General features: G+C 56.1%; 48 protein-coding genes (2 of these 48 cut by a window edge). 23 read left to right on the top strand and 25 right to left on the bottom strand.

Features of this window, described 5'->3' with window-relative positions; translation table 11 throughout:
• The 3 genes in view from GS12_RS06810 to GS12_RS06800 are tightly spaced (at most 32 nt apart) and all read left to right on the top strand, a layout consistent with a single transcriptional unit that may run on beyond the window.
• On the top strand, window positions 1–562 hold the 3' end of the coding sequence (locus GS12_RS06810) for a cellulose biosynthesis protein BcsC (protein ID WP_034945254.1). It extends 3,242 nt beyond the left edge of the window; the window shows 562 of its 3,804 coding nt (coding positions 3,243–3,804); the start codon falls outside the window, past its left edge; its stop codon occupies window positions 560–562.
• A gap of 2 nt (window positions 563–564) precedes the next feature.
• Complete coding sequence (bcsD, locus tag GS12_RS06805; protein WP_034945178.1) at window positions 565–1,032, top strand: cellulose biosynthesis protein BcsD; 468 nt, start codon at window positions 565–567, stop codon at window positions 1,030–1,032.
• A gap of 32 nt (window positions 1,033–1,064) precedes the next feature.
• Entirely contained in the window at window positions 1,065–2,039 is a 975-nt protein-coding gene (locus tag GS12_RS06800; protein WP_034945175.1) for a glycosyl hydrolase family 8, read from the top strand.
• Window positions 2,040–2,044: 5 nt separating this feature from the next.
• On the opposite strand, the gene GS12_RS06795 is transcribed toward GS12_RS06800, so the two are convergent.
• A complete protein-coding gene (locus tag GS12_RS06795; RefSeq protein WP_235421097.1) occupies window positions 2,045–2,857 on the bottom strand; it encodes an ElyC/SanA/YdcF family protein in 813 nt (270 codons plus the stop codon).
• A 132-nt stretch (window positions 2,858–2,989) separates the two neighbouring features.
• Here GS12_RS06795 and hmsP point away from each other — a divergent pair, with 132 nt between their 5' ends.
• The 3 genes from hmsP to GS12_RS06780 all read left to right on the top strand — a co-directional run bounded on the left by hmsP (window position 2,990) and on the right by GS12_RS06780 (window position 8,561).
• Window positions 2,990–4,984, top strand: a complete 1,995-nt coding sequence (gene hmsP / locus GS12_RS06790; RefSeq protein ID WP_034945169.1) for a biofilm formation regulator HmsP — start codon at window positions 2,990–2,992, stop codon at window positions 4,982–4,984.
• A gap of 576 nt (window positions 4,985–5,560) precedes the next feature.
• Entirely contained in the window at window positions 5,561–6,838 is a 1,278-nt protein-coding gene (locus tag GS12_RS06785; RefSeq protein ID WP_034945166.1) for a dicarboxylate/amino acid:cation symporter, read from the top strand.
• Between the two features lie 238 nt (window positions 6,839–7,076).
• Window positions 7,077–8,561: a M16 family metallopeptidase gene (locus tag GS12_RS06780; protein ID WP_034945164.1), complete on the top strand. Its 1,485-nt coding sequence runs from the start codon at window positions 7,077–7,079 to the stop codon at window positions 8,559–8,561.
• Window positions 8,562–8,590: 29 nt separating this feature from the next.
• Here the strand turns inward: GS12_RS06780 and GS12_RS06775 are convergent, their stop codons facing one another.
• Both GS12_RS06775 and kdgK read right to left on the bottom strand, forming a co-directional pair.
• Window positions 8,591–9,472, bottom strand: a complete 882-nt coding sequence (locus GS12_RS06775; RefSeq protein WP_034917908.1) for an alpha/beta hydrolase — start codon at window positions 9,470–9,472, stop codon at window positions 8,591–8,593.
• A gap of 467 nt (window positions 9,473–9,939) precedes the next feature.
• Complete coding sequence (gene kdgK / locus GS12_RS06770) at window positions 9,940–10,872, bottom strand: 2-dehydro-3-deoxygluconokinase (protein WP_034945251.1); 933 nt, start codon at window positions 10,870–10,872, stop codon at window positions 9,940–9,942.
• Window positions 10,873–11,107: 235 nt separating this feature from the next.
• Between kdgK and pdeH the strand changes: the two genes are divergently transcribed.
• Window positions 11,108–11,881 carry a cyclic-guanylate-specific phosphodiesterase gene (gene pdeH / locus GS12_RS06765; RefSeq protein WP_034945162.1) on the top strand — a complete coding sequence of 258 codons (774 nt, stop codon included), beginning with the start codon at window positions 11,108–11,110 and terminating at the stop codon, window positions 11,879–11,881.
• Between the two features lie 61 nt (window positions 11,882–11,942).
• Entirely contained in the window at window positions 11,943–14,009 is a 2,067-nt protein-coding gene (locus GS12_RS06760) for an AsmA family protein (RefSeq protein ID WP_034945160.1), read from the top strand.
• 66 nt (window positions 14,010–14,075) lie between these two features.
• On the opposite strand, the gene GS12_RS06755 is transcribed toward GS12_RS06760, so the two are convergent.
• Window positions 14,076–15,404 (bottom strand): MFS transporter, encoded by a 1,329-nt coding sequence (locus GS12_RS06755; protein WP_034917901.1) that lies wholly within the window; start codon window positions 15,402–15,404, stop codon window positions 14,076–14,078.
• Window positions 15,405–15,693: 289 nt separating this feature from the next.
• Window positions 15,694–15,939, bottom strand: a complete 246-nt coding sequence (locus GS12_RS06750; RefSeq protein WP_034917898.1) for a DUF1158 family protein — start codon at window positions 15,937–15,939, stop codon at window positions 15,694–15,696.
• Between the two features lie 374 nt (window positions 15,940–16,313).
• Here GS12_RS06750 and mntP point away from each other — a divergent pair, with 374 nt between their 5' ends.
• Window positions 16,314–16,886, top strand: coding sequence for a manganese efflux pump MntP (gene mntP, locus GS12_RS06745; RefSeq protein WP_034917896.1), 573 nt, complete (start codon window positions 16,314–16,316; stop codon window positions 16,884–16,886).
• 87 nt (window positions 16,887–16,973) lie between these two features.
• Entirely contained in the window at window positions 16,974–17,054 is an 81-nt protein-coding gene (gene azuC / locus GS12_RS25275; RefSeq protein ID WP_152601371.1) for a stress response protein AzuC, read from the top strand.
• A 130-nt stretch (window positions 17,055–17,184) separates the two neighbouring features.
• On the opposite strand, the gene GS12_RS06740 is transcribed toward azuC, so the two are convergent.
• The 3 genes from GS12_RS06740 to GS12_RS06730 form a co-directional block, all read right to left on the bottom strand.
• Window positions 17,185–17,529 carry a hypothetical protein gene (locus tag GS12_RS06740; RefSeq protein ID WP_034945158.1) on the bottom strand — a complete coding sequence of 115 codons (345 nt, stop codon included), beginning with the start codon at window positions 17,527–17,529 and terminating at the stop codon, window positions 17,185–17,187.
• A gap of 115 nt (window positions 17,530–17,644) precedes the next feature.
• A complete protein-coding gene (gene bglB, locus GS12_RS06735) occupies window positions 17,645–18,784 on the bottom strand; it encodes a beta-galactosidase BglB (protein WP_034945156.1) in 1,140 nt (379 codons plus the stop codon).
• 24 nt (window positions 18,785–18,808) lie between these two features.
• A complete protein-coding gene (locus tag GS12_RS06730) occupies window positions 18,809–20,404 on the bottom strand; it encodes an MFS transporter (protein ID WP_034945154.1) in 1,596 nt (531 codons plus the stop codon).
• A gap of 225 nt (window positions 20,405–20,629) precedes the next feature.
• Between GS12_RS06730 and GS12_RS24595 the strand changes: the two genes are divergently transcribed.
• Window positions 20,630–20,776 (top strand): hypothetical protein, encoded by a 147-nt coding sequence (locus tag GS12_RS24595; protein WP_160279908.1) that lies wholly within the window; start codon window positions 20,630–20,632, stop codon window positions 20,774–20,776.
• Between the two features lie 476 nt (window positions 20,777–21,252).
• Window positions 21,253–22,206 (top strand): alpha/beta fold hydrolase, encoded by a 954-nt coding sequence (locus tag GS12_RS06725; protein WP_072016848.1) that lies wholly within the window; start codon window positions 21,253–21,255, stop codon window positions 22,204–22,206.
• Here the strand turns inward: GS12_RS06725 and GS12_RS06720 are convergent.
• The 3 genes from GS12_RS06720 to GS12_RS06710 form a co-directional block, all read right to left on the bottom strand.
• Window positions 22,203–22,439, bottom strand: coding sequence for a hypothetical protein (locus tag GS12_RS06720; RefSeq protein WP_034945149.1), 237 nt, complete (start codon window positions 22,437–22,439; stop codon window positions 22,203–22,205). The genes GS12_RS06725 and GS12_RS06720 overlap by 4 nt on opposite strands.
• 147 nt (window positions 22,440–22,586) lie before the next feature.
• Window positions 22,587–23,828, bottom strand: a complete 1,242-nt coding sequence (locus tag GS12_RS06715) for an LVIVD repeat-containing protein (RefSeq protein WP_034945248.1) — start codon at window positions 23,826–23,828, stop codon at window positions 22,587–22,589.
• An 8-nt stretch (window positions 23,829–23,836) separates the two neighbouring features.
• Window positions 23,837–24,901 carry a sugar ABC transporter substrate-binding protein gene (locus GS12_RS06710; protein ID WP_034945146.1) on the bottom strand — a complete coding sequence of 355 codons (1,065 nt, stop codon included), beginning with the start codon at window positions 24,899–24,901 and terminating at the stop codon, window positions 23,837–23,839.
• 203 nt (window positions 24,902–25,104) lie between these two features.
• Between GS12_RS06710 and GS12_RS06705 the strand changes: the two genes are divergently transcribed.
• The 4 genes from GS12_RS06705 (at window position 25,105) to GS12_RS06690 (ending at window position 28,586) form a co-directional block, all read left to right on the top strand.
• Window positions 25,105–26,214 carry an oxidoreductase gene (locus GS12_RS06705; protein WP_034945143.1) on the top strand — a complete coding sequence of 370 codons (1,110 nt, stop codon included), beginning with the start codon at window positions 25,105–25,107 and terminating at the stop codon, window positions 26,212–26,214.
• Window positions 26,215–26,420: 206 nt separating this feature from the next.
• Complete coding sequence (locus GS12_RS06700) at window positions 26,421–27,047, top strand: pyridoxamine 5'-phosphate oxidase family protein (RefSeq protein ID WP_052118372.1); 627 nt, start codon at window positions 26,421–26,423, stop codon at window positions 27,045–27,047.
• A 39-nt stretch (window positions 27,048–27,086) separates the two neighbouring features.
• Window positions 27,087–27,467: a RidA family protein gene (locus GS12_RS06695; RefSeq protein ID WP_034945140.1), complete on the top strand. Its 381-nt coding sequence runs from the start codon at window positions 27,087–27,089 to the stop codon at window positions 27,465–27,467.
• A gap of 42 nt (window positions 27,468–27,509) precedes the next feature.
• Window positions 27,510–28,586, top strand: coding sequence for a dipeptidase (locus GS12_RS06690; RefSeq protein WP_034945137.1), 1,077 nt, complete (start codon window positions 27,510–27,512; stop codon window positions 28,584–28,586).
• Window positions 28,587–28,602: 16 nt separating this feature from the next.
• Here GS12_RS06690 and GS12_RS06685 read toward each other — a convergent pair whose 3' ends face one another.
• From GS12_RS06685 to GS12_RS06660, 6 genes are all read right to left on the bottom strand, one after another.
• Window positions 28,603–29,676 carry an ABC transporter ATP-binding protein gene (locus GS12_RS06685; RefSeq protein ID WP_034945134.1) on the bottom strand — a complete coding sequence of 358 codons (1,074 nt, stop codon included), beginning with the start codon at window positions 29,674–29,676 and terminating at the stop codon, window positions 28,603–28,605.
• 30 nt (window positions 29,677–29,706) lie between these two features.
• On the bottom strand, window positions 29,707–30,546 hold the full coding sequence (locus GS12_RS06680; protein ID WP_034945131.1) for a carbohydrate ABC transporter permease: 840 nt from the start codon (window positions 30,544–30,546) through the stop codon (window positions 29,707–29,709).
• Window positions 30,536–31,444 (bottom strand): carbohydrate ABC transporter permease, encoded by a 909-nt coding sequence (locus GS12_RS06675; protein WP_034945129.1) that lies wholly within the window; start codon window positions 31,442–31,444, stop codon window positions 30,536–30,538. The genes GS12_RS06680 and GS12_RS06675 overlap by 11 nt, the downstream gene beginning before the upstream one ends.
• A gap of 9 nt (window positions 31,445–31,453) precedes the next feature.
• Window positions 31,454–32,704, bottom strand: coding sequence for an extracellular solute-binding protein (locus GS12_RS06670; protein WP_034945127.1), 1,251 nt, complete (start codon window positions 32,702–32,704; stop codon window positions 31,454–31,456).
• Window positions 32,705–32,792: 88 nt separating this feature from the next.
• The gene (locus GS12_RS06665; RefSeq protein ID WP_034945125.1) at window positions 32,793–33,725 is read right to left on the bottom strand and encodes an ROK family protein; all 933 of its coding nucleotides are present in this window, start codon (window positions 33,723–33,725) and stop codon (window positions 32,793–32,795) included.
• A complete protein-coding gene (locus GS12_RS06660; protein WP_034945123.1) occupies window positions 33,722–34,747 on the bottom strand; it encodes an SIS domain-containing protein in 1,026 nt (341 codons plus the stop codon). Before GS12_RS06660 ends, GS12_RS06665 begins: the two co-directional genes overlap by 4 nt.
• A gap of 190 nt (window positions 34,748–34,937) precedes the next feature.
• Between GS12_RS06660 and GS12_RS06655 the strand changes: the two genes are divergently transcribed.
• The gene (locus GS12_RS06655) at window positions 34,938–35,693 is read left to right on the top strand and encodes a DeoR/GlpR family DNA-binding transcription regulator (RefSeq protein WP_034945120.1); all 756 of its coding nucleotides are present in this window, start codon (window positions 34,938–34,940) and stop codon (window positions 35,691–35,693) included.
• A 61-nt stretch (window positions 35,694–35,754) separates the two neighbouring features.
• Window positions 35,755–37,587, top strand: a complete 1,833-nt coding sequence (locus GS12_RS06650) for an ABC transporter ATP-binding protein (RefSeq protein ID WP_034945117.1) — start codon at window positions 35,755–35,757, stop codon at window positions 37,585–37,587.
• Between the two features lie 29 nt (window positions 37,588–37,616).
• On the opposite strand, the gene GS12_RS06645 is transcribed toward GS12_RS06650, so the two are convergent.
• The gene (locus GS12_RS06645; protein ID WP_052118371.1) at window positions 37,617–39,494 is read right to left on the bottom strand and encodes a hypothetical protein; all 1,878 of its coding nucleotides are present in this window, start codon (window positions 39,492–39,494) and stop codon (window positions 37,617–37,619) included.
• A gap of 321 nt (window positions 39,495–39,815) precedes the next feature.
• Window positions 39,816–40,937 carry a GNAT family N-acetyltransferase gene (locus tag GS12_RS06640; RefSeq protein WP_034945114.1) on the bottom strand — a complete coding sequence of 374 codons (1,122 nt, stop codon included), beginning with the start codon at window positions 40,935–40,937 and terminating at the stop codon, window positions 39,816–39,818.
• Between the two features lie 264 nt (window positions 40,938–41,201).
• Between GS12_RS06640 and GS12_RS06635 the strand changes: the two genes are divergently transcribed.
• Window positions 41,202–42,098: an alpha/beta hydrolase gene (locus GS12_RS06635; RefSeq protein WP_051937271.1), complete on the top strand. Its 897-nt coding sequence runs from the start codon at window positions 41,202–41,204 to the stop codon at window positions 42,096–42,098.
• Between the two features lie 136 nt (window positions 42,099–42,234).
• Here GS12_RS06635 and glgX read toward each other — a convergent pair whose 3' ends face one another.
• Genes glgX through treZ form a run of 3 tightly spaced genes read right to left on the bottom strand, consistent with a single transcriptional unit; the run spans window position 42,235 to window position 48,648 of the window.
• A complete protein-coding gene (gene glgX / locus GS12_RS06630; RefSeq protein ID WP_034917825.1) occupies window positions 42,235–44,310 on the bottom strand; it encodes a glycogen debranching protein GlgX in 2,076 nt (691 codons plus the stop codon).
• 52 nt (window positions 44,311–44,362) lie between these two features.
• Window positions 44,363–46,864 carry a malto-oligosyltrehalose synthase gene (gene treY / locus GS12_RS06625; RefSeq protein WP_034945111.1) on the bottom strand — a complete coding sequence of 834 codons (2,502 nt, stop codon included), beginning with the start codon at window positions 46,862–46,864 and terminating at the stop codon, window positions 44,363–44,365.
• Window positions 46,861–48,648: a malto-oligosyltrehalose trehalohydrolase gene (gene treZ / locus GS12_RS06620; protein ID WP_034945108.1), complete on the bottom strand. Its 1,788-nt coding sequence runs from the start codon at window positions 48,646–48,648 to the stop codon at window positions 46,861–46,863. Before treZ ends, treY begins: the two co-directional genes overlap by 4 nt.
• Window positions 48,649–49,156: 508 nt before the next feature.
• On the opposite strand from treZ, the gene GS12_RS06615 reads away from it, so the two are divergent.
• Together GS12_RS06615 and ycgZ are read left to right on the top strand one after the other, a co-directional pair.
• On the top strand, window positions 49,157–49,459 hold the full coding sequence (locus GS12_RS06615; RefSeq protein WP_051937269.1) for a hypothetical protein: 303 nt from the start codon (window positions 49,157–49,159) through the stop codon (window positions 49,457–49,459).
• Between the two features lie 241 nt (window positions 49,460–49,700).
• Window positions 49,701–49,940, top strand: coding sequence for a regulatory protein YcgZ (ycgZ, locus tag GS12_RS06610; RefSeq protein ID WP_034917819.1), 240 nt, complete (start codon window positions 49,701–49,703; stop codon window positions 49,938–49,940).
• A gap of 1,589 nt (window positions 49,941–51,529) precedes the next feature.
• Here ycgZ and gorA read toward each other — a convergent pair.
• Complete coding sequence (gene gorA / locus GS12_RS06600; protein WP_034945101.1) at window positions 51,530–52,882, bottom strand: glutathione-disulfide reductase; 1,353 nt, start codon at window positions 52,880–52,882, stop codon at window positions 51,530–51,532.
• A 176-nt stretch (window positions 52,883–53,058) separates the two neighbouring features.
• On the opposite strand from gorA, the gene rnz reads away from it, so the two are divergent.
• Window positions 53,059–53,973, top strand: coding sequence for a ribonuclease Z (gene rnz / locus GS12_RS06595; RefSeq protein WP_034945098.1), 915 nt, complete (start codon window positions 53,059–53,061; stop codon window positions 53,971–53,973).
• A gap of 7 nt (window positions 53,974–53,980) precedes the next feature.
• Here the strand turns inward: rnz and GS12_RS06590 are convergent, their stop codons facing one another.
• A complete protein-coding gene (locus GS12_RS06590) occupies window positions 53,981–54,823 on the bottom strand; it encodes a 23S rRNA (adenine(2030)-N(6))-methyltransferase RlmJ (RefSeq protein ID WP_034945095.1) in 843 nt (280 codons plus the stop codon).
• Between the two features lie 90 nt (window positions 54,824–54,913).
• Entirely contained in the window at window positions 54,914–55,738 is an 825-nt protein-coding gene (locus GS12_RS06585) for a CPBP family intramembrane glutamic endopeptidase (RefSeq protein WP_034917808.1), read from the bottom strand.
• Window positions 55,739–55,931: 193 nt separating this feature from the next.
• On the opposite strand from GS12_RS06585, the gene prlC reads away from it, so the two are divergent.
• A protein-coding gene (gene prlC / locus GS12_RS06580) for an oligopeptidase A (RefSeq protein WP_034945092.1) crosses the window boundary here: on the top strand, window positions 55,932–57,671 show its 5' portion. 303 nt of this gene lie beyond the right edge of the window; 1,740 of the gene's 2,043 nt are visible here — the first part of the coding sequence; it begins with the start codon at window positions 55,932–55,934; its stop codon lies off the right edge, out of view.

Here is a 57,671-nt window from a genome sequence, read left to right as displayed (position 1 = left end):
AGGTTTCTATTTTGGCGGCGGCGCTTATAGCTATCTGGGCGAGAACGTTGAGAGCAACCAGAGCCTGGTGGGTTCTGCGGGTGCCTACGTGCGTCCTTTCCATGATGATAACGGCGAGCTGAAAACCGGTATCAGTATGAGCTGGATGGATTTCTCGAAAAACCTCAGCTATTACAGCTACGGTCAGGGCGGCTACTTCAGCCCGCAGGATTTTGTTTCGGTCTCCTTCCCGGTGGACTGGAGCAGAAACTATGACGATCTGAAGGTGAAAGTCGGCGGCGCGGTGGGTTATCAGTCCTACTCGCAGGACCGCAGCGCTTACTTCCCCACCGACCCGACCAAACAGGCGCAGCTTGAGGATTATGCCAGTGCTGGTTATGCCACCGAAGCATACTATGAAGGCGGTAGCAAAAACGGCCTGGGCTACAATCTTCATGCCGGTGCGGATTACAAGGTCAATAAAGACGTTACCATCGGCGGGCAGCTTGGTTACGATACCTTCGGCGACTATAACGAAAGCACCGCGCAACTCTGGTTCCGTTATATGCTGGGAGACAAATAAGCATGAGTGAACTGACTGAACGCACGCTGAATTATTATCGCCAGCAGCAGTACCAGCCGGGCTGGTTCGATCTGCTGAGCGCGATGATTCAGGGCATGTTGCAGAACGCGAGTGAAAGCGAAAGTCAGCTGTTTTTGCAGCAAATGGGCGATAACCTGGCCACGCGCTATCCGCTTGCGGCCTCGCAAACGGTAGGCGAACTCGAACAACGCATTAACGACGTTCTCGCTCGCTTCGGTTGGGGCTTTGTTGACCTGCAACCGCATGAAAACGCGATAGTGATTTGTCACATGGCGCTACCGCCCGGCGACGGCCTGATCGAAGCGCGGCAGTGGCGCCAGGCGCTTGGCGCGGTGCTTACCGGGCTCTACAGTCGCTGGCTGGCCGATCAGGGCGGCAGCACGGACGTGCCGCTGCGCTGCGAAGATCCTGACGATGAAACAGCGCTCAATTTCCGCTACCAGAGGTGAGGACTAACGTAATGTGGCTCAGGGCAGGGGTAATGATGTTAGTAATGATGCTGGGCTGCGCGCAGGCCACCGCGTCCGATGGCTGGAGCAGTTTTAAAAGCCGCTTCATGACTGCCGACGGGCGCATTCAGGACACCGGCAATAACAATGTCAGCCATACCGAAGGGCAGGGCTACGCCATGCTGATGGCAGTGTGGTACAACGATCGTAGCGGCTTCGACGGCCTGTGGCGCTGGACGCAGCAGCACTTAAGCAACCCGCAGAACGGCCTGTTTTACTGGAAATATAATCCGGCTGCCGCCAACCCGATTGCCGATAAAAATAACGCGTCGGACGGCGACGTTTTAATCGCCTGGGCACTGCTCAAGGCGGGCGAAAAGTGGCAAAACAATGATTATCTGCAAGCGTCGGATCGCATCCAGCGCGCGATTGTCGATCGTGATGTGGTCACCTTCGGCGGCCACACGGTGATGCTACCCGGTGAACAGGGGTTTAATAAAACCAGCTATGTGGTGCTGAATCCCTCCTATTTCCTGTTCCCCGCGTGGCGCGACTTTGCCAGCCGCAGCCATTTAGCGGTATGGAATAACCTGATCGACAGCGGCATGGATCTGCTGTCGAAAATGCGCTTCGGCGACGCTGGCCTGCCGACCGACTGGGTGGCCCTGAACGCCGACGGCACCGTTGCGCCCGCCACCGCGTGGCCGTCGCGCTTCAGCTACGACGCGATTCGCGTGCCGCTTTACGTCTACTGGTATGACGCCCAGAGCCTGCAACTTGTGCCGTTCCAGCGCTACTGGATGGGCTTCTCACGCCTGCAAACGCCTGCGTGGGTGGACGTGCTTAACAACGGCAAAGCCACCTACAATATGGCGGGCGGCCTGCTGGCGGTCAGGGATCTCACCCTCGGTCAGACCGATTTTCTCAGCGATCGGTTGGATAGCAGCGAAGACTACTACTCCTCCAGCCTGCATCTGCTGGCGTGGCTGGCAATGAAAGACAGGTAGTCCGTTCAGCGGGCCGGCGTGCTCAGCCCGTCATCGGCACGAAGCCTTTCCCACGCCGCCCGAATGTCTGGCGGGATCGCCACCGCGCCGATGAACCCTGCGCCCGCCGGACCGTAGCCGTTTTCATCATTATTCAGGCGTTTCATCTCGCCCAGTATCATCGAGACATAGCGCTCCGGCTCCCAGATGCCGGGAAGCTGTGCGCCCGTAATGACCGTTTTCCCCGCAACGCTGACAAGGCGCGGAACGAAAACCGGCCAGTTAATAAAGTGCGTGTTCAGACCCCGCTGCGACCAGGCGAAAGCGAACGTTTCACCGGTGCGTCTTTGCATCAGCGGATCCTGCACCAGCAGGCACTGCGCAGGTACGCTGTGGGTTTTTATCAGCAGATCGGCGCTGAACGCCGCATTTTCACCACAGTTCGCCGAGTTGACTTCGACGGTAAGCTGTTCTTCCGACAGGTGAAAAACCTCAAGCGCAATCTTTACCAGCAGCTGCGCTTCGCTCAGATCCTGCGTGTTCAGATGCGCCGTGAGGCGGTTATTGCGCATTGCCTGTCGCAACAGCAGGGTTGAATGGCCTGTTCCGCCTGAAAAGAGAACAGGAATATTGCCCGATTGCGCCAGCGTCAACGCGCCGAAAATAGCCGGTAAAACGGCATGGCCGGCGAGGATCATCAGTTCAGGCCGCAGAGCCGCTTCGGCGGTCAGTTCGTCCGGCGCCAGCCACGCTGCGAGCAGATTCAGATCGTTTATCGCGTTATCACTCAGTTGCATGTTCGCCTCATCTTCCGTTACTGATGCGCTTACTCTACTCACTTTCACGCCTCAGAAAACGCTTAATCGACAGACAACGGCGCACGATAGCTTAACAAGCTGCCGCCATGCGATATACTCACAGCAGTTTTTGCCGCCCGCCCGGGTCGGCATTCAGGATGTTGGAGAAGTGCCTTGCAGGTGAGTCGTTCATTAACGATAAAACAGATGGCGACGGTCTCGGGCGTCGCGGCCGTAACCATTTCTGTGTTTATCGTCATTCAGCTTTTCCATTTTGTGCAGCAGCGCAGGATTGACTACGCCCAGCAAATGGAAAATGTGGCGCATACCGTGCGCCAGCCGCTTTCGCAGGCGGTATTGCGTGCGGATATCACTCAGGCGGAACGCATCCTTAACTCACTAAAACCGGCGGGCATTCTGGGTCGCGCCGAAGTGGTGCTGCCAGGCGGACTTCAGGCACTGCATACCGATTTTGAACCCTCCAGGCCGGTGCCGCGACTGATTGCGAAGGTGTTCAAACTGCCGGTGCAGATCACCGTGCCGCTCTATTCGCTGGAACCGGCCAATCCCAAGCCGATGGCGCTGCTGATCCTCCAGGCGGACTCGTGGCGGGTTTATCAGTTTATCCTCAGCGCGCTGTCGACCATGGTCACCACCTACCTGCTGCTGGCGCTGATCCTCTCTGTTGCCATTAGCTGGTGCATAAATAAGCTGATGGTTCGCCCGCTGCGCAGGATCGCCAACGAGCTTCATCACCTTGAACCGCATGAGATCCTTCCTCATCAGCTGGCGCTGCCGCGTCGCCACCGTGATGATGAACTGGGCATGCTGATCCGCAGCTACAATCGTAATCAGCAACTGGCTGCTTCCGTGCAGCAGCAGGCCAGCCGACAGAGCACGCGCTACGTGGTGACGGATCTCCCGAACAAAACGCTGTTTCTGGCGCTGCTTGAGCAGTATCTCGGCGGCGACGCGCGCGAAGGTTTTTCCGTGCTGGTCCTGCGTATTGAAACGCTACAGGAGATCAGCGGCGTTGTGCCTGACGAACAGCGCGATGCGCTGATGCTGGCACTGCTGGAGAGGCTGAAAAACGGTCTGAGTGACGACGTGCAGATCGGGCAGCTTTCGGTCAGTGATTTTGCGCTGCTAATGAAGCGGGCCAGTAATCCTTTCCGCGCGATGCGGCTTGCCCGGCAGCTTTTACAGCGGCTGACGCAGCCCATTGCCCTGCAACAAATGTATCTGCGCCCACACGTCAGCATTGGGCTGAGCCAGCTTGCGGAAGGCCCGCTGACAGCCCCGGAGTACCTTAACCGTGCCTCGTCGGCGATGATGTCGGCCCGCCAGCAGGGCAAAAATCAGATCCTGTTTTTTGACGCGGCAATGATGGCGCGTGCGCATAAGCGTCTGACTCAGGAGCACGATATTTTGCAGGGGCTGGCCGACGGCCAGTTTGCCCTGTTCCTTCAGCCGCAGCTGGATATGAACAGCGGCAGGCTGGCTGGTGCCGAGGCGCTGCTGCGAATGAAGCAGCCGGATGGTAGCTGGTCGCTGCCGGAAGATCTCATCGCCAACGCGGAAGAGTTGGGCATCATTGATGCGCTTGGCCGCTGGGTATTTGAAGAGTCCTGCCGGGTACTGGCGGAGTGGCAAACGCAGAGCATCGAACTGCCGCTCAGCGTCAATCTTTCTGCCGTGCAGCTCCGCGAACCGAGTATGGTTACCCATTTGCAGAATCTGATTGAGCAGCACGGCATCCGCCCCGGCAGCCTGATCGTGGAAATAACCGAAACCGCGCAGATTGGCGAGCCGGAACTGGCGCGGCGGCTGCTCAGCGAGTTGCAGGCGGTAGGCGTATCGGTGGCGCTGGACGATTTCGGCATGGGCTATGCCAATCTGAACTGGCTCAGCCAGTTTAAATCGCTGCCAATCAGCAAACTGAAAATGGATCGCAGCTTTGTGCGCGTGCTGCCTGACGATGACACCATGGTGCGGATCATTGTGGCTATCGCGGAAATCATTAAGTTGGACGTGATTGCCGAAGGCGTTGAAACGGAAGAGCAGCGCGAGTGGCTGCTGGCGCGCGGCGTGCGTATCGGACAGGGCTTTCTCTATTCAGGCGCGCTCCCGATTGCGGAATTTAATAAAACCTTTTTGTCAGTGCAGTAATAGCGGCTGAATAAATAATAATTTGCCCTGTAACGAATGACGTTTTACTAATAAAGAAAAAATAATGGTCGTGACTTAATATTAACCCGAATATTAATGAAGGCTGAAAATATGACGCGCATGAATGAAATAACGACGAGTATTATTTCCTCAGAAAGAGAGTGTTAAAATAGTCAGACGCTGATACTTTTTTTCAATCATAATCAATCCGCCAGCGGCCTTCGTGACCTGAAGTGTCATTAAATCGTGCGATTATTCATTTTCATTCTGTATCAATAAAAGCATAACGTCAGCAACCCGCCGGATGCGCCCCTAAACCGCATCTCAAGCAGATATGACAGAAACAGATTAATTATAAAACTTACAAAAGTAATACGGTAATCTCTTTCACAACCTGTTTGCCCGTCACGCTGGCTGAAATTAGCCTCTTCTCCGTGACGCAGTTCATAAAACCGCACGCAACATTGCCACGATGGCTTGCCGGTTATATCAATCCCGTTAACGCGGTGTTAAATTTCTTTTGCTGTTTTTACTTATAACTAAAGAAATTTAACCCGTCGTTCCCGGAAACTGTTTATGAAAACTTCCCTGTTCAAAAGCCTCTATTTCCAGGTGCTCACCGCCATCGCCATTGGCGTGCTGCTGGGGCATTTCTATCCTGAGCTCGGCGCCCAGATGAAACCGCTGGGTGACGCCTTTGTGAAGCTGATTAAGATGATTATCGCACCGGTCATTTTCTGTACCGTTGTGACCGGCATCGCTGGCATGGAGAGCATGAAGGCCGTCGGCCGCACCGGCGCAGTGGCGTTGCTCTATTTTGAAGTGGTCAGCACCATCGCGCTGATCATCGGCCTGATCGTGGTGAACGTGCTCCAGCCAGGGGCGGGCATGAACGTTGACCCGGCCACGCTGGATGCGAAAGCCGTGGCGGTCTATGCGCAACAGGCCGAGCAGCAGGGCGTTGTCGCCTTTTTGCTGGACGTTATTCCTAACAGCGTCGTGGGCGCCTTCGCCAGCGGCAACATCCTTCAGGTGCTGCTGTTCGCGATCATGTTTGGTTTTGCGCTGCATCGTATGGGTAATAAAGGCACGCTGATTTTCAACTTTATCGAAACGTTCTCCCAGGTGATTTTCGGCGTAATCAATATGATTATGCGCCTGGCCCCTATCGGCGCATTCGGCGCAATGGCGTTCACTATTGGTAAATATGGCGTGGGTTCGCTGGTGCAGCTGGGCCAGTTAATTATCTGCTTCTATATCACCTGTATTCTGTTTGTGGTTATCGTTCTCGGACTGATCGCCCGCGTGGTCGGTTTCAATATCTTTAAGTTCATCGCCTATATCAAAGAAGAATTGCTGATAGTGCTGGGCACCTCCTCATCTGAATCGGCGCTACCGCGCATGCTGGATAAAATGGAGAAGCTCGGCTGTAAAAAATCGGTGGTGGGGCTGGTTATCCCAACAGGCTATTCTTTCAACCTGGACGGTACCTCTATTTATCTGACGATGGCGGCCGTGTTTATCGCGCAGGCCACCAATGCGCATATGGATATCTTCCATCAGATCACCCTGCTGGTGGTGCTGCTGCTCTCTTCTAAAGGGGCGGCTGGCGTGACAGGCAGCGGCTTTATCGTGCTGGCGGCCACGCTTTCGGCGGTAGGACATCTGCCGGTTGCCGGTCTGGCCCTGATCCTCGGCATCGACCGTTTTATGTCTGAAGCGCGCGCGCTGACTAACCTGGTCGGCAACGGCGTGGCAACGATTGTCGTGGCGAAGTGGGTAGACCAGCTTGATGAGAAGCAGCTTAAAGAGACGCTTTCAGCGCCTAAAAAAGCATCCGGAACCGTGCGTTAAGCCGTCAGTTTGCTAAATGTTTTAACAAATGCCCGCTGCCGCTTGCCCCGGCCAGCGGGCATTTGCATAATGATCCCCATACTTTTTAAAGATTTTTCACTTTGCGGCGCGACATCCTCGCCCGTCCGTGGTCTAACAAATCGTTCTGTTTAATAACAGCGGCCCTCCGATGCCCAGACGGCCGCAGGCGATAGATCGCCAGTGATTCTTTTTGGATTCAGATTGAGTAGGGGTTCACATGCAGGGCACAAGAATGGGTCTTTTGGTTATCGCACTGACCGTCTTTAGCAACGCGACGCGGGCTGAAACACTGCAACCCGACCCGGCCTGGCAACAGGGAAAACTCGATAACGGTTTTAGCTGGCAGGTGCTTACCACGCCGCAGCGCCCGAGCGATCGCGTTGAGGTGCGTTTAATGGTCAATACGGGTTCGCTGGTGGAGAGCACCCAGCAGACCGGCTACAGTCATCTTCTTCCACGCCTGGCGTTAGTGCACAATGCGAAGCTCGATCCTGCCCAACAGCGCTCGCTGTGGCAGCAAAGTATCGATCCCGATCGTCCACAGCCGCCCGCCGTCACGTCTTATGATTTCACGCTTTATACGCTCAGCCTGCCGAACAACCGCCCCGAAGTGCTGAAAGAAGCCATGAGCTGGCTGGCGGCGACCGTTGGTGATATGACGGTGAGTGAGCAAACCATCGGCACCGCGCTGAACGCCGACGATCCCATCGGCACCTGGCCTGCCAACCCGCAGGACGCCTGGTGGCGCTATCGCCTGAAAGGCTCCACGCTGCTGGCACACGATCCGGCAAGCCCCGTGAAACGTCCCGTCGATGCGTCCAGCGTTGAGGCATTTTACAGGCAGTGGTATACGCCCGACGCCATGACCCTGTTCGTGGTCGGCAACGTCGATGGTCGCAGTACGGGTGAGCAGATCGCCAAAACCTTCTCGCCGCTGACCGGCAAGCGTCAACTGCCCTCGCCGATGCCGACGCTTTCGCCACTGCCGCATCAGCCGGTCAATCTGGTCAATCCGGCTATCAGTCAGGATCGGCTGTCGCTGGTGTGGGACAGCGCCTGGCAGCCGATCCGCGATTCGCAAAACCTGATGCGCTACTGGCAGAGCGATCTGGCGCGCGAGGCGCTGTTCTGGCATGTGCAGAAGGAACTGGCTGACAATAAAGCGCAGCGGGTGCAGGTGGGCTTCGACTGCCGGGTGCTCTATCAGCGCGGACAGTGCGCCATTAATCTGGACACCGACAACGCGTCGCTGGCGAGCAATCTCAATCTGATTGCCCGCGAAATGGCGAATATCCGCGATAACGGCCTGCCTCAGGCGGAGTTTGACGCATTGATGGCGCAAAAAACCGCCGAGTTAAACAAGCTGTTCGCCACCTATGCGCGTACGGATACCGACGTGCTGATGAGCCAGCGCCTGCGCTCGCAGCAGAACGCGGTGGTGGATATCGCGCCTGAACAGTATCAGAAGCTGCGGCAGCAGTTCCTTTCGGGTCTGTCGCTGGAGATGATGAATCAGGAGCTGCGCCAGCAGTTGTCGCAGGAACTGACCATGGTGCTGATGCAGCCGCAGGGCGAATCGGAAGTTAACCTGAAAGGGCTTCAGGCCGCCTGGCAAAAAATCATGCAGCCAGAGACCGCCGCGTCCCCCGCCGTTGATGAAATAAAACCGGAAGTTTCAGACATTCCGGCCTCGCAAAACTGATCAACGGGCGGCAACCGCCGCCCGTTTATTTACCAGCTTCGCGCCCGCAGCCACTCGTTAACCAGCATCGGCCAGCTTGCCAGCGGCAAATCCGCGACGTTGCGAATGCCAAAACCGTGCCCGCCCTTCTCATAAAAATGCAGCTCGCTGGAGACGCTGTGCTCACGCAGCGCGCTGAACATCACCATGCTGTTATTAACCGGCACGGATTCGTCATTAACCGCATGGATCAGCAGCGTTTGTGGCGTCTTCTCCGTTACGCGGCTCTCCAGCGAATAGGCGTCGATATCGCGTTGGTCAGGCTGCTCGCCAAGCAGGCGCAGGCGAGAGCCAGCGTGCGCCAGCCCGTCGCGCATGCTGATCACCGGATAGAGCAGTATCAGCGCGTCGGGCCGTGCCGCCAGCGAGTCGGCGATGTCCTGTACCGGATAGAGCTTTTCGCTAAAACGCGTCGCCACGCTGGCGGCAACGTAGCCACCGGCGGAAAAACCCATCATGGCGATATGTTTGCCGTTAAGGCCGCGTGCTGCACGGTGACGTAACACTCTGACCGCGCGCTGGGCATCCGCCAGCGGCGCATCGGCCGCTTCATGGTGGCCGTCCTGCGGCAGGCGATAGGTCATCACCGCCAGCGTGTAGCCCATCGCGGTAAAGAACATCGCCAGCGCACTGCCTTCTTTATCAATCATAATGCGTTCAAACCCACCGCCCGGCGCAACCAGCAGCGTTACGCCATTATCGTTTTTTTCTTCGGGATACCAGAAGGCGATTTCCGGGCAGCGCACGCCGCTGGCGGCGCGATCGTGAGGCTCGTACTCTTTGGCTAAATCAATAATCTGTGGGCGCGCGCGGGAATCACTGGCGCCCGGCGCATCACCCTGAGGCCAGATATTAATTATTTCAGTTTTCATCGGCGCTCCTGTTTATGCTTGCCGTACCGGCAGAAAACAGTCTGGCCGGAAAATGTCTTTTTATTATTAATACTGTGACCCTTAATGAATAAATCGTCCAGCGGTTGGCGCATTAAACCGGCAATTTCAGACCAGGCCTATGCAGAAAGTCTGAAGTAAAATATTAAAAAAAGAGTGTTATCTTTCTTTATGACAACGAATAAATAAAGTTTATCTGTAGGAAAGGGTTAATCCTGCAATGAATTAATTTCACTTAATTTGTGATTAACGTCGAATGTTTCAGACGGAATGATTTTCAGCTATTTGATTTTAGTTTTTATATTAAAAAAGCCGGTGCAATCAGGCTGGAGAAATATTTCAACTATTTAACTTAGTTCCTGCTTTTATCCTGCTCCCGTTACAGCATCATTTTTTCTGCCAATAAAAAGGGCATCCCTCAGGATGCCCATACACTCGCTTCGCCGCCGTTAATCCGGCATCGCCTCACGCGGAATAATCGCGCCACGATGCTGGATAACCGTGCTGGCGGTCAGATGGCCACGCTTCGCGGCATCCAGCGCGTTACCTCCGCTCAGGCGAACGGCAATATAACCGGCGCTGAACGAGTCTCCGGCGGCGGTGGTATCCACCACGCTGCTGGCCGACAGCTTCACGGCGGGCACCACCAGCGGCGGCTGGCCTTCAAGAGAAACCACGCAGGCATCGGCGCCGCGCTTGATGATCACTTCGCTGACGCCGGACGCATGCGTACGTTCGATAACCGTTTCTGCATCCGCCTCGCCCCACAGCAGGGTTTCGTCGTCCAGCGTCAGGAAAGCGATATCGGTAACCTGAAGCATCTCGCGATAAGCTGCCTGCGCATGCTCTTTTGCTGACCACAGGCGCGGACGGTAATTGTTATCAAAGATGATTTTCCCGCCGTTTTTGCGGCAGGCGGTCAGAAGCGCCATCAGCTTTTTGCGGCTTTCTGGCGACAGGATTGCCAGACTGATGCCGCTCAGATAAAGGTAATCAAAATGAGCAAGCTGTTGGCAGATTTCCTCGGCACGCTCGGTATCCAGCCAGAAACGCGCGGCGGCGTCGTTTCGCCAGTACCAGAAGGTGCGCTCGCCCTGCGCGTCGGTTTCAATGACATACAGGCCGGGAAGTTTGTTATCCAGCCGCTGAACCAGCGAGGTGTTAACCGATTCGCGCTGCCAGGCGTCGATCATATCGCTGCTGAAGCTGTCGATACCGAGCGCCGTCACGTACTCAACGCTCAACTGCGCCGCGTCGACCTGCCGTGCGATATAGACTGCGGTATTCAGCGTATCGCCACCAAAGCCACGGCTCAAATCGCTGTTTTTCTGGGAAAGCTCAATCATGCACTCGCCGATTACGGCAATTTTTTTCTGCGTCATGTTCATCAGCCCTTATTTCCGTCTGCCAGCCAGTTTCCCTGCGCGGCTGCGCGGAGTCAATATTTTAAAACAACGTTTTACTTTTTTTTGATATGGGTTAGGCGAAAGCTATTCTCTGAAACGTGATGGTGATAATCCGTCGGCGTCCGGCGCGATAAAGTTATACCGCGCCGGGCCGATATCTTATGGACGTGGAACCCAGTCAGCACGGGCCCAATCCTAAAGGAGTATCATCATGGTGCTGAAAAAAATCAGCCACCAACTTTCCCCCTCAGCGACTGGCAGGAAGCAGCGTGAGATGCGTCAGTTTTGGCAGCAGTGCCAGCGCACCTACATGTTTCAACCTATTTACCGGGTCACGGGGAATTTGATGGCCATAGAACTGCTCACCGCGGTGTTTCACCCTGCCGCACCGGGCCAGAGGCTGTCGCCGGAAATCTATTTTTCCGCACTGGGTATCTCTCAGCGGCTGCATATTATTCGTGAGCAACTTGAATTGTTGGCGCGTTGGGAAGAGAAGTTGAGCAGTGGTCAACTGGTGGCCTCGGTGAATATCGACGGCCCGACGCTGCTGGCGATCCAGCACGATCCTGCTGTTCGCCGCCTGATCGCGCGCAGTCCGTGGCTGCGTTTCGAACTGGTGGAGCACCAGATGCTGCCGCAGGAAGAAATCGTGAAAAAGATGCCGGAGCTGGGGCCGCTGTGGCTGGATGATTTCGGCGCTGGCCTGGCGAACTTCTCGGCGCTGACTGAACTGAAATATGACTACATCAAGCTGGCGCGTGAGCTTTTTATTCTGCTGCGCAACACCGATGAGGGCCGCAACATGTTCAATATGCTGCTGGCGCTGATCGGTCGTTACTGCAACGGTGTGGTGGTCGAAGGCGTGGAAACCATTGACGAGTGGACACAGGTGCAAAATTCACCGGCTTTCGCTGCTCAGGGCTACTTTTTTGCGCGTCCAAAACTTTTTGACGAGTTTACCTCGCTGCCGTTGCGTTTGTTGTGATGCCGTTTACGCTTCCGTCGACTATCTTTACAGAAGACCGAAGCGTTTATGGAGATCAGGTATGTCACGCACGGGGAAAATAATTAGTTGGATTGTCGGGATTTTTTTGTTGCTGGTTGTGGTGCTTATCATCATCATCGCCACCTTTGACTGGAACCGTCTGAAGCCGACCATCAACCAGAAAGTCTCGACGGAACTTAACCGTCCTTTTGCCATTCGGGGCGATCTGGGTGTCGCATGGGAGCGTAACCGCGAAGAGCCTGGCTGGCGTAGCTGGGTGCCGTGGCCGCACGTGCATGCCGAAGACATCATGCTTGGCAACCCGCCGGAGGTGCCGGAAGTCTCAATGGTGCATCTGGAACGCGTGGACGCCACGCTGGCACCGTTAGCGCTGCTGGGCAAAGAGGTTTACATTCCGTGGATTAAGCTGAAGCAGCCGGATGCGAAACTTATTCAGACTATCGATCGTAAAAACAACTGGACCTTCAACCTGGCAGGGAGCGAAAACCCCGATCCTAATCAGCCGCCTTCCGCCTGGACCTTCCGCCTGGACAACGTCATGTTTGACCAGGGGCAAATTGCCTACCGTGACGCCATCAATAAAGCGGACGTAAAGGTGACCGTAAATCCGCTGGGCAAACCGGTTCCTTACGAGCAGGTGGCGGGCAGCAAAGAGGACGTGGCGAAGAAAGGCGCCTCGGACTTCGTTTTCGGCTGGAAAGCCAGCGGCACCTATAACAACGAGCAGCTGACCGGCGACGGAAAAATCGGCGGTATGCTTTCGCTGCGGAGCAAAACCAATCCGTTCCCGCTTCAGGCCGACCTGCGTAATGGCACCACACGCGTACAGGTGGCGGGCAGTTTGCAGGATCCGCTTAACCTTGGCGGGCTGGACATTCGCCTGCGTTTCTCCGGCGATACGCTGGCTAACCTGTATGGGTTGACCGGCGTGTTGCTGCCCGATACGCCGCCTTATGAAACGGACGGTCGCCTGATCGCCCGTTTCCAGGAGAAGGGCGGGCCGGTGTTTGACTATAAAAATTTCAACGGCCACATCGGCGACAGCGATATCCACGGTTCAATGACGTATACCCAGGGCAAACCGCGGCCTAAGCTTGCCGGTGAACTGGAGTCGCGTCAGCTACGTATGGCGGATCTGGGGCCGCTGATTGGCGTGAACTCCGGTAAAGGCAGTGAAAAAACCGAGAAGGCAAAAGCGAAGCGCGGCGATGCCGCCAGCCAGCCGTCGGATCGGGTGCTGCCGCATGATAAATTCGATACCAAAAGCTGGGACGTCATGGATGCCGACGTCAAATTCAGCGGCAAGCGTATCGAACACAGCAACTCGCTGCCGCTGAGCGATCTGTATACTCACCTGGTGCTGAAAAACGGCGACCTGCTGCTCGATCCACTGCGCTTTGGCGTGGCGGGCGGTACGTTGAACTCGACCATTCACATGGAAGGCAACCTTTCGCCGATGCGCGCCCGCGCGGATCTGCACGCGCGCAACCTGAAACTGAAGCAGATCCTGCCGGACGTGCAGGCGATGCAGAGCAGTATGGGGCAGCTTAACGGCGATGCGAAGCTGACCGGTACCGGCAATTCCGTAGCGGATATTCTGGCAACCAGCAACGGCGATCTGAAGATCCTGATGAATGACGGCATCATCAGCCGCAGCCTGATGGAGATTGTCGGGCTGAACGTGGGTAACTATGTCGTCGGCAAGCTCTTTGGCGACGATCAGGTACGCATCAACTGCGCCGCAGCGGATCTGAACGTCAATAACGGTCTCGCTTCCACTAAGCTGTTCGTTTTTGATACGGAGAACGCGGTAATCAACATCAGCGGTACCACCAACTTCGCCAACGAACGCATGGATCTCTCCATCAACCCGGAAAGTAAGGGCATTCGTATTGTTACCCTGCGCTCGCCGCTTTATGTGCGCGGCACCTTTAAGAATCCGGACGCCGGCGTTAAGGCCGGCCCGCTTATCGCGCGCGGCGCGGCAGCGGTTGCGCTGGGCGCAGTGGTGGCACCGGCGGCGGCGTTGCTGGCGCTGATCTCACCAAGCGATAACGAAGAGAACCAGTGCACTAACGTACTTCGCGAAATGAAAGGCAAGAAGTAAACCGTTGAAAACAAAAAGCCCGCTCTGGCTTAGTCAGAACGGGCTTTTTTTATACGCGCGATAACCTCAGTCGTACAGCGAAGCGTTGCGGGTTTCCCGGCTGGCAATCAGGGCAAACAGCGTCAGACAGGCCATCGCCGCCAGATAGAGGCCAACGGAGAACAGGCCGTAAGTGTGTGCCAGCCAGGTGGCGATATAAGGCGCAACCGAGGCACCCAGAATCGACGACAGGTTATAGGAGAACGACGCGCCGGTATAACGCACCTCGGTGGGAAACAGTTCCGGCAGCAGAGCGCCCATCGGGCCAAAGGTCAGGCCCATCACGCTCAGGCCGCAGATCAGAAACGCCATAACCCACACCGGATTACCCGATCCCAACATCGACGGGAAAATCAGCGCAAAGGCGATAATCATCAGCGTAATCACAATCATCGTTTTGCGGCGGCCATAGCGATCGGCCAGCAGACCGGCAATCGGCACCATGATGCCGAAACCGATCACCGCCATCATCAGCATCCACAGCATGGTATTTCGCGCAAAGCCCAGGCCGTTCGGCGCGGGCGTGGTGCCGTAGCTCATGGAGTAAACGGTCATAATATAGAACAGCGTATAGGTCGCCAGCATAATGAATGTGCCGATGATGGTCGGCTTCAGGTGCTGGCTCAGCAGCGTGCCGATCGGCACTTTCACCTGTTTCTTCTCTTTTTTCACCTTCGCAAATACCGGCGACTCATGCAGCGAAACGCGCACGTAAAGCCCAATCAGCACCAGCACGGCGGAGAGAATAAACGGTACGCGCCAGCCCCACTGCATAAACTGTTGGTCAGTGAGCAGCCAGGAGAGCAGCAGAAAGGTGCCGTTCGCGAAGAAAAAGCCAATGGGCGCGCCCAGCTGCGGGAAAGAGCCGTACAGCGCGCGTTTCTTCGCCGGGGCATTCTCGGTGGCCAGCAGCGCTGCGCCACCCCATTCTCCGCCCAGACCCAGCCCCTGTCCGAAGCGCGCCAGCGCCAGCAGCAGCGGCGCAAATACGCCGATGGTGGCGTAGCCGGGCAGCAGGCCAATCAGCACCGTAGAAACGCCCATGGTAAGCAGCGAGGCGACCAGCGTCACCTTGCGTCCGGCGCGATCGCCGAAGTGTCCGAACAGCGCCGAGCCGATGGGGCGGGCGACGAAAGCGATGGCGAAGGTAGCCAGCGACTGTAGCGTGGCGACCGTGGCATCGCCCTGCGGGAAGAAAATGTGCGGAAAAACGATGACCGCTGCGGTGGCATAAATGTAGAAATCGAAGAATTCGATAGCGGTGCCGACCAGCGAGGCGATCACCACCTTGCTGCGCGAATTCACCGGGGTGGGATCATTTTCCTGATCCAGGCCTGGAGCGATGGAAGCTTGCATAATAGTTATTTCTTATTAAAAAAATGTAAACAAGAATCTTACGCAGTGCTCAGGCTGCATTCAATGCTGAAAAACGGGCGCGCCGCCGGGGAGAGGCACGGAAAAGAGGATTATCTGTGTATGCGGATATTTCCTGGCGAATGGCAGGGGTAAACTGACCGTTTTTAGCGTTAACCACTGAAAAACACCTGATAAAAAGTGATGCCTCAGCGGTAAATGCTGCTTTGTGGTTAACTTTTACCCGGATCGCCAGATTTTTAACTGAATTTCGGCGCCGTACCAGCGACGGCTATTTGACGCTGAAAAAGCGCAGCCAGATAAAGCGGATCAGAAAATATTCAACGGCGCCCACTATCAAAAACCACAGGCAGAGCACCAGCGTATAGAGCTGCACCACGTCGCTGAGGTGGAAGAAAGTGACCATTTTATGCGTGAGGCTCAGGCCAAACCAGGGCGCGGGCAGCAGCAGCGCAGAGAGAAAGCCAAGCAGCAGGGTGCTCATTGGCATCAAAAAGGTTAAAAACGGATTTTTCATTGGCGGTATCCTGTTCATCAACGGCTATTTTGAGGTAATCGGGCGACGGGTTCAATCGTTGGCGTTTTTACGCGCCATTCGGCAATTATTACCTCAGCCACTTCGCTTAATTAATCCGCACTGACTTCCCGGTCAATAGCGTTAACAGTGTAATTCTTTTAGGCTTTTTGCGTTTACTTTATACGCAGAGTTAGCCGTTGTTAAAAAGTATAGCCGAGGCTATACTCAAATCCATGATTTTACTGTCTTTTTTTTTGGAAACGCACATGATAGGATGCGTTTCGTTTCGCCCCTCCCGCGGTTATTTTTCCATCGGGAACTGTTCTTTAAAGCGCTTTGGCCCGTTTTCAGGCTCAGGGCCGGTAATAACCACAATGAATCTATACGCAACGCTCATTTTAGCTTTTGGTATGTCGATGGATGCTTTTGCCGCAGCAATTGGTAAAGGCGCAAGCCTGCACCGACCAGGCATTAAAGAAGCCCTTCGCACCGGGCTGATTTTCGGTACCATTGAAGCGCTGACGCCGCTGGTTGGCTGGGCGGTAGGCATCGCCGCCAGCCGCTACGTTATGGCGTGGGATCACTGGGTTGCATTCACGCTGCTGTTTGTTCTTGGCGCACGAATGATTATCGAAGGCGTGCGCAAGGACGACGCCGTATGCGAGGAAGCGCCGCAGCGTCACAGCTTCTGGCTGCTGGCCTGTACCGCCGTCGCAACCAGCCTCGACGCGATGGCAGTGGGCGTGGGCCTGGCTTTTCTTCAGGTCAATATCGTCACCACCGCAATGGCCATTGGCGCATCAACGATGGTCATGGCCTCGTTGGGTATCCTTCTTGGCCGTTACCTGGGCCCGATGATGGGCAAGTGGGCAGAAATTTTCGGCGGCGTGGTACTGATTGGTATTGGTAGCAGCATTCTGATCGAGCATTTGGAGCTTTTTGCCTGATTTTGTGATCAACTTCAAATTTATTTGCGTAAAAAACCGCCTTCTTATATACTTTTTTTGATTCTTACTAAAAAAGTTTAGAAGGCCATGATGAAAAATTTACTCCGCAGCATGTTTCGTAGCTATGTCGAAACATTCAAGCACGTACCGCCAGGCGCAATGTCCTGACAGTATTACCCTCGATAGCCACGGTCATGGAAAGACCGGCGGTTATCGTTTTTCCCGCCGGCTTTTTCTGCGCGCCTTGCGCAATCTCCTGATTTCATTAACAAACGCGCATCTTATTGCACAGCGGATATCAATCCTGACTCTGATACTCCTGCAAGGTAGCGTCCTGGCAAGCCTGCTCGCTCTGACTGGCTTTTTTCTTCTCTTCAGCGCTCAGATTCATCCAGGCGGCCACCACGGTCCTTGCCTCGTCTTCATCAAACTCTGGTTTCTCTATGGAGGAAGAAGACTGACTGCGCGCGGTGAGATTTTTCATCTGCGCGATGTATTCATCTGCCGTGGTTGGCGCTTTTTCCTGTAAGGCTACGGTGCAAAGATTTGCCACGTAGGTTTGTGAACCGTCTTCAACCTGATCCTCAGCCTGCGCGGTGCCTGCGACAGCCAGAGCGGTAAGAAGCATCAGTACCTTTTTCATTTTCAACACCTTATTGAGTAATGGCAGCGTTATCCGTTCTGAAAACGGCGTTGTTTTTCATAAAAGCTACCAACAATAGAGGATTGTTGCAAAGCGGCTTGAAAAAGACAGACGATCATAAATAGAGATGCAGATATTCCACCAGGCACAAAATTGCCATCGCCTGTCCGTAAGGCATTGAGGTCAGCGGGATTTGGCGATAGTAATCAAGGTCTTTGCCCATGGCCGTGCCGAAGGAGACCTGAGTCAGTTCGCCCTCTGCATTGATTCTCTTGAGAAGCCCCTTCAGCGCCTTCTCGGCGACCGCCACGTAGCGTCTGTCGACGTACCGTTTGCGTGCCGCTTTCAGCATGCCGAAGGCGAAACCGGCGGTCGCCGACGCCTCAAGATAGGTGCTGCTGTCATCCAGCAATGTGTGCCACAATCCGCTCTCATCCTGACACTGCTCCAGCGCCGCAAGCTGGTTGGCAAGAATCTGCTGCATGGTGCGTCGCAGGGCGTTATTTTCCGGCAAGTCCAGCAGCTCAAGAAACTCAGGAATGAACAGCGTCAGCCAGCTGTTTCCCCGCGCCCAGCGTGCTCCGGCGAAATTGTGGTGCCCGTCAAACGTCCAGCCGTGAAACCACAGGCCGGTTTGCTTATCCATCAGGTACTGCGCGTGTACCTGAAACTGATAACAGGCTTCTTCAATACAGGCCGGGCGATTGAGCAATTTGCCAATTTTTGCCAGCGGCAACACGGTCATCATCAGCGTGTCGTCCCACAGCTGCTGATGATTTTCTTCGGCCAGCGTAATGTGTTGCAGACCGCCACAGGACGTTCTGGGCATCTCGTACATCACCCATTCCGCCCAGCTCTCCAGCCACGGCAGCCAGCGCGGATCGCGCGTTTCTTCATAGCGATACGCCAGCGTCAGGAAAGGGCAAACGGTGTTCACGTTGCGCGTGGTGGCGCCTTCCGCAAAGCGATCGGCGAACCAGTCGTCAATGATGGCGCGCAGCCGGTCATCGCCCGTCAGCCGGTAATATTTATGAATGCCGTACAGACCGATGCCGTGTGTCCACTCCCAGCCTGCCCAGCCTTTTGTATCAATGACTCTGCCGTCATCCAGCCGCAGCAGAAATTCACCGGTGTCGTCGTGAATATTAATCAGGTTATCGACCAGCTTGTTGATCTGCTGATGCAGTTCGCGTTGGCTGATAAAGCGCGCAGGCTGGCGCAGCAGCGGGCTGTGTTTTACGGGATAAATTAACATCGCACTCTCCTTATATAGGGCGAATTAAGACGTCAGGGTGGTTGAGGAACTCTCCGCCGACGCGGCGGTGCGACGCAGCGGCATTGCGGCAGGTTTATGCCGGTTCAGATAACCAATATTGTTATTGCCCCACAGCGATTCATACGGCAGGCCAGCCAGCATCTCGACCGTTGCCCGCGCCTGCGGTGAAACCGCTTCCGGCACCACACCGCCCGCCGCCCGCATCTTTTCCGTCTCTTCACGCAGGATCTGGTGCGTGGCGAGATTGAGCCTGAAGCGCAGTGAGATGAAAAAGCCTGCGGAGAGCACCATCAGCGTGCCGACGCAGAGAATAGCGAGAATGGTATGGCTGACCGTTTCGCTCTGGGTGCCGCTGCCCGCCACAAAACCGGAGAGCTGCATCATGATCCCCACCAGCATCACCGCGCCGGCCTGGGACGCCTTGCGGGTCAGCGTCATGATCCCGGCGAAAATGCCTTCGCGGCGCTGCCCGGTAATCACTTCATCGACGTCAGAGATGTAGGTGTAGATGTTCCACGGCACATAGTTGATGCCGCCACGTCCCAATCCGGCCACCGCAGAGATCAGCAGCAGCAGCGAGAAAACGTCATTCAGTCCGGCAAACCAGAGCAACCCGTAAGACAACGCGCTCAGACCAAACAGCACCACGACGATGCGGTATGAGGGAGCCGGGCCGAAGCGTATACAGAGCGGGATCATGCCGATAACGGCGATAAACTGCATGATAGCCATTGCGCCCATCAGGTTCGACGCAAGGGTCGCGCTCTGCATCAGCACAAATACCACGTAATAGGTGAATACCGCGTTAAAGACATCCTGCGCAATATATCCCCCGAGGTACATGCCGATATGCTGGCGAAAGATGCGTACGCGCAGGGTGGACGTCAGCTCAATTTTTAGGCGCGTCAGGCTCTGTCGCAGCGTCAGCTTCTGTGTTTCCGCCTTCAGCGCTGTTGCAGATTTCTTCTCAACAGGACGCTCCCAGGTGAAGAACCAGACCAGCGTCAGCACCATCGCGCAGATCATCGAGAAAACGAGGCTGGCGTAAAAAAAGGAGAGCGGATTATCTTTCCCGAACCAGCTCAGCAGCACGCCGGGCAGGAAAGCGGCAAGAATGGCTGAGAGCTGCGCCAGCGCGATGCGTGCGCCGGAAAACTTCGTTTTCTGCCTGAAGTCATCGGTCATCTCCGGCACCAGCGTCTCGTAGGGCACGAGGATCGAGGTATAGACCACCTCAAACAGCAGATAGGTCAGCAGATACCAGACGTAGCTCATGTCGCTTATCCACATCAGGCTGTAGGTGAATACCAGGGGGATGCCGGTAAGGATAAAGAATTTGCGTCGTCCAAAGCGCTTGCCGAGGCGGGTGGCGCCGAAGTTGTCCGTCAGATAACCCATCAGCGGGCTGGCCACCGCATCAACGACGCGGGCGAGTGCAAAGATGGATGTCGCCTCAATCGGGCTGAGGCCGCAGAAGGTAGTGTAAAAATATAACAGCCAGGCCGACGTCAGCGCCATGGTGCCCGCGCCGAGAAAATCGCCCGATCCATAAGCCAGATAATTGAGCGTTCCGGGTTTGCGTATTGTCATCGTCTTCATCCTGATAATCCAACCTGTGGGTCCGGCATGACGTCGGAGGATGGGATTAACGTAGAGCGAGGAACAGGTAAAGACCTTCGTATTTTTGCCGGCCCGGCGGCAAAAATGGCAAAAAGATAAAGAGACGCCCGGCGTACTTCACTAATTTTATAAAACTGCGTTTCATTTTAGTTGTCGGGATCTTGGCAGCCGCTATGCCAATACGTTTGAAAGGAGTAAGAGCTTATGAAAGCGACGGTAGTCAGCCACACTCATACGGTCGACATCGTTGATAAGACATCGCGTGCATTGGCACAGGGCGAAGCCCGGCTCAACTTCGGTCATGAAGGCGTCGGGATGGTTAAAGAGGTTGGTTCTGGCGTCACCTTTTGAGGTCATTACTGCGATTTTCAGCGCAATGCAGGAAGGTGAAATCACAGGCAGGATGGTAACTGACTTTACCAACAGGTAACGCGGTATAAACAGGAGATGCCGTGCGGCACCTCGTTATCGATTCATGCCTGCATATAAAAACTTGAACGTTCAGAGGCCCGGGGTTCCAGCACGGTATAGAGGCGCTGCCAGAGAAGGGAAATTAACCAGTTTGTATTGTTGAGCATAGAAATTTCCTCAATGGGAGCGGCTGACGCACTAAATGTAATCGCAATGCGGAAAACTGCAAAAAAGGATCGCCATTTTTGTTAAAGCAAATGTCATTTTGCTTCCCTTGTTACGAGAAGGTATCTGCCCCCACGCTGTTTTATCCACTATGGTTAATAACATTCAAATGTTTTTTGATCTGATGGAGAACAGAACGCGTGAAAGCATTCCCTCACTGTCTGTTAGCGACTGGCGTGCTGGTGAGCGCAATGGCGACCGCCGCCGGGCCCGCTTATGGCCCTGAGCTTCAGGGGTTTAACTTCACCTTACCCGTCCAGAAATACACCTTCACTTCTCAGGGCCAGCCGCTGACGATGGGTTACATCGATATGAAACCGCAGGGCAAGGCAAACGGGCGCACGGTAGTGCTGATGCACGGTAAAAACTTCTGCGGCATCACCTGGGAGACGTCGATTAACGCGCTGAGCCGCGCAGGTTATCGGGTGATTGCGCCGGACCAAATCGGTTTTTGCACCGCCAGCAAACCGGCACACTATCAGTACAGTTTCCAGCAGCTGGCGCAAAACACGCATCGGCTTTTAAGCAGCCTGAAGGCAGACAGGGTGACGCTCATCGGCCACTCGACCGGCGGCATGCTGGCAACCCGCTATGCGCTGATGTATCCGCAGGCGGTGGAGAAGCTGGTGATGGTCAATCCCATCGGGCTGGAGGACTGGAAGGCCAAAGGCGTGCCGTGGCGCAGCGTGGATGAGTGGTATCAGCGTGAACTGAAAACCAGCGCTGCCAGCATCAAAAAATATGAGCTGAACACCTATTACACCGGCAAATGGAAGCCGGAGTATGATCGCTGGGTCACCATGCTGGCCGGGTTGAATAACGGGTCGGGCAAAAAAGCGGTGGCCTGGAACTCGGCATTAATCTACGACATGATTTTTACCCAGCCGGTTTACTATGAGTTTAACGATCTTACCGTGCCCACCACGCTGATGATCGGCACCGCCGACACCACGGCTATTGGCAGCGACATCGCGCCGCCAGAGGTGAAAGCGAAGGTGGGAAATTATGAGCAACTCGGCAAGCAGGCGGCGAAGCTCATCCCCCATGCCATCCTGATTGAATTCGCCGGCATGGGTCACGCTCCGCAGATGGAAGCGCCGGAGAAGTTCAACCAGACGCTGCTGGATAATCTGGGCTCACCCTAACGGCACTGCGCGGTGCAGGCCTGGGTACAGCTCTGCATCTGCGTGCTACAGCCGCTGTCGTCATTGCGGTCGCACTGGCTCTTTTGCAGATAGCAATTCTGCTGGCACTGGGTGAGATTGCACTGTGAGGCGACGGGCGTGAACATCGCGCTGGCCGGTTTCGGCGGAAGCTGCGCGCATGCCTGGCCGGAAAGTGCGAGGCATATCACGGTAAAGAGGCTATAGCGTTTCATGGCTTTCTCCGGCTGCGTAGATTCAGTTCAGTGTAGCTAACTATCCTGCTTCCTGAGCATAGCCACGGCATTCCCACCCGACATCGTGAACTGCACGCGGCGCTTTGCTGTGAGATCCCGCACACCGGTTTGTTGAATTAAGGGGCGCTATCCGAGATATTCAATGATCGACAGCCCACCGTTGTAATCGGTGCTGTAAATAATGCCCCCGGCATCAACAAACACATCACAGCTTTGAATTACCTGCGGACGATCCGGGCGCGTATCCATCATCCGTGCAGGCGCAGCGGGCACCAGCGCGCCGGTTTCTTTCGGCTGATAGGGATTCGAGATGTTATAGGCACGCACACCGGCATTCTGGTAGGTGGCAAAAATCAGCGTATCGCTGACAAAGCTGCCGGGACGGTTCTCATGCAGGTTATGGGGACCAAAATGTCCTCCCTTCGCGACGTAATCACGTTCATTCGGCTGGGGGAAGGTGGCAATGCTGATCGGGTTGGCGGGTTCACGAATATCAAACAGCCAGATTAATTTCTCACCGTCCTGTTGTTCGTCCAGCACGGCTTCATCCAGTACCACCAGAAGATCGCGTGCGGGTAAAGGCAGGGCAGTATGGGTGCCGCCGCCAAACGGTGGGCTCCAGTTACGATGGCTGATTAACTGTGGAGCCGCCCGATCGCTAACATCAAGCAAGGTTAAGCCGCCATCGCGCCAGCAACCGTATGCCGTATCGCCACTGATAATCGCATGATGCAGCGCGTAGCGTTTGTTTTGCTCCCAATCCGCTATCTCACCGCCTGCCGTATGCATGCCCGGTAGCCACCAGCGTCCCACCACGTTAGGCTGGCGCGGGTCGGCCAGATCGATCGTCAGCAGAATGTAATCACTGAAGCCGTCGATTAATGCAGAAACATAGGCCCAGCGCCCACCGACATACCAGATACGATGAATGCCAATACCGTCGAGATGCAGAAAAGCGATTTCGCGCGGCTGCGCAGGCGATGAAATATCAAAAATCCGCAGCCCGGATTGCCAGCTCTTTTCCTGAATATCGGCGGTGGCGTGGCCGACTGAGCGCGTGTAGTAAACCTTTTCATCAGCAAAACGCACATCGGCAAACAGATCGCGCGCGTTAATCACCAGCAGCAGGTCGTCGTGGGCCTGTAGATGCACATTCCAGGTGCCGGGCGGGGCGGCAACATAATTAACGGTTTTTGGCTGACGCGGATTGCGCACGTCAATTACGCTAAATCCTTGCGATACCATATGGCCAACATAGGCAAACTGGCGATGTACCATGACCTGTACGCCATCAGGACGGCCGCCCTGATCGCTATGACCAATCAGCCGCATATTGCGGCTGTATTCGGGAGTGGGAAGCTGTGTCACGAACGGCCTCACTTAGCTTTCGCGGCAAGGGTGGCAAACCACGGGGCAACGAAATCGCTGCTCTGGCCCCAGCCTGGGATTACTTTGTGCAATCCAGCCACGTTCGCGACACCCGGTTGACCATTGACCAATTCCTGAGTGATCACCGCGCCTTTAAATTCATAGTGGGAAGGCGTCGGTTCACCGGCAATTTTACAGGCCAGCAGACGCATGTTCACGGCACCAATCAGCTTAGGATCGACCGCAACGCTGACCTTCCATGGGCTGTTTTTCTCACGCATCAGTTGTAAATCCTGATTTGAGATATCAATGCTGTAGAGCTTAACCTCGGTCCGGCCATTCTCCTGTAATGCTTTATACGCACCCTGGCTGAACGCATCCCAGGTGCCCCAAATCGCGTCGATTTTGCCTTTTGGATATTTCGCCAGAATCGCTCCAATCTTGTTAGCGGTATCGCCCTGTACATCCGCCGACACCGCACCAATGGACTCCAGTTCATGAATGCCCGGATTGGCTTTGGCAATCTGCTGCCACTCGGCCTGACGGCGTTCCATTGGCGGGAAGCCCGCCACCCACAGCCTGACGATGTTAGCTTTACCGTTGAAATCCTTGATCAGCGGCTTCAGCGATTCCTGTACCAGCGAGGCATCGTCCTGCTGGGTAACCGTGACGCCTTCCGGTACGTTATTCACGGCGGTATCAAATACCGATACGGCAATACCGCTGTCGTGGATGCGTTTCACTAAATCTTCAGAGTAGGGCGCACGGCCCTGCGACAGAATAATGCCGTCGTATTTCTGACTGATTGCCTGGTTTACGAAGTCCTGGAAGCGCGCATCGTCACCCTGACTGAGAAAGGTACTGACGTTAAAACCCAACTGCTTACCTTGTTGAAGAGCGCCGGCAACAAACTGGGTGGTATTATCGTCAGAGCCCAGGTTACGGATCACCGCAATACGGATCGGGCCCTGATGAGCCGCCAGTTTAGCGGGCAAGGGCGGTAAGGTCTCTGCGGCCGCTGCGGTGGTACTGAGCAGAGCCAATGTCACCAGGGATAAAGCCCATTTTTTCATTTTTTTCCCCGAAAAAAGGCGAGTGCGTGGCAGATTGCGACTCGCCAGGTTGTGGTTGTGGTAAGCGGGCGATCTGAGCGGATTTTTTATCCTCTGTTACGGTTTGGCAATTAAGGAAAAGGCATAAGTTAAGCCAGATAAATCATTAGCTTTGCCGGTGCGGGCGGCAGACCATAGCGCATTATTTTTACGGGGGAAATCTCATGAGTGAGCACCATATTCAGGTTGTACCCGGCCCGGCCAATTATTATTCCCATCCCGGTGCTATAGCCCGTTTAACGGAGTATTACAGCGAGGCCCAATTGCGTAAGGCGTTTTGGGTAACGGGACAGCAGGCACTGGCCGCAGCACAGCCGTGGTTGGATCCCTGGCTGGTTCTGCCGGGCGCGAAGCTCTCTGTTTTCAGTGGGCATTGCAGTGAGTCCGCGGTGGCAACACTGGTGCAGGAGGCGGGAGAGGATCGCCAGGTGGTGATTGGTGTGGGTGGCGGCACGGTACTCGATACCGCGAAAGCGCTGGCACACAGGCTGGGACTACCGGTGGTCACCCTTCCTACCATCGCGGCGACCTGCGCGGCCTGGACACCGTTGTCGGTCTGGTATAACGATGCGGGCGAGGCGCTCAACTTTGAGATATTCCCACAAGCCAACCATTTATTGCTGCTTGAGCCGCAAATCATCCTGCAAGCCCCTTCGCGTTATTTACTGGCGGGCATCGGCGATACCCTGGCGAAATGGTATGAAGCGGTGGTGCTGGCAACCGAGCCAGCAGCGTTACCGCTTACGGTCCGTCTTGGGTTGGATATAGCGAAAACCTTGCGTGATGTGCTGTTAGAAAAAAGCGAGTCAGCACTGGCCGACCAGCGTGGGCAGCAATTAACTCTCGCCTTTCGCGATGTGGTGGATGCCATTGTCGCGGGAGGGGGTATGGTCGGCGGATTGGGTGAGCGCTATACGCGCATTGCAGCGGCGCATGCAGTGCATAATGGCTTAACCGTTCTGCCGCAAACGGCGCAGTTCCTGCACGGCACTAAAGTGGCGTATGGCATTTTGGTGCAGAGCGCACTACTGGGACAGGATGACGTCACCGCACAGCTGATCGAAGCGTATAAACGCTTTGGTCTTCCCACCACGCTGGCACAACTGGCGATCGACATTCAGCAGCATGATCACGTGGATCGCATCATTAAACACACGTTGCGCCCTGTGGAATCAATCCATTATTTGCCCGTCACGCTGACGCCTGCCACGCTGCGGGCGGCGCTGGAGAAGGTTGAAGGGCTGGGGCAGGAAACGCCATCCGGACACCATTGATACGATGCGTAATGTTGCCATGTCAACCTGAGTGTCGACCCTACAGGCTGAGGATCCTTCAGCTTGTAAGGAGAATCCTCTCTTGCGTATGGCCGGTTCCGTGACCGAAGAACAGGCGCATCCTCTTGATGCTGGCTGACGCGATCCTGTCTATAGTTTCTGTCTGTGTCGTTAAAAACAGAGCGATGATAAGGTGCATCAGATCTATGCAAAAGGGCGATGATTTTCGTGTAACGCAGCCAGAACAGTTGGCGGCACTGTATGGCGCGGTGGCTAAGGCATCGGAAACAAAGGTAACGTCGTTTCTTCATCCGGCCTACCGCCCTTTTATTGAAGCGTCGCCGTTTGCCGTACTGGCCACGGCGGGCGACACAGGGCTGGATGTCTCACCCCGAGGCGATCCGGCGGGCTTTATTCATATTGAAAACGAGCAAACGCTGCTGCTTCCCGACAGGCGCGGCAACAATCGCATCGATAGCATGAAGAATATTCTTCGCGATCCACGCGTGGCGCTGCTGTTTCTGATCCCCGGCATCGGTGAAACGCTGCGGGTGAACGGTACGGCTGAGATCAGTATCGATCCCGACCTGCTGGAACGTTTTGCGATGGAAGGAAATCGACCGAAAACCGTGCTGCGTATTCATATCAGCAGCGTTTTTTTTCAGTGCAGCCGGGCGGTCATTCGCTCGCGACTTTGGGATCCGGCAACGCAACTGAACCGCGATCGGCTTCCCAGTACCGGTAGTATTCTGAAGGCAATTTCAAACGCTGAAATCGACGGCGAAGCTTATGACAAAGCGCTGCCAGGAAGGCTGAGAGATACGCTGTACTGACGCGCCATTCACGCACTCAGCGACAAGGAGCCGCTAATAATGAAAAAATTACAACGCATTAATTATCCACAACTGGGTGAAGTTAAAGCGCCCTACGTGCATGCCGTAAAGCATAACGATACGCTTTATGTCTCAGGGCTGACTGCCTTCGGCACGCCTGCACAACGAGAAGGCATCGCCGCGCAGGCGGAAGCCATATTTTATCAGCTTAAGCAGATCACAGCGGTTGAAAATATCACCTTTGATGCCTTGATCAAGGTGACCATATTTGTCACTTCGCTCAATGAGCTGACGGCGCTCAGGGAAGTCCTGTTCAGCCATTTTGGCCAGAACCTGCCCGCCAGTTCGCTGGTTCAGGTGAACGGGCTTTTTTCTCCCGATCTGCATATTGAAATAGAAGCTGTTTTCGCCACCGCATAAGATAAGCGTTCTTTTCTCAAAACCGCCCGGAGCCAAAGCATTATGCATGTACCTTCTTCTGCCGCCATTCCTGTTTTTGACGGACACAACGACCTGCTGATGCGTTTATGGTTATCTCATGCCGATGAGCCGGTTAACGCCTTTCTTCACGGGCCTGCGGCAGGCCAGATGGATCTGCCACGTATGCGCCAGGGCGGCTTTGCAGGCGGACTGTTTGCGGTTTGGGTGCCGTCAATGGGGCTGGCGTCCAGAGAGATGATGACCAAAGCCATGCCAACCTACGAGGCATTCGAAACCACCACGCCCTCAAGGCAGGAGGCGCTGGATATCACCCTGGCGATGATCGCCACGCTGCTGCGCATAGAGCAGGCGTCTCAGGGCGCCGCGCGCCTGTGTCGGTCGGCGGCGGATATCCGCCGTGCTATGCAGGACAACGCCGTAGCGATGGTGATGCACATCGAAGGCGCCGAGGCGCTGGATGCTGACCTGGAGCTGCTGGATGTGCTGTATGCCGCAGGTCTGCGCACGCTGGGGCCGCTCTGGAGCCGTCCGAATATCTTTGGCGACGGCGTGCCGTTCCGCTTTCCCTCAACGCCAGATATCGGCAACGGCCTGACGGAGGCCGGGCTGCGGCTGATCCGCGCCTGTAACGACAAACGCATCATGATTGACCTGTCGCATATGGATGAAAAAGGCTTCTGGCAGACGGCGGAGATCGGCCATGCGCCGCTGGTCGCCAGCCACTCCAATGCGCACGCGCTCTGCCCGCAGTCGCGTAACCTGACGGATCGCCAGCTTACCGCCATCAGGGAAACGCGCGGCTTTGTGGGCGTCAATTTCGGCACCGCATTCCTGCGTGATGACGGCACCTACGGCGGCGACAGCAGCGTGCAGGACATCGTGCGCCACGTTGAATACCTGCTGGATAAGGTGGGCGAAGAGTGCGTGGGCTTCGGTTCAGATTTCGACGGCACCACGCTGCCGCCGGATATGAAGGATGTCGCCGGGTTGCCGCTGCTGGTTGATGCACTGGCCGCGCGCGGCTACCAGCGGCCGCTGCTGGAGAAAATCTGCTACGGGAACTGGCTTCGCGTGCTGGAAGAAACCTGGGGCGAATAGCGTCTCGCCGCGTGGTTTAACCCAGCCGTTCGCCGCTTTGCGCGTCAAACAGGTGCAGCTTCTCTGCGTTAATCGACAGCGGAATGCGCTGCCCCGGCTGCACGTCGATGCGTCCGGCAAACTGAACGTGCAGCACGAAGCCTTGCCAGTCAACGTGCAGCAGGCTTGATTCGCCGGTCACTTCCAGCAGTTGCACCGTTGCCTGCGGCTGACCCGCTGCTGCCGACAGGGCAAAATCCTGCGCGCGAAGGCCCACCGTCACCGCGCCCTCCCGCACTGCGTTGCGCCAGCGGTCGGGCAGGGCGAACCACAGGCCATTACAATTGACGCCGGGCTGGCCGTCACGAGCTTCAAACGCGCCCGTTAGCAGGTTCATCGGCGGCGAGCCGATAAAGCGCGCCACGAAGGTGTTAACGGGCCTGTCGTAGATCTCCAGCGGCGCGCCCTGTTGTACGATCACGCCATCGCGCATCACCACAATCCTGTCCGCCAGCGTCATGGCTTCCACCTGATCGTGCGTGACATACACCATCGTGGTGCCAAAGCGCTGATGCAGCGCCTTGATCTCCGCCCGTAGCTCCATCCGGAGCTGGGCGTCGAGGTTCGACAACGGTTCATCAAACAGGAAAACCTGCGGGTTGCGCACCATCGCCCGGCCCATTGCCACGCGCTGCCGCTGGCCGCCGGAAAGCGCGCGCGGATAGCGATTCAGCAACTTGCTGATGCCGAGGATCTCCGACACCCGCGCGATTTTACTCTGCCGCTCCTCACGCTTCACGCGGCGAACCTTCATATGAAAAGCAAGATTTTCCGCGACGGTAAGGTGCGGGTAGAGCGCGTAGCTCTGAAACACCATCGCAATATCGCGATCCGCCGGATCGAGATCGTTAATCTGCCTGTCGTCCAGCAGGATAGCGCCATCGGAGAGCGTATCCAGCCCGGCCAGCAGGCGCAGCAGCGTGGATTTCCCGCAGCCGGATGGGCCAACCAGCACGGTAAAGCTGCCGTCGGGAATGGTCAGATCCAGCGGTTGCAGGACCGTTTGCTTACCGTAGCGCTTCGCCACGCCAACCAGTTCAACACGAGCCATAGTTCAGTTCTTCCCCGTCACGTCTGTTAACTAGCCTTTGCTCCCGCCGCTTGCCAGGCCGCTGACCAGGCTTTTTTGCAGCCAGATGGCAATAAAAAGCGGTGGAATCGACGCCAGAATACCGACAGCGGCAATCAACCCGTCATCGGTAGCGCGGCCCGCGGTAAAACCGGCGATGGTCACCGGCAGCGTCTGCGCGCTGATATTGCTGGTAAACAGCAGCGCGTAGAAAAATTCATCCCAGGCCAACAGCCAGCCAAACAGCGCGGACGCGCCGAGCATGGGCTTTGCCAGCGGCAGCGTAATGCGCAGCAGCACCTGCCAGAAGCGCAGTCCGTCCAGACGCGCGGCCTGCTCAATATCGCGCGGCAGCGTGTCGAACTGGTTTTTCAGCATCCAGGTGAGAAAAGGCAGGATCAGCGAACAGTACACCAGCACCAGGCCGATACGCGTATTCAGCAGGCCAAGCTGTTGCAGCACAAAATAGAGCGGCAGCACAAACGCCACCGGCGGCACCATATAAATCGCCAGGCTACCGAACAGCCAGCCTTCACGTCCGGCATAGCGCGAGAAGCTGAATGCAGCGGGCACCGCCAGCAGCAGGGAAATAAGCGTCGCGCCGCTGGCGACCAGCAGACTGTTGCCGAGCGCGTGCAGAAACAGCTCGCCGGGCTGTCCGGGTTCGAGAGAAACCAGCCGGGCATAGCGGCTGAAATCCCATGTGCGCGGCAGCCATTCAAGCGGTACGCGGGTTAAATCGCTGTTGGAACTGACGCTCATCAGAAACAGCCACAGCATTGGCCCGATAATGGTTGCCGCCACCAGCAGCGCGGCCAGATAGCGCAGCGCAGCGCGAATGTTACGTTTCACTGGCGACTCCCCGTTGGCGCTGGCGGTAGAGCAGCGCCATATAAAGTGCAATCAGTACGCTACACAGCAGCGTCATCAGAATGGCGTAGGCCGCGCCGCTTCCGGCGCGCAGGTAGCTGAACGACTCCTGATACACAAAGAAGCTCAGCGTTTTGGTGCTGTCCACCGGGCCGCCGCGCGTCATGACGTAGATGATGTCGAAAATTTTAAAGGCGTCGATGGTGCGCAGGATCAGCGCCACGCTCAGCGCGCCGACGATGGCCGGAAAGGTGATCGCCCTGAAGCGGCGAAAGGCGGAGGCGCCATCGAGCCGCGCGGCCTCGTACAGGTCGTCCGGCACCGACTGAAGCGCCGCCAGCACCAGCAGCGTCACCAGCGAGTAATTTTTCCACACGTCGGCCAGCATTACCGCATTCAGCGCCGAATCGGGCGAGCCGAGCCAGCTGCGGTAGCCGTCGATGATGCCCAACTGGCTCAGCAGCGCGTTGATGCTGCCGTAGTCGGGGTTGAAATTCAGTCGCCACATCATGGCATTAACAATCGTCGGCAGCGCCCACGGCAGGATAACCAGCACGCGCAGCACGCTGCGACCGTAAAATTTCTGGTTAAGCAGCAGCGCCACCAGCACGCCGATGGCGCCCTCCAGCGCCACGGACAGCACGGTGAAGTAGAGCGTGCGCCACAGCGCATCAAGAAAATCGGGATCGCTGAGGGCATAGAGATAGTTCTCAATGCCGACGTAGTGAATATTGTCGCCGGAACCAATCAGCGCGGCGTCGGTAAAACTGAGCCAGATGGTGCGCAGCAGTGGCCAGGCGGTCAGCAGCCCCATGACGATCAGCATAGGAGCCAGCAGCCCCCATGCCTGGCGCCGCTCACGCTTTTGCAAAGTGAGCATGGTCATTCCTCAGTGAAGACGCTTAGCGCTTTTGGTGACGGCCTGCATCGCGGATTCCGGCGTTTGCTGCCCCTGCAAGACCTGCTGGAGCTGCTGTTGAAGCGTGTTGGAGAGGCGCGAGTAGTCGGCGGTAATCGGGCGCATCAGCATCACGTTAAGAGCAGGTTTCGCCGCAGCGATCAGCGACTCCTGGCCTTTCTGCACGGCGGGATCGTCGTAGGACGATTTCCAGATCGGCAGGCTCAGGCGGGCATATTTATTCTGTACCGGCTGCGACGTAAGATAGCGCACATATTGCCAGGCCTGATCGGGATGGCTGCTGGCATGGGTCACGCCCAGGCCCATTGAGCCATTCATCGCCGCCACCGCGCCCGGTTTTTCTGATGGCGCAGGCACGACACCAACCTGACCGGCGATTTTGCTCTGCTTCGCATCGTTCGCCATGTTGTACATGTAGGTCCAGTTCAGGGCGAACGCCGCATCGCCGTTGGAGAAGACTTTTCGCACGTCCTCTTCCAGATACTCGCGCGAATTCGGGTTACTGACGCCCTGATCCAGCGACGTTTTCATGTAGGTGACCGCGCTGACCGACGCCGGATCGCTGAAGTTCAGCTTGCCGTCTTTATAAAACTGGCCGCCCCACGCCGACACCAGCGTGGTGTAGTCACAGACCAGCGCCTCCGCCTGCGACCAGCTCCAGACCAGCGGATACTTGACGATGCCTTTATCCTTCAGGATTTTCGACTGCTCCATCACCTGCTGCCAGGTGGTGGGCGGCGCTTTAATGCCCGCTTTTTCCAGCATCGCCTTGTTGTAATAAAGGTATTTAGTATCGAGTATCCACGGCATGCCCCACTGCTTGTCGTTCCAGGTCACGGTGCTCCATGCGCCGTCAAAGACCTGCGCTTTTTCCTCCGCCGTTATCTGGCCGGACACATCTTTCAGCATGTTGAACTTGCCGAATTCAGCGGGCCACATGTCATCAAACAGCACCACGTCGTAGCCGTTGCTGCCTGCGCCGCGCGCCGCCACGATTTTGTCATGTAACGCTTCATAGGGTACGAATTCAAGATTCACGCTGACGTCAGGATTCGCCTTTTCGAAATCGCTGGTCATGGCGCGCACATCGCTTTCGCTGTAGGCGGCCTGGGACATAAACAGTGCGTTGATTTGCGTTTTTGCTGAGGCCGTTCCGGCAGCGCCGAGCGCCAGCAGAAGGAGTAAACAGCGGCCAGGGTGGGAAGAAAATCGACTCATCATAAAAACTCTCCGGTAGCGTGACGTGAGAAGCAACAGACAAGTGGTGACGATCTGAGAAAGAACAGGCCGTGATCCGGCTCGTGTTTATTTACAGCTGACGGGTTTCCCTAAGCGTTGGCAGTATCGCCGCTCCAAGCGCGCCCGCCGCGTCGCCCAGAGAAGATTGCGTAATATTGCTGTTCACCGCGTAGCCTGACGCGCGGGTCAGCGCCGCGTCCAGACCATTTTTAAACAGCGGAAGCAGGGCGGCGGCGCTGCCGCTCAGTACGGTAAGATCCGGCCCGTATAACGTCAGTAGCGTGGTGAGCCCGCGACCGACGCTTTCGCCATAGCGGGTCAGGATCTCCGCCACGCGTGGCCGGGCGATGGCGCTCTCCACCAGCATGGCGGCCGTGTCGGCGTTCCATTGCAGGTCGGGCAGCTCCCGCGCCAGCGCCTGCTGAAGCGCACCGCGCGAAGCCAGCATTTCCCAGCAGCCGGTCAGGCCGCAGTAGCAGCTTATCGGATCGCCGGAAATCGCAATGTGACCGGCTTCCGGGTGTTTACCGTCGCTGCCGCGTAGCGGTTCGCCCTTGTCTAACAGCGCCACGCCAATGCCGGTGCCCAGCGTCACCATCAGCATGCGCTGGCTGCCGCGCCCCGCACCGAGGTGATATTCACCCAGCGCCGCCACGACCGCGTCGTTGTCGATCGCAACCGGCACCGCGAGCATGTCCCGAAGCTGCGCCACCAGCGGAAAAAACGAGAAGCAGGCCAGCGTATCGCTGTTTTCAATGATGCCGGTTTGGTTATTGACCGGGCCGCTGGCGCCGATGCCCAGGCTCGCCAGCGCGTACCCGGCAGGCAGAAGATCGCCTAATTTATTCACCAGGGCCCTGGCGCGCAGCGGTTGCGACAGCGTGCTGAACCAGGCAGTCGGCACCGTATCAGAAGCAACTTCCCGCGCGCCGTCCAGCAAAACGATGCGGGTGCCCGTACCGCCCATATCTATGCCTGCCCGCAAAGGAAGCGTTTTTTTCATATTTTTACCGTGATCTTGTTACCGTAGAGGAATTCGCCCGGCACTTTGTCATTGGCGCGTGCCAGCGTGACGGTAAAATGCTGTACCCACAGCATCGTGCAGAGCAGCCGCGCCAGCGACGTTTTACCCGGCGTGACCAACTGCTCGCTGCCTGCGAATGCTTTCGGGCCTACGCTTATTACTTCGGTGCCGTTACCGAGCAGATCGTCCGCCAGCGTATGCAGCGTGGCTTCGTTTCCTTCGCCAAACAGCAGCGCCAGCATGCCGGCACCGGACGTTTCCATCGGCCCATGGCGAAATTCGCCGCCGATAAAACCTTCCGCACTGACCTTCGAGGCTTCTTTCACAATCAGCGCGCCGGTCAGCGCCGTCGCCGCATCCGCGCCCTGGCCGATCAGCGCCAGCCGGGGGTTAGTATGGCGGAAGAGACGGTCGGTAAGGGCCTGTACCGGTGCACGGTGCGCCACGATGCGCGCCACCTCCGGCAGAACCGCGCTTACCTCCTGCAACAGCGGCGCGTCGTCGCGCCCGGTCAGCGCATAGAGCGTTCGGTAACTGGCGACCAGCGTGTTCAGATAGCTTTTAGCGCTGACGGTGGCTTCCTCGCCGCTTTTCAGCTCGATCAGCACGTCGGCACGCTGCGCCAGCAGACTGTGTGGATCGTTGGTGACGGCAATCAGGGTTTGCGGGGCAGGCAGCGTATTGAGCACCGCCACCACTTCACCGCTCATACCGGATTGCGAGGTCATCCACAGCAGCGTTTTTGGCGTAATCAGCTGCGGCATATCCAGCAGGCGGCCCGCATCGATGCGCCATACCGGCAGACCGCGTTCAATCAGCTCGCGCTCGATGGGGATCAACGCATAATCAGACGATCCCATACCTGCCAGTACGATCCGATCGTAGCGTCCGAGCGAGATCGCAGAGAGCGCCGACGGCAAAACATAGCTGAGCTGCGCGGTGAGCGCGTCGACCTGCTGCCCTAATTCGCTTTCATACGCACTGTTGAGGTTGCCCGTCATTCGTCTGTTTCCTGTGCCTGTAAATGTTGCTATTGCGTTAAACCTATATGCACGAAAGCGTGCAGTCAATACGCTTTATCATGCAATTTTCTTATTTTTGTGCGCGATTCAGCACTTTTTTGATGATAATATTGTGTTTAACCTTCACTGAACTGCATTAAACCGTGCATTTATTATTCATGGGGAAACGATGACGGCGGCACAGCGCAGAGCGCGAATTATTGAAATGATGTCTGAGAAGGGCTATCTGAACGCCGCCGGGCTGTCAGAGATTTTCGGCGTGGACAGCTCAACCATCCGCCGCGATCTCTCTCTGCTGGAGAAGTCCGGCAAAATTATGCGCACGCACGGCGGTCTCCTGCCGGTTGCCGGCAGTAACGGCTCTGATACGCCCTATAACGTGCGTTTACAGATGAACGCCGCTGCAAAAAAAACCATTGCGCGCTATGCCGCCAGCCTGGTTCAGGATGGGCAAACGCTGATTCTGGATAATGGCTCCAGCGTCTGGGAACTGGCGGTGGCGCTGAAGGACAAGAAGAATCTGACCGTGGTCACCAACGACGTCTACACCGCGATTGCGCTGGGCAACCATGCGGGCATCACGGTACATGTGGCGGGTGGGCTGATGTTAAATCAGGTTTACACGCTGGTTGGCCAGGAAACGGTGGATAAAATCAACAGTATGCACGTTGACTGGGCCTTTCTGGGCGCGGAAGGGGTGCATTTTGAGAACGGCCTCACCAATATCAACACGGTAGAAATCCCGGTGAAGCAGGCGATGATCCGGGCAGCGGAAAAAACCGTCGTACTGGCCGACAGCAGTAAAATTGGCTATCGCGCGCTGGCGCACGTCTGCTCGCTGGAGGAGATCGATACCATCATTACCGAAGAGGCCCCAACCATTAAGCAGCGAGCGAAATACGGCGCGCGGTTAGTGGTGGTGTAACGCACCGGGGGGTCATAAATGCGCTAAGATCATATTTTAGCTGTAAAAGTGAGCCTTACTCATGCTGTACCGCCGTTTCGAACGACTGATCGATGTTTTTCAGGACGCGCCTGGCAACGTACCGCCCGGCAGCGTCTGGGCTTTTTACGTCTACTATCTGCGCCAGGTGTGGCAGAGCTTTGCCATGCTGCTGGTGGTCGGGCTGGTGGGCGCGCTGATCGAGGTGGCGCTGTTTCGCTACCTCAGTACGCTGATCGATATGGTGAACAGCACGCCCGCCGCCACTTTTTTCCGCGATCACGCCGGAACGCTGATCTGGATGGCGGTGGTGGCGCTGGTGCTGCGGCCGGTATTTATCGGTCTGCACGATTTGCTGGTGCATCAAACCATTAACCCTTCCATGACCAGTATGATCCGCTGGCAGAATCATAACTATGTGCTGCGCCAGAGTCTGAGTTTCTTTCAGAACGATTTTGCCGGGCGCATTGCGCAACGCATTATGCAAACCGGCAACGCGCTGCGCGATTCGGCGGTGCAGGCGGTGGATGCGCTCTGGCACGTGCTGATTTACGCGCTGACGGCGCTGATACTGTTTGCCGAGGCCGACTGGCGGCTGATGATCCCGCTGCTGATATGGATTGTGGGTTACGTTCTCTGCATGAAGTATTTTGTGCCGCGCGTGAAGGCGCGCTCGGTTGCCTCTTCTGACGCGCGCTCACGGCTGATGGGCACCATCGTCGATGGCTATACCAATATCACCACCCTCAAGCTGTTCGCTCACAGCGATCTGGAACGGCAGTACGCCCGCGAAGCCATCGTCGATCAGACCGAGAAAACCCGCCAGCAGGGCAGGATGGTGACCAACATGGACGTGGCGGTCACCACGCTTAACGGCCTGCTGATTGTCGGCACCACCGGCCTTGCGCTGTGGCTCTGGTCGCAGTCGTTGATCAGCGTCGGCGCCATTGCGCTGGCGACCGGGCTGGTGATCCGTATTGTTAATATGTCCGGCTGGATCATGTGGGTGGTGAACGGCATCTTTGAAAATATCGGCATGGTGCAGGACGGTCTGCAAACCATCGCGCAGCCGGTCAGCGTGAACGATCAGCCGCAGGCAAAAGCGCTGAAGGTGCACAGCGGTGAAATCCACTACGACGCGGTGAACTTCAATTACGGAAAAGAGCGCAGGGTGATCGATAATTTGCAGCTCACCATCCGGCCGGGTGAAAAAATCGGTCTGATTGGCCCGTCCGGCGCCGGGAAATCAACGCTGGTTAACCTGCTGCTGCGCCTTTATGACCTCGACGGCGGTCGTATCATGATTGACGGGCAGGACATCTCGCACATCAGTCAGGAGAGCCTGCGCGCGCAGATTGGTATGATCACCCAGGACACGTCGCTGCTGCACCGCTCAATCCGCGATAACCTGCTCTACGGTCGGCCGAACGCCACGGAGGCGGAGTTGCAGCAGGCGATCCATCGTGCCAGAGCCGACGAATTTATCCCGCTGCTCTCCGATCCTGAGGGCCGTTACGGGTTGGATGCGCACGTCGGTGAGCGCGGCGTGAAGCTTTCTGGCGGCCAGCGTCAGCGAATCGCTATCGCTCGCGTGCTGCTGAAGGATGCGCCGATCCTGATCATGGATGAGGCGACTTCGGCGCTGGACTCAGAGGTGGAAGCGGCGATTCAGGAGAGCCTGGAAACGCTGATGGGCGGCAAAACCGTGATTGCTATCGCGCATCGCCTGTCGACGATTGCCAAAATGGACAGGCTGGTGGTGCTGGATAAAGGACGTATTGCCGAGATGGGCAGCCACGCTGAGCTGCTGGAGAAGAACGGTCTTTATGCGCGCCTGTGGCGGCATCAGACCGGTGGATTTGTTGGTGAGCACTGAGATCACGGCCCCACTAAGGGGCCGTTTTTTCACGTCAGTGGTTTGATGTCGATGCCAAACGCCTGACCATTAATCATCACCTTCAGGCAGCGCGTGGCAGTGCCGAAGTTGCCCACCACATCGGTTTTACCGCGGATCAACAGTTCGTCGTCGTTGTTAAAGCCCAACCCGACCTTGTCTCTGCCGAGCCAGTGCTGATGGAAGCAGTTGTCCGCCGCCGCATCCAGCACCTTTACCTCGTCGCTGGTTGCCGTTCTGTAGCCTTTGTAGAAGCGAAAGTGGTCGCCTGCGTTAAAGCGATCGTAATCATTGGTATCCAGCAGCGCGATGCAGTAGCCGGTGAATTTTTCCAGCCGCACAAACATTTTTACTTTCCCGTCGCTGCTGCCTGGCTGAAGCAGCACGCGCTTAACCGGGACGGAGCCTTGCCCCACCCAACTGCCGATATAGCTTTTGGCATCTTTCTTTTGCAGATAGATATCGGCGCAGCCTTCCGCCGTTTTATCGGTAAAGTCGGTTTGGGTTGCCGTTACGCTGCTGTAAAAAGCCGTTCCCACCAGATGAATATGTAGCTGCGCCGTCTCCAGTTTGATAAAAAACTCACCGAGGTAGAACCATCTTTCATTGCCGGTGCGGTTATCCATGTAGTCAGGCGAGGTCAGATACTGATAATTGATCGAGCCGTTGATATTGACGCCATGGTTCTCAATGCGCACGTCGCCCCGTTCGAATTCGGAAACCAGATCCCAGCTTTCGCCCGTTTCCGTGAAGTCCAGTCCGACGGTACCCTGCTGATTGAACTGAATATTAATAATACGACTGTAGTGGCACGCCAGCGCGTTCTGGCAGTCTTCAATGCTCAGCGCATTAAGCGTCCACTGACCGTTGGAAATATTACCCGGAAACTCCGTATGCTCAATCCAGCCATTCCAGATGACCGACTGACCGGCACGCTGAAGATCGATGGCCGGTTTTTTCGTGCAGTACTGAATATTGAAATTCGACAGCTCAATAGCGGTAATATGATCCCATTTGCCGCTGGGGTTATCAGACCAGGTGGCATAAATCACCGTATCGGTACATTTTTTGGCATACCACTGATCTATTTTACAGTCGAGCGTATCCAGCATATCCAGCCCGCGTCCGCCCAGGTTGAGAAAATTAACGCTGGTGACGCGAACATACTGACCGGCCTCAATGACGTTTTTATAAAAGCCTTTGGTATTGGGCGCGCTGTCGGTGCTCTGGCCGTCAACCTCCAGCCCGGAAATCACCATATAGCGGGCGTTGACGGAAAACATCACCTCGCCATTCTTTTTATCCGATATCAGCGAGGTGGCAGGATAATAGCCGGAATTGACATGCTCGCCGGCCAGTCTGAAACGGTTAATTTCTTTTGCGGAAATATCGAAAGAGGAAATTAAAAACGTACCCGCGGGAAATTTGATGCCGATATGAGGATAGTTTGCCTGCGCCCAGTTCCACATATGCGTGACCGCATCTTTACAGTCAAGTTTCCCGCCGGGCACGGCGCCAAAGGCGACCACGTTAACGTCGTTATAATCATTGATCGCTCTTTTCCAGCGTGCGCCTTTTGGCGTAACAAGCGTGATGCCATAATCCTCTTTGCTGGAGGTGTCGCTGACGTCGTGCACAAATACGCCGCCGCCGTAGGTGCTGCCCGGCGTGTATTCCATGACCACCACGAACTCCGAAGGAAAAGCGGGTTCCCGATGGCGCAGTGTGTCGACGTTGGCGACGGTGGTGACGCCGCTCCCTGCGCCTTCCAGCGCCGCCAGTTCAATAATTACCTTGCCGTATTCAACGTTTTTACCGTTTTTATCCAGCACCGTTAAGCTGTTGGCGGCGGCGCTGGTTGAAGACGATTCGGGACGTTTCGATGTCATAACGGTAGCCTCGTGTCATTTATTATTTTAAAGAACCGTTATTAATTATATCGTGGGGTGATTTATAATTCGGTTAATGCCGCCTTTAAAAAAGTTAAAACACACGCTGAGAATTAATTATTTTTCCAGGCTGATGTTAGTTAACCGCTTTTAATTTTTTTGCGAAAAATATTACAGAATTACCTTAGTGAAAATAGTGTATTGAGTGGGCCTTTTATCTCATGCCTGTTAATTATTATTGTTGAGTAAAAAATAGTTTTTATTTCTGACTAATTATCGGGGAGGAATAATGATTTATCCTTTTATTATTATCCACCCACACTATGCTTCGCGTCGATAAGGTAGCGAATCGCGCGCTTCTTCCGCCCAGGCGCGCACGCCATCCCGCTCCTCTTGTAGATACGCCTCAACCGCCTCTTGCAGGCCCTGATGGCGCAGCAGGTGCCAGGATTCGGTCAGCACTGGCTCAAAGCCCCGAATCAGCTTGTGCTCGCCCTGCGCGCCTGCATCGAAGCGCGACACACCCTGCGCGATGGCGTAATCCATTCCCTGATAGAAACAGGTTTCAAAATGCAGACGGTCAAACTCCGCCAGACAGCCCCAGTAGCGACCGTAAAGCGTGTCGCCATCAATCAGGCTGAACGCCATCGCCGCCGGTTGGTCATCGAGCGTTGCCAGCACCACGCGAATCGCTTCCGGCATCCGCTCTGCCAGCAGGCTGAAGAACGTGCGCGTCAGATAGGGCCGCTGGCCGCGCACCGCGTAGGTATTGGCGTAGCAGGTATAAACGAAGTCCCACTGCGCTTCGCTGAGCCTGTCGCCACTCAGCCAGTGGAATTCGAAGCCCTGATCGGCAACCAGCTGGCGCTCTTTGCGGATCTGCTTGCGTTTGCGCGACATCAGCGTGTCGAGGAAGTCCTGAAAGTCACGGTAGCCAGGATTGCGCCAGTGATACTGGCAACCCAGCCGTTGCAGCCAGCCGGGCTGCTGCGCCATCAGACGATGGTCATCGGCGTTGACAAAATTGATGTGCGCGCTGTAGAGCTGATGCTGCGCCAGGAAGTCGGGCAGCGCCTGAAGCAGCGCGCTTGCCGCCGCCGGGTTGCCGGGCAGCCTGCTGCCGGTGACCGGGGTGAACGGCACTGCCGCCAGCCATTTAGGGTAATAGGGCACGCCCGCGCGATGGCAGGCATCGGCCCAGCCGTGGTCGAAAACGTATTCACCCCTGGAGTGGCTCTTCGCGTAGCCAGGCGCGGCGGCCAGCAACTTACCGTTTTCCATCCACAGCAGATGCTGCGGCTGCCAGCCGGTGTCCGCGCCCACGCAGCCGCTCTCTTCGAGCGTATTCAGAAAGGCGTGGCGCAGGAAAGGCTGACTCTCGATCAGGGCATCCCACTGGCTGGCGGCAACATCGGCCAGACGCGTGACTAACTTCAACGACATGAGGCGCTCCATATTGACTGCGAGGTTTTAAAGTGACGTTTTTTGCCGGTAAGATCAATATCAGCAGATTTTTTACCTTCCGCGTTGATAAAGCTTGCGTCGCGTCGAAAGATGACATAAATAGCGATGAATAAATCAACAAAATAATAAACCTCACCCTCCTGCTAAAAAAATGTGCCAGACGCTGGCATTTTCATCGTGTCCGGCGCCGCTGAGGCGAAAAAAAGGGCCAGGGTAGTTGCGACAGAGAATTGGACATGCCAGATGATTAGTCGTCGTCGGTTCATTATGGGAACAGGAGCCACGTTACTTGCCATGACTGCCGGAAAGCTGTTCGCCAGAGAAGATATTATTCCGCTGTGGCAGGACGAGCCGCCCGGCGGCGGCGGGCCGCGCGGGCCGCTGCACGTTTCGGCCAACGGCTCGTGGTCAAATATCGTCAGCCCGGCCATCCAGCGTTTTCAGCCGGAAGAGCCTAACGGATCGGCGGTGCTGATTGCTGCCGGTGGCGGTTACCGCTGGATCGGCATGGGCGGCGAAGCCTGGCCGGTGGCGCACTGGCTTAACGCGCGTGGTTATACTGCCTATGTACTGAGCTATCGCCTGCCGCGAGAAAAGTGGCGGGCAGGCAGTCTTGCGCCCTTACAGGATGCGCAGCGCGCCATTCGCCTGGTACGTTCACTGGAAAGAAAGGTGCATCTGCTGGGCTTCTCTGCGGGCGGGCATCTGTTCGGCATGGCCGCCGCACGGCCCAATTTCGCCACTTACGCGCCGCAGGACGCGCTGGATCAGGTCGTGCCGGTCGTGGACTCAGTGGGTCTGATCTACCCGGTGATCACCCTGGAGCCGCCCTACACGCATACGTCGACGCACCTCCAACTGGTGGGCAAAAATGCCTCGCGCAATGAAGAGGCAAACTGGTCGGTAGAAAATTATGTGACGCGCAGCTTCCCGCCCACTTTCCTGGCGCAGGCGGAAGACGATCCTGTCTCTAATCCGCACAATACCGTCATCATGCACGACACCTGCCGCCGGATGGGCGTCTCCGTCGAGCAGATCAACATTACCCGCGGCGGCCACGGCTTCGGACTGGGCCGCGCGGGCACGCCTGCCGCGCTGTGGGATGAAGCCTACGCGGTCTGGCTGGCGGCCCGCCGGTAAGCGATTCTGGTGATGGCATCGGCGGCAACCTGTGAAAAATCAGGCGGCATGTGAGCCACGCACAGAGCGGCCAGATTCAGGAAAAGAGCTATTTGCAGGGGAAAGAAACGGAGGCCTGAACGGCCTCCGCGACAGGTTATGGCCTTCTGAACAGCGCGATACTGCGCCCTTCCAGCTCAAAATCTTTCTCTTTGGTGATCACCAGGCCGCGTTTCGCGGTGTCGGAGGTGGTGAGCTCCAGCACCCAGCCGCCTTCGCCAAACTGCGGAATGCGGAACGGCACGTTGCCTTCAAACGGGTTGAACAGCATCAGCACGTCGTGCCAGATACCTTCTTCCGGCTGGAGATCTTCACGTCCCAGATAGACGCCGAGCGTGGAGCCCTCGTCCCACTGTTCCGCCTGCTGAAAACCGCCGCCTGCGTTAAACCACTTGATGTCCATTCCGTCGCGCCAGTTCTCACGGCGCAGCAACGGCTGCTGCGCCCGCAGTTTGATCACCTGGCGAGTGAACTGGCGCAGCGCCTCGTTGCTCTCCGGCAGATTGTCCCAGTGAACCCAGGAAACCTCGTTGTCCTGGCAGTAACCGTTATTGTTGCCCATCTGGCTGCGGCCGAATTCGTCGCCCGCTAGCAGCATCGGTGTGCCGTGAGAGAAGAACAGCGTGGCGAGGAAATTGCGCTTTTGCCGTTCGCGCACCGCGTTGATGCCTTCGTCATCCGTCGGGCCTTCGGCGCCATAGTTGTAAGAGCGGTTGTCGTTATGGCCGTCGTTATTGTCTTCGCCGTTCTCGTCGTTGTGTTTCTCGTTATACGAAACCAGATCGTTAAGCGTGAAGCCGTCATGAGCGGTAATGAAGTTAACGCTCGCCCACGGCCTGCGTCCGCGCTGATCGTAAAGATCGCCGGAGCCGAGCAGGCGCGCCGCGAAATCGGTTGAAACGTTGTCGCCTTTCCAGTATTCGCGCACCGTATCGCGATACTTATCGTTCCATTCGGCCCAGCCTGGCGGGAAGCCGCCTACCTGATAGCCGCCGGGACCGATATCCCACGGTTCGCCAATCAGCTTCAGTTTTGATAACACCGGATCCTGCATCACCGCGTCGAAAAAGCCACCGCGCTCGTTAAAGCCTTCTGGTTCACGTCCCAGAATGGTACCAAGATCGAAGCGAAAACCATCGATATGCATCGATTCTGCCCAGTAACGCAGGGAATCCATCACCATCTGCAACACGCGCGGGTGTGACGTATTGACGGTGTTGCCGGTGCCGGTGTCATTGATGTAATAGCGGTGCTGATCGGGCATGGTGCGGTAATAGGAGAAGTTATCGATACCCTTCAGCGACAGCGTCGGGCCAAGCTCGTTGCCTTCAGCGGTATGGTTATAGACCACGTCGAGGATCACCTCGATACCGGCGTCGTGAAACGCGCGCACCATGTCACGAAAACCCTGAATCCCCTTCGGGCCGTAATAGCGCGGCACCGGCGAGAAAAAGCCCAACGAGTTGTAGCCCCAGAAGTTTTTTAATCCCTTATCCAACAGGTGCTGGTCGTCCGGGAACCAGTGCACCGGCAGCAGCTCTACCGTGGTAACGCCAAGGCCTTTGATATAATCAACGGACGCCTGATGTCCCATGCCTTCGTAAGTGCCGCGCAGTTCTTCGGGCAGGGCGGAGTTGAGCTGCGTGAAACCTTTAACGTGCGTCTCATAAACCACGGTCTCAGACCACGGAATGGAGGGACGATTGTCGTCCTGCCAGTCGAACTCGCCCGCATCGATGACCCGGCACTTTGGCGTGAAGGGCGCACTGTCGCGCTCGTCATAGGTCAGATCTTTGTCTTCATGCAGCAGTTCGTAGGCAAAATGCGCCTCATCCCATTCAATCTCACCGGCAAACTCGCGTGCATACGGATCGATAAGCAGCTTATTAGGGTTGAAACGGTGACCATTTTCCGGATCGTAAGGGCCGTAAACGCGATAGCCATACAGCGCGCCGGGTTGCAGGCCCGGCACGTAGCCGTGCCAGATCTCATGGGTGTATTCAGGCAGATCCAGCCTGGCGATTTCGTTTTTGCCGCTCTCATCGTAAAGGCAGAGTTCGACGCGCTCCGCGTGCGCTGAGAAAAGGGCAAAATTGACGCCCTCGCCATCAAAGTTGGCGCCAAGAAGCTGGCTGTGCCCTGCCGTAATTTCAAAAGGCTTGTCGTTTGACATTCATTCCACTCCAGATAAAACAGCGATTTGTGTTGTTTTTATAACTTTTAAATCAAAGGCTAAGCAGAATAACCGGCGATCTGCCATCGTCAGCCTGTGGATGCACCCTGTCGGTCAGGCTGACTTCTTCTCCACTGAAAATGTTGCGATAACGACGGTTGGCCAGCGCGGCGGGCAGCGCCACCTCCGCCTCCGCCGGGCCGCCATCTTCAATATCGAAGGCAAGGCGCGGTGCGACCACAATCAGCGCGTCGTCGCCTTCGGTGCGGGCGAAGGCGACATAGTGCGCGGCCCGCTTGCCGGTAGCAGGAAGCGGCAGATAGTCGCCCCGGCCAAACAGCGACGGCTTCTGCTGGCGTAAAGCGAGCACGTTAGCAATCACCTGTTGCTTCAGGCGTCCGCTGTACCAGGCATCATCGTCGCTGAACGCGGGCGGCCGATTGTTTTCCGCTAGCTGTTGCAGCGCGTCGAAGTCAGGTTCGCGTCGGTTATCAGGATCGACCAGACTGAAATCCAGCCTTTCGCTGCCCTGATAAATATCCGGCACGCCCGGGGCGGTCAGTTTGATCACCGTTTGCGTCACGCCGTTCACCAGGCCGGCGCGAACAAACGGCTGGAGCGTTTGGGTAAAGTCCCGCAGGAACGCGCTGGAAGGCGTCAGCAGATGGCGCGCATAGCCGAGCACCGCCTGCTCGTAGGCATCGTTGCTGTCGCCCCAGTTGGTGCGCAGCTTCGCTTCACGCAGCGCTTTCCCGACAAAGCCGATAAAGCGTTCTTCCAGTACCTTCAGGTCCGCGTCATCATCCGGCTGAAGCGTGGTTGGCCAGACGCCCGCCAGCGCCTGATACAGCAGCCATTCCACGGCCGGTTCCGGCGCCGGGCCATCGTCGAGCGCGTGAACGTGCGCGGCGTTGATCCCGCGCCAGCGCGCCACGCTTTCGCGCCATAACTCCGGCGCTTCGGTCAGCGTATAGAGCCGTGCGCGGGCGTCTTCGCCGCGTTTGGTATCGTGGCTGGAGGTGCCGGACAGCGCATCCGGCTGGCGCGCCAGGCGCGTCTCCATCTCCGCATGGAAGCGATCGAGCGAAAAATCGCGCGGCAGCGGTTCGGCGCCCACTTCGTTCAGCGCCAGCGCCATGTTCTGGCGGAAGAACAGCGTGTCCTCGATGGACTTCGCCATCAGCGGGCCGGTGAGCTGTTGGAAGCGGATGCGGAAGGTGGCCGCCTTCTCAGCGGCAGCGACGTCTCCGGTGAGAATGCGGACAAGGAAATCGAGCGCGGCGGGATCGGGCGCGGTGGCGCTGCGTTTTACCGTCCCGACCACCTGTTGCAGCCGTTCATGGCTGTCCGCAGGCAGCCCTTCAGCGGTGCCGTAGGTGCGGTAAACCGGGAAGGCGACCAACAGCTCGCGCAGCGCGGCGCGGGCGGCGCTCTCATCCAGCGGCGCGCGTTCTGCGTCTGCAATCGCCACCGCCAGCTTCAGCAGCGTGGTAAATTCGCCTTCAAAATTTTTGTCGGCCATCAGCAGCTTGGCGTCTCGCAGTTCGCCGGCCATATCCACCGGCGCGCCGACGATCTGGTCACAGGCGCTGCGCAGCGCGGCAATATTTTTGCCGTCCACCAGCGCGTCAGAGAGCGAGGCGATAAATTCATAACCGGTGGTGCCGGAAATCGGCCACGTTTCCGGCAGGTGTTCGCCTTCACCCAAAATCTTCTCGACCGTGATGTAGCATTCTGGCCCGGCCTGCTGGCGCAGACGCGTCAGATAGGCATTGGGATCGGCCAGTCCGTCCACGTGGTCGATGCGTAGCCCATCCACCGCGCCGCTGTGAACCAGTTCCAGAATCAGCCGGTGGCTGTCATCAAACACCGCGTCGTCTTCCACGCGTACGCCCACCAGCCCGGTAATTTCAAAAAAGCGGCGATAGGAGAGGTCGCGACGCGCATCCCGCCACGACGTCAGACGCCACGGCTGACGTTCGTGCAGGTCGGCAAGAGCGGCTTTATCGGTGAGTTTCAACACCGCCTCTTCGCGGCCCTGCCAGCTTTCGGCAACCAGCGGATAGCGGCTTTCAAAGTAGGCCAGCGCCGGTTTGCCGCTCTTTGCATCACGCTTTACGCTGATGTCGCCGTTTTCCAGCACGCGTTCAAATGTATCGCCAAGAAAAGGCAGCGTCAGGCGGCGCGACCAGTCGATGTCAAAGTGCCGCGCGTAGCGGCTGCTTTCGCCCTGCTCAATCACATCGCGCCACCAGGGGTTTTCCAGCGAGGCGGCCATATGGTTCGGCACGATATCGAGGATCAGCCCAAGTCCGGCCGCTTTCAGCGCCTTAACCATGCGGTCAAAGCCTTCGCGACCGCCAATAGCCGGTTCGATTTCGTTAGCATCGGTCACGTCGTAGCCGTGAGTTGAACCCGACGTGGCGGTGAAGATGGGCGAGGCGTAAAGGTGACTGATGCCGAGCCGCTTCATATAGGGCACAAGCGCGGCGGCGCGGTCAAAGGTCATGCCGTTCCGGAACTGAATACGATACGTGGCGGTTGGGATCTTCACGCTGTCTCTCCTGAAGCAAGGCGGACAATAATGGAATGCGTTGGCAGATCGCGGCCTTCCTGCGGGAAGGCAAAAAGGATCTCACCGGGCTGGTCGGGTAGCGGCTGCGTTTTATCGCCCACGTTCAGCGCCAGAGAGAGCGTGCCCTGCGGGAACGTCCAGCTGACGGCGAGAAAACCTTCCGCCGTTTGCACGATGTTGCCCGCGTTGCCGCCCGCCGTGGCGAGGAGCGGTACAATACGCTCGCGGCGCAGCGTCAGCAGCTCGCGGGTGAAGGTCAGCCACGCTTTGCCGCTTTCGCTTTCCGGCTTGCGCCAGTCCAGTTTCGACATCTCAAAGGTGGTTTTTGCATTCGGATCGGGCACGCTTTCGCCTTCGTGTCCGGCGTGGCCGGCAAACTCCTTCGCGCGCCCTTCACGTACTGCTTTCGCCAGATCGCCGTGGAAATCGGTAAAGAACAGGAAAGGATGAGTTTCGCCGTACTCTTCGCCCATAAACAGCAGCGGAATATGCGGCGAGCAGAGCAGCGCGGCCAGCAGTACTTTCGTCCGTTCCTCACCTGCCAGCGTAATCAGCCTTTCGCCCTGCGCACGGTTGCCCACCTGATCGTGGTTCTGGATAAAATCAACAAAGGCGACCGGCGGCTGTCCGGCGCTGTTCACGCCGCGCTTTTCGCCTGACTGCGACGACACCTCGCCCTGATAAGCGAACCCTTCCGCCAGCACGCGCGCGACGTGTTTTTCCGGCTGATGGGCGAAGTCTTTGTAGTAGGCATGGGTTTCGCCGGTAGCGAGAACGTGGATGGCATTATGGAAATCATCATTCCATTCGCCGGTAAACAGCGGCGCGGCGCCGTTTTCATCGCGTGGATGCAGGAAAATGACGTTGCGGCTGTCTTCCGTGGTCAGATGGATCGGGCGATCGGCGATCTCTGCGCGAATGCGCTGCGCAATCTCAATCAGCACGTGCTGAGCAGAAATATCTTCAATCTGATCGATGGCGTCGAAGCGCAGGCCGTCAAGGTTGAACTCCTGTAGCCAGTAGAGCGGCGCTTCAACGATGTAGCGACGCGCGGCATCAACGTCATAGGCAATACCGGCGCCCCACGGCGTCATGCGCTCTTTGTGGAAGAAGTCCGGCGCCAGCAGCGGCAGGTAATTGCCCTCCGGGCCAAAGTGGTTAAGCACGATGTCCAGCACCACCGACAGACCCAGGTCATGGGCGGCATCAACAAAGGCTTTAAACTCTTCCGGCGTGCCGTAGCTGCTTTGCGGCGCGTAGAGCAGTACGCCGTCGTAGCCCCAGCCGCGGCTGCCGCCAAACTGCGAAAGCGGCAGCACTTCGAGCATAGTGATGCCGAGTTCGGCAAGGCGGGGCAGTTTTTCGATAGCGGCGCGGAAAGTGCCTTCCGGCGTAAAGGTGCCGAAGTGCATCTCATAAACCACTGTTTCAGTCCACGGGCGGCCTTGCCATGCGGTGTTGCGCCAGCGGTAGTGGGCAGGATCGATGACCAGAGAAGGGCCATTGACGTCCGCTTTCTGCGCGCGTGACGCCGGATCCGGCACGATCGTGCCGTCGGCGAGCACAAAATTGTATTCCGCGCCGGGTGAAACGCCTTCTGCCACCAACCCGAACCAGCCATCGCCGTCGGGTTTCATTGCTTTGTCTTCGCCGGAAAGCCGGAGGTTCATCGTCTCATGGCCTGGCGCCCAGAGACGGAAGCGGACGGTGTCGGTGGCGATGAACTCAGCACCCCAACTTTTAAGAAATGATTTGGACTGCATCAATTGCCTCTTTTGACATAGAAATGAGCCGGGAGAAGACGCTCGAAGAACAATCATAGACCATTATTTGCGAGTGGATGGGCGCTGAAGCGAGACGCGGCGAACCGCATTATCCGGCGAGCGTGGAATGACAGAGTAGCGAATGAAAATGCGGGTGCGAGACTTATGGCTCACCGACCTTCACTAATGCATTTTACATTTCTGTTATTCAGGTAACTTTCTCTAAAATCAGCCTGTTAATAACGCTTTTGACGCGTTGGAGGAAAAATTATTCAGTGCCTGCTGATAATTATGCTGAAAAACGTTTATAAGGAAGGACAAATTTTTTTATGTGCTTTTTTTTATTTTATTCAGGAAGTTGGTTATTTTCCTGTTGGTTCACTTTTTTTCAGTTAATGCGCCTTGCCAGCGCCACTATTATTTATTCTGAACCAGCGTTTACTTTTTGAGCTAAACTATATGCTATGAAAAGAGAATAATTTTCTTTTTTTAAAAAAGAGGTAAATAAATGCAATTTCACAACGAGATGATGAGTCATTCAATCATTGGTGAAGCGGCAATGAACCTCGCTTTGCGTAATGAGGAAATTTGCGTTGCGACGCTGATCCGTCAGTTAGAAATAATGCATGAAAACGCGTCAGGCGAACTGCGGGCCGAACAAATAGTGCAGGCCAGGAACTGGCTGCGCAGCTATGTGAACGTGTCCAGCCGCGATAGTCATAAGACGCATCATGGAATGATGGCAGAACTCAGTCAGGAAAAAGGAAGTGATGCCGCAAGCGCTATTCGGCTGCCAACGCAAAGAGAATAATGTGGTCAATACGGGCGCCTCCGGGGTGCCCGGTTTCGCGAACCTGATGCCATTCTGCTCGCTACTTCTCTTCTCTCAAGGCCCTTCAAGTCTGAAAATTTATCTATAAAATAATACATTAGCGCTATTCAGGGTGTTCATCGCAGGGAGAATGAAAAAAAATCTGTACAAGTTTGTATTACTTGTATAACTTTTAATGAGAGAGATTGACCATCCGATAACTTATCCTGTGAGGCTCCCCATGCAATATAACGAAAGCGTTTCAACCTCAACAAATGCTATAGCTCGCTACTTCTCCAGGGCGGCGATGCCTGTTCAGCAGGAGACGTTGGGAGAGATTGTGGTGGAGATATTGCAGTCGGGTTGTAGCCTGAACCGTAAGGCAATTTGCTCAAAGCTTTTACAGCGCCTCGAACTGGCTTCAGGTTCTGAAGAGGAAAAACATTATCAGCAGCTCATCGCGCTGTTATTTACTCACTGAAGTTGTCAGGGGGAATTGTCCGCTCCTTCTGTTTTGCAGCTGGTAATAATGCCTGGCACAGCCGACAACGTTTTTGTTCCTTTTAGTAAATATATGTGCCAAAGAAAACTCTGAAAAGCCTTATCCAGATATTAGCTATCTGAATAAGGCACAATAATACGTTTACGAAAATATTTATCTACTTCCATTCCATGTGGGCCCCACAGGAACAGAGCCATTTACTGGCATTTGTGATACAGCCCCTTGAACGACTTTTGCATTATGCCTGCAACGGCGCCCATGCCTGGTAATTCACCATAAACGCCGAATGTCGCGCCCCAGGCTGCACCTGACATAATTCTCTTTACTATCTCAGAGTCAGGATCGGCAAGTGGATCTCCCACACCGCCAACGAAAGTAATGTCCCGGTCACTCCGTTTTATCATGTTGAACGCCTGTAAAAGAGAAAATATATGGCCAGATTTGCCGACATGGATAGTGCAGATGATGCCCAACAAAAAAGGATAAAATTATCTAAAGATGTATAGTGTATATCGAGTAAATGATTTACAAAAGGATAAATAAAACAGATTGCTATTGATGTTATTGACATAATTAACATGTCATATTTTATATGGCTTCCTTTATTTCTTTTTCTTTTATAAAAAAAGAAACAGGCCATTATTGAAAAGAAAACCGGTGAAAATGAAAAATCAAAAAAAGACATAATGCGCTCTTTACTAAAGGTATGGTAATTTTTTTATTGGTAGTTAAGTAAATTTTATAATATGGAATATATCGATACTGTTTGTGATGCGTATCACATCAGGTAAGATTCAAATGTTGAATGCGGACATTTATAAATTTTTCTAAAATAATTTTAGGACTTGCTCACCGCTACTGCCCATGCAAGCGCCACCAAACTGATTTATTCTCATTCCGCCAGCTCAGCCGGAAACTCGCGTCGTCTTCGGTGTCTCCCGATTTCCGTCTCCACCCGTTATTGCTGTATTCATTCTGTTTATAACGGCAAGCATATTGCCGCAACGACAACGTCAGAGCGAGGCTTATTTTGAGTGAAGAGTTGAGCGGACCCTGTACGGAGAAGATAATTTTAAGCGAACAGCGTTTCAGCATGTAACTGCGATGAAGAGAACAGGCACAGAGAGGGATGATGAAATAAAGAATACCGGCCGCCGGTACTTATATTTGTATCGTGCGGCCGGAATATTTTTTTACCTGGTGTTGGTTGCCCCGTCTGACTGACCCAAAGGGTTCAATCTTTTCCGGTTCAACGTGAGTGATTATAAATAACTCCACGCAAAGCGTAAGCTGTACTTAAGTACTGTTAATGCATGCTTTGAAAATGAGCGGGTTAACAAGAATTTGCACGGGCAACGGCAATTTTTTTCTACCGATTTTTTTACCTTATTCATCAGGCGAATAGCGCAGGTTATGGCAAATTACCCGGCCGATTTTTTAAGAAAAATCAGAAAAAAACTGGCGCGTTTTTTTTAAAAAGACAGGAATATTTATGTTTTGATGCTTTCCGACCACTTTCTGGCGTAAAAAAAGCCAGCGCTGGCTGGCTTTTTTATACCACGGGATTGTTAACGCATGGTGACAAACTCTTCCGCGCCGGTGGGATGGATGGCGACGGTGTTGTCAAAGTCTTTTTTGGTAGCGCCCATTTTGAGTGCGACCGCAAAGCCCTGGAGCATTTCATCCATGCCGTAACCAATGCCATGGATGCCAACGATTTTCTCTTCTTCGCCCACGCAGACCAGCTTCATCCGGCACGGCTGGCGATGCTGCGTTACGGCGGTGTACATCGCCGTAAACGACGATTTATAGACTTTCACCGCGTCATCGCCATACTGCTCGCGCGCCTGCGGTTCGGTCAGGCCCACGGTGCCGACAGGCGGGTGGCTGAAGACCACTGTCGGCACGTTGCTGTAGTCCAGATGCTCTTCCGGCTTGTTATTGAACAGGCGTTCGGAGAGGCGACGTCCTGCCGCAACCGCAACCGGCGTCAGCTCGACGGCACCGGTGTTGTCGCCCACCGCGTAAATACCGGCAACGCTGGTGTTCTGGTACTTATCAACGTCAATGTAGCCTTTTTCCGTCAGCTTCACGCTGGTCACGTTAAGGTTCAGGTTGTCCGTTTCCGGCTCGCGGCCAATTGCCCATACCAGGCAGTCAACCGTCTGTTCTTTGCCGTTTTCCAGCTTCAGCGTCAGGCTGCCGTCACCGTTTTTTACGATTTCCTGAGGGACAGAGTGGGTATGCAGCGTCGGGCCTTCGGCATTCAGTACCTCAACCAGCGTATCAACAATCAGCGGATCGAAGGTGCGCAGTGGCGCGTGCTTACGCACAAACAGATGCGTTTCCGATCCCAGCGCGTTAAGCACGCCTGCGATTTCTACGGCGATATAGCCTGCACCGACAACCGCCGTACGTTTTGGCAGCGCGTCCAGTTCAAAAAAACCGTCAGAGTTAATGCCGTATTCGGCGCCGGGAATGGACGGCAGCGTAGGGCGACCGCCGGTGGCGATCAGAATATGATCGGCGGTAATTTTCTCGCCGTTAACCTCAACGGTGTGCGCATCAACAAAGCGTGCGTAGCCTTTAATCACATCAACATTGTTTTTACCCAGCACGTTATCGTACGAGGTGTGAATACGATCGATATAGGCGCTGCGATTTTTAACCAGCGTGCTCCAGTCGAAGCGGTTCACCGTGGTATCGAAGCCGTAATCCGGGCCGTACTGGTGGATCGCTTCGGCGATCTGCGCCGCATGCCACATCACTTTTTTCGGTACGCAACCCACGTTTACACAGGTGCCGCCCAGCTCTTTGGCTTCGATCAGCGCGCATTTTTGTCCATACATAGCAGCGCGGTTGATTGAAGCAATGCCGCCGCTGCCGCCACCGATGGCAAGATAATCATAATGTTTGGTCATCGAGAGGGTTCCCTGATCCAGTGAAGTAAATTGGCATAGAGTGTAACGCTACTCGGCGGATTGCCGCAAAGTTTGCGTCTATGATTGTGATAGGAGCGGCGCGCCTGCCTGAGCGATAATCCACGTTTACGGTGGCCAAAATGCCGCTCCGTCTGTCAGAGGCAATAAGGGATCGCATGGAACTTCAATTCTTAGGTACCGGGGCGGGTACGCCAGGCCGTCAGCGCAACGTGACCAGCATTGCGCTCAGCCTTGAGGGCGTCCGCAGCGGCTGCTGGCTGTTTGACTGTGGCGAAGCCACGCAGCATCAGATTATGCGCTCACCGGTGAAAATCGGCAAAATTGAGAAGATTTTCATCACCCATCTGCACGGCGATCATATTTTTGGTCTGCCGGGGCTGCTGACCAGTCGCTCGATGAACGGTATCAGCGACGCCATCACGCTTTACGGGCCAAAGGGCATCAAAGCCTTTGTGGAAACCACCCTGAGCCTGAGCGGCTCCTGGCTGACCTTTCCGCTGGACATCGTGGAAATTAGCGCGGGCGAGATCCTGAACGACGAGCATTTTCGCGTGACGGCCTGGCCGCTGACGCATCCGGTCGAATGCTACGGCTTTCGTATTGAAGAGCATGCGCGGCCCGGCGCGCTGGACGCCGATCGCCTGCTGGCGGATGGCATCCGGCCGGGCAAACTGTTTCAGCAACTAAAGCGGGGCAGGACGGTGACCATGGAGGACGGGCAGGTGGTGAACGGTCGGGATTACCTTGGCCCCTCAATGCCGGGACTGACGCTGGCAATTTTTGGCGACACCAGCCCGACAGCCGCCGCGCGGGAAGTAGCAGCCAACGCCGACGTGGTGGTGCATGAGGCGACGTTGGAAGCCGCCATGGCGGAGAAGGCTAACAGTCGCGGCCACTCTTCAACGGTGCAGGCCGCGACAATGGCAAAAGAGGCGGGCGCCAAAAAACTGATTGTCACCCATCTCAGCTCACGGTATCTGCGCGAAGACACGGCGCGCCTGCTGGCGGAGTGTCGGGCGATTTTCCCTAATACTGAGATGGCGCATGACTTTGCGGTTTTTCCGCTGTAAAGCGGGCCTACTCGGGCACGATCCAGCTGACTCTGGCATGGCCCGTTCCGCCTGGCACCAGCTTTTTGTGCAGCCACGGCAGCACGGTATTCATCTGCTCTTCGAGCTTCCATGGCGGATTCACCACCACCATGCCGGAGGCGGTCATGCCGCGTCGATCGCTGTCCGGCAGCACCGCCAGCTCTGTCTGCATAATGCGGCGAATACCGCTGGCTTCCAGCCCGGCAAACAGCCGTTTGATTTGCTGGCGCATCACTACCGGATACCAGAGCGCGTAGGTGCCGGTGCCGAAGCGTTTGTGCCCCTCTTTAATGCCGTCCACCACCGCCTGATAATCCGACTTGATTTCATAGGGCGGGTCGATCAGCACCAGGCCACGCCGCGACGGCGGCGGCAGCTTTGACTTCAGTTGCTGATAGCCGTCGCTGCGTTCGGTGCGCGCGCGCTCGTCTTTCAGAAATTCATTGCGCAGTAGCGGATAGTCGCTGGGGTGCAGCTCGGTCAGATGCAGCTTATCCTGCGGGCGCATCAGATGGCGGGCAATGAGCGGCGATCCCGGATAGAAGCGCAGCTTGCCGTTGGGGTTCAGCGCACTCACGCAGCTGATGTAGCTCTCCAGCTCTGCCGGCAGGTCGTCCTGCTGCCAGATACGGGCGATACCTTCCAGATACTCGCCCGTGCGCTCGGCATGTTCGCCACTGAGCTGATAGCGCCCGGCTCCCGCGTGGGTATCAAGGTAAAACCAGGGTTTTTCCTTCTCATTCAGCGCGCTGACGATCAGGCTTAGTACGGTATGTTTGAGGACGTCGGCATGATTGCCGGCGTGAAAACTGTGGCGATAACTGAGCATGTAGTGAGATCTGTCCGGTGGGAAAAGGCAATCGTGCCGCCGCGGCGGCACAGGTTGCAGGCAGTATACCTTTATAGCGGCAAAAATGCGCTAACCAGGCAGGCGTTGCAATACCGGATAGGTAAAGAACAGCAGATGCAGCATGTTAAAGGCGAAGTGCGCCAGCGTGGCCACCCACAAACGGCCGCTCCACAGCCAGGCCAGGCCATAAATCACGCCCGCCATGCTGGCGAAAATAACCAGCAGCACGCCGCCGGAAAGGTGCGCCAGACCAAACAGCAGCGCGGCCAGCAGCAGTCCCCATACGTTGCCAATCCACTGACTCAGCCGCTGTTGAATATAGCCGCGAAACAGCGCTTCCTCGGCCAGCGAAACGAAGAACAGATTAGCCAGCGCGAACGAACCGAGCCAGGCGGGCCAGTGAAGCTCCACATCCAGGCCGCCGATCACCGTAGCGATAAGCAGCAGCACCGGCATCGACATCAGCAATACCAACCACCACAGTCGGTTAGCGGGCGGCACGCCGGGCCTTTTCAGCAGCGTGGGCATGCAGCCCAGCAGCAGAAAGGGGATCATCGCCTTGTCAAAATTGTAATAGAAGGTGAAAGGCGCGCTCTCAGGGCCGGCCTTAACGCCGGAAACAATCAACTGATTATTAAAGCCCGGCACCAGATGCAGCATCAGCGTGATGGCACCGACAACGAGGACGATTTCGCCGGGCAGAGAGAAAACCGACTGGCCGCGCGCCTTCGAGCAGTAAACGGCAACCGCACCGGTTATCAGAAGCGCAATGATGGCGAGCGGCTGGAGGGTATGATCCCAGATTGCCATCGCCAACGTCACCGCCAGCAGCGATAACGACACGCGCAGGTTAAAGGGTAAAAAAAGCAATGAGGCGGCAAATAAGTACCACATAAACAGGCTCCCTGTGGATTTGAATACTGCCATTACGGCATGGCGGGGCAAGTATGCTATTTGCTTCTCTGCCAGGCAAACGGTTCTTTGTCGTAGGGCGCGGCATTGATTTTCAGCGCGCTTAGCCTCATGTTAATGTGATTGCGCATTCAACTGCGCCTCACTTACCGATCATGACAACAAGGACCGCGCTATGACCAATCCGCTACTTTCCCGTTTCACTCTTCCTCCTTTCTCCGCCATTAAACCCGAACACATCGTTCCCGCCGTGACCGAGGCGCTGGCGGCGTGCCGTGCGGAAGTGGAGAAGGTGGTGGCTCAGGGCGCACCTTATACCTGGGAAAACCTGGTTCAGCCGCTGGCTGAAGTTGACGATCGCCTTGGCCGCCTTTTTTCACCGGTAAGCCACCTGAATTCGGTTAAAAACAGCCCGGAACTGCGCGAAGCCTATGAGCAAACGCTGCCGCTGCTCTCTGAATACAGTACCTGGGTTGGCCAGCACGAAGGGCTTTATCAGGCGTACCGCAATCTGAAAGAGAACAGCTACGCGCAGCTGGATGCCCCGCAGAAGAAAGCGGTGGACAATGCGCTGCGTGATTTTGAGCTATCCGGTATCGGCCTGTCGAAGGAGAAGCAGAAACGCTATGGCGAAATCGCCGCGCGCCTCTCCGAACTGGGCTCGACCTACAGCAACAACGTGCTTGATGCGACGATGGGCTGGAGCAAACTGATTACCGATGAATCCGAGCTTGCCGGGATGCCGGAAAGCGCGCTGGCAGCGGCCAAAGCGCAGGCCGAAGCCAAAGAACAGCAGGGCTGGCTGCTGACGCTGGATATCCCCAGCTACCTGCCGGTCATGACCTATTGCGACAACGCCGCGCTGCGCGAAGAGATGTACCGCGCCTATTCCACCCGCGCCTCCGACCAGGGGCCAAACGCGGGCAAATGGGATAACAGCAAGGTGATGGAGGAGGAACTGGCGCTGCGCCACGAGCTGGCTCAGCTTTTGGGCTTCAGCTCGTTCGCTGAAAAATCGTTAGCCACTAAAATGGCGGAGAACCCGGCGCAGGTCACTGATTTCCTGAACGATCTGGCGAAGCGCGCGCGTCCGCAGGCCGAAAAAGAGCTTGAGCAACTGCGTGCCTTTGCGAAGAAAGAGCATGGCATTGATGAGCTGAACCCGTGGGATCTGACGTACTACGGCGAAAAACAGAAGCAGCATCTGTACACCATCAGCGACGAGCAGCTTCGTCCGTACTTCCCGGAAGAGCGCGCGGTCAACGGCCTGTTTGAGGTGGTTAAACGTATTTACGGCATCACCGCCAGGGAGCGTAAAGACGTGGATGTATGGCATGACGACGTCCGTTTCTTTGACCTCTTCGACGAAAGCGGCGAGCTGCGCGGCAGCTTCTATCTGGATCTCTACGCGCGTGAAAACAAACGTGGCGGCGCCTGGATGGACGACTGCGTTGGGCAGATGCGCCTCGCCGACGGCACGTTACAGAAGCCAGTTGCCTATTTAACCTGTAACTTTAACCGTCCGGTCAGCGGCAAGCCTGCGCTGTTTACGCATGACGAAGTGACCACGCTGTTCCACGAATTCGGCCACGGACTGCATCATATGCTGACCCGCGTCGAAACCCCCGGCGTGGCCGGTATCAGCGGCGTGCCGTGGGATGCGGTAGAGCTGCCAAGCCAGTTTATGGAGAACTGGTGCTGGGAGCCGGACGCGCTGGCGTTCATTTCCGGCCATTATGAAACCGGCGAACCGCTGCCGCAGGCGCTGCTCGATAAGATGCTGGCGGCGAAAAACTATCAGGCGGCGCTGTTTATTCTGCGCCAGCTTGAGTTCGGCCTCTTCGATTTCCGCCTCCATGCAGAATTCGATCCGGCGAAAGGCGCGCAGATTCTGGAGATGCTGCGGGAGATTAAG

This window comes from Erwinia oleae (assembly GCF_000770305.1).
GTDB classification, from domain to species: Bacteria; Pseudomonadota; Gammaproteobacteria; order Enterobacterales; family Enterobacteriaceae; genus Erwinia; species Erwinia oleae.
Note: the sequence above shows the minus strand (reverse complement) of the source record. Positions and strands in the feature narration are given on the sequence as shown.

Bases quoted from the DNA above. Each gene is read 5' to 3' on its own strand.
- gorA (WP_034945101.1), bottom strand. From the start codon at position 52,882: ATGACCAAACATTATGATTATCTTGCCATCGGTGGCGGCAGCGGCGGC.
- GS12_RS06700 (WP_052118372.1), top strand. From the start codon at position 26,421: ATGCAAAAGGGCGATGATTTTCGTGTAACGCAGCCAGAACAGTTGGCG.
- azuC (WP_152601371.1), top strand. From the start codon at position 16,974: ATGATGAAAAATTTACTCCGCAGCATGTTTCGTAGCTATGTCGAAACA.
- mntP (WP_034917896.1), top strand. From the start codon at position 16,314: ATGAATCTATACGCAACGCTCATTTTAGCTTTTGGTATGTCGATGGAT.
- GS12_RS06685 (WP_034945134.1), bottom strand. From the start codon at position 29,676: ATGGCTCGTGTTGAACTGGTTGGCGTGGCGAAGCGCTACGGTAAGCAA.
- GS12_RS06650 (WP_034945117.1), top strand. From the start codon at position 35,755: ATGCTGTACCGCCGTTTCGAACGACTGATCGATGTTTTTCAGGACGCG.
- GS12_RS06690 (WP_034945137.1), top strand. From the start codon at position 27,510: ATGCATGTACCTTCTTCTGCCGCCATTCCTGTTTTTGACGGACACAAC.
- GS12_RS06755 (WP_034917901.1), bottom strand. From the start codon at position 15,404: ATGCAAGCTTCCATCGCTCCAGGCCTGGATCAGGAAAATGATCCCACC.
- GS12_RS06645 (WP_052118371.1), bottom strand. From the start codon at position 39,494: ATGACATCGAAACGTCCCGAATCGTCTTCAACCAGCGCCGCCGCCAAC.
- GS12_RS06640 (WP_034945114.1), bottom strand. From the start codon at position 40,937: ATGTCGTTGAAGTTAGTCACGCGTCTGGCCGATGTTGCCGCCAGCCAG.
- GS12_RS06750 (WP_034917898.1), bottom strand. From the start codon at position 15,939: ATGAAAAATCCGTTTTTAACCTTTTTGATGCCAATGAGCACCCTGCTG.
- GS12_RS06585 (WP_034917808.1), bottom strand. From the start codon at position 55,738: ATGTGGTACTTATTTGCCGCCTCATTGCTTTTTTTACCCTTTAACCTG.
- GS12_RS24595 (WP_160279908.1), top strand. From the start codon at position 20,630: ATGAAAGCGACGGTAGTCAGCCACACTCATACGGTCGACATCGTTGAT.
- GS12_RS06670 (WP_034945127.1), bottom strand. From the start codon at position 32,704: ATGATGAGTCGATTTTCTTCCCACCCTGGCCGCTGTTTACTCCTTCTG.
- GS12_RS06720 (WP_034945149.1), bottom strand. From the start codon at position 22,439: ATGAAACGCTATAGCCTCTTTACCGTGATATGCCTCGCACTTTCCGGC.
- GS12_RS06780 (WP_034945164.1), top strand. From the start codon at position 7,077: ATGCAGGGCACAAGAATGGGTCTTTTGGTTATCGCACTGACCGTCTTT.
- GS12_RS06665 (WP_034945125.1), bottom strand. From the start codon at position 33,725: ATGAAAAAAACGCTTCCTTTGCGGGCAGGCATAGATATGGGCGGTACG.
- GS12_RS06785 (WP_034945166.1), top strand. From the start codon at position 5,561: ATGAAAACTTCCCTGTTCAAAAGCCTCTATTTCCAGGTGCTCACCGCC.
- bcsD (WP_034945178.1), top strand. From the start codon at position 565: ATGAGTGAACTGACTGAACGCACGCTGAATTATTATCGCCAGCAGCAG.
- GS12_RS06760 (WP_034945160.1), top strand. From the start codon at position 11,943: ATGTCACGCACGGGGAAAATAATTAGTTGGATTGTCGGGATTTTTTTG.
- GS12_RS06695 (WP_034945140.1), top strand. From the start codon at position 27,087: ATGAAAAAATTACAACGCATTAATTATCCACAACTGGGTGAAGTTAAA.
- GS12_RS06800 (WP_034945175.1), top strand. From the start codon at position 1,065: ATGATGTTAGTAATGATGCTGGGCTGCGCGCAGGCCACCGCGTCCGAT.
- ycgZ (WP_034917819.1), top strand. From the start codon at position 49,701: ATGCAATATAACGAAAGCGTTTCAACCTCAACAAATGCTATAGCTCGC.
- glgX (WP_034917825.1), bottom strand. From the start codon at position 44,310: ATGTCAAACGACAAGCCTTTTGAAATTACGGCAGGGCACAGCCAGCTT.
- GS12_RS06590 (WP_034945095.1), bottom strand. From the start codon at position 54,823: ATGCTCAGTTATCGCCACAGTTTTCACGCCGGCAATCATGCCGACGTC.
- GS12_RS06675 (WP_034945129.1), bottom strand. From the start codon at position 31,444: ATGCTCACTTTGCAAAAGCGTGAGCGGCGCCAGGCATGGGGGCTGCTG.
- bglB (WP_034945156.1), bottom strand. From the start codon at position 18,784: ATGTTAATTTATCCCGTAAAACACAGCCCGCTGCTGCGCCAGCCTGCG.
- GS12_RS06655 (WP_034945120.1), top strand. From the start codon at position 34,938: ATGACGGCGGCACAGCGCAGAGCGCGAATTATTGAAATGATGTCTGAG.
- GS12_RS06615 (WP_051937269.1), top strand. From the start codon at position 49,157: ATGCAATTTCACAACGAGATGATGAGTCATTCAATCATTGGTGAAGCG.
- treZ (WP_034945108.1), bottom strand. From the start codon at position 48,648: ATGCAGTCCAAATCATTTCTTAAAAGTTGGGGTGCTGAGTTCATCGCC.
- GS12_RS06705 (WP_034945143.1), top strand. From the start codon at position 25,105: ATGAGTGAGCACCATATTCAGGTTGTACCCGGCCCGGCCAATTATTAT.
- GS12_RS06725 (WP_072016848.1), top strand. From the start codon at position 21,253: ATGGCGACCGCCGCCGGGCCCGCTTATGGCCCTGAGCTTCAGGGGTTT.
- GS12_RS06710 (WP_034945146.1), bottom strand. From the start codon at position 24,901: ATGAAAAAATGGGCTTTATCCCTGGTGACATTGGCTCTGCTCAGTACC.
- GS12_RS06730 (WP_034945154.1), bottom strand. From the start codon at position 20,404: ATGAAGACGATGACAATACGCAAACCCGGAACGCTCAATTATCTGGCT.
- GS12_RS06660 (WP_034945123.1), bottom strand. From the start codon at position 34,747: ATGACGGGCAACCTCAACAGTGCGTATGAAAGCGAATTAGGGCAGCAG.
- kdgK (WP_034945251.1), bottom strand. From the start codon at position 10,872: ATGACGCAGAAAAAAATTGCCGTAATCGGCGAGTGCATGATTGAGCTT.
- GS12_RS06775 (WP_034917908.1), bottom strand. From the start codon at position 9,472: ATGAAAACTGAAATAATTAATATCTGGCCTCAGGGTGATGCGCCGGGC.
- rnz (WP_034945098.1), top strand. From the start codon at position 53,059: ATGGAACTTCAATTCTTAGGTACCGGGGCGGGTACGCCAGGCCGTCAG.
- pdeH (WP_034945162.1), top strand. From the start codon at position 11,108: ATGGTGCTGAAAAAAATCAGCCACCAACTTTCCCCCTCAGCGACTGGC.
- GS12_RS06740 (WP_034945158.1), bottom strand. From the start codon at position 17,529: ATGAAAAAGGTACTGATGCTTCTTACCGCTCTGGCTGTCGCAGGCACC.
- GS12_RS06635 (WP_051937271.1), top strand. From the start codon at position 41,202: ATGATTAGTCGTCGTCGGTTCATTATGGGAACAGGAGCCACGTTACTT.